Raw genomic sequence first — 55,499 nt, forward strand, 5'->3', positions numbered from 1 at the left:
GATCCCCGAGGCCGCGGGCGAACACTACGAGACCGAGGAGTAGCTCGCGCCCGCTGACGACCTCCCGGGTCCGGACGGTCAGTCCGACGCCTCGGTCTCCTCGGTCGGCGAGGGCAGTCGCAGGTCGGCGAACGCCTCGGTGTCGCCGATCCCCGTGACGATCTTGACCTCGTCGGTGATCGGGACGCCGACGCAGGAGAGGCGGGCGTTCGCCCCGCGGATCTGCTCGTCGGAGAGGATCGACTGCCCCGGCATCGCCACGTCGCCCTTCACCACGACCACGGCGCAGTTGGAGCAGGCGCCGCCGCGGCAGGCGTACGGCCACGACCGGCCGCCGCGCTCCGCCGCTTCCAGGATCGACTCGCCGGGCTCGACGAGGAAGCGGCCGTACTCCGGGAGGTCGAGGTCGGCGTTTGCGGCCTTCTCGAAGAGGTCCTCATCGTCGAGCGACCAGCCGTGCTCGGTCAGCGCGTCGCGGTCGAGGTGATAGACGGTAGACGGCGACCCGGTGCGGACCGGTTCGACCGACCCCTCCGCGTACCGCCGAACCACGTCGGCCGCCTCGCCGACCGGCTCGTCGCCGAGGTCGTCGAACCAATCGCGGACCGTCGCGGGCGCGAGGTTCGACTCCGCGGCGACCGCCCCGATGTCGACCCCTTCGAGCCGGGCGACCGTCGAGACGAGCCCCGGCGAGTCGAGGGCCGTGATCGTCTCCTCGACCCACTCCTCGGAGCGGTCGTACCACGAAGCGAGTTCGGCCGTGCCGATACCTCGGTCGTACGCGACGGCGGTCATCAGCGCCGCGGTCGCCTCCGCCGACCGGACCTCCGAGAGCCACGCCCGGAGCCGGTCGGCGTCGACCCGTTCGAGTTGCCCCATGTCCGTATCGTTCGTTTCGAGGCCGTTAAACGACGAGCCTGAACAGTTAGGCTCCGGACGCGCCCCGGCTCGCCCCGGCCATCGCGAAATTCGTCGGCGCGCGGCCGACCGAAACGGGAGCAAAGAGTTTTGCCCGGCGCACGACACGGTCCGGTAATGGATATCGACGAGTACGACGTCGTCGTGGCGGGGGCCGGGACCGCCGGCTGCTACGCCGCCGCGACGATCGCGAACGAGGGGCTCGACGTCGTCATCGTGGAGCGGAAGGACGCCGAGGAGGCCGGCCACATCGCCTGCGGCGACGCCCTGAAGGGCGCCGACGCCTTCCCCGAAGCGATCCCGAAGGACCGACTCGAACCCGCGTTCACGAACACCGGCGTCGACCACGGTCGCTTCGAGATCCCGCAGGAGGACACGGTCCTAGAGATCCCCGTCCCCGGCGAGCTCGCCGTCATCGATCGCTGGGAGTACGGCCGCCAGCTCATCTCCGGGGCCGAGGACGCGGGCGTCGACTTCCACTACGACACCGTCATCAACGACGTGAGACAGAACGAGAGCGGCCGCGTCACCGGTATCCACGCGGTGCGGAAGGGCGACCCGCGGACGTACGAGGCGGACGTCGTGATCGACGGTGCCGGGTCGCTCTCGCTGCTCCAAGACAAGGCGGACTTCGAGGAGACGACCTTCGACACGAACGTCCGGTACTCGCAGTTCTGCTCGGCGTACCGCGAGATCGTCGACGTGCCGGAGCCGGTGGAGTGGGACGACGCGCTGGTGTTCAAGGCGACCGACCGCGCGGCGGGCTACCTCTGGTACTTCCCGCGGACCGCGACGGAGATCAACGCCGGCCTCGGCTTCCAGATGACGGAGGAGCCGATGAAGCTCGTCGAGTCGCTGAAGAAGGACCTCCGCGACCGCCCCGAGTTCGAGGGCGCGGAGGTCCGCGACAAACTGGGCGCCGCCCTGCCCACCCGACGCCCCTACGACTCGGCGGTCGCGCCGGGGTACATGGCGGTCGGCGACGCGGCGGGTCACGTGAACCCGACGACCGGAGGGGGAATCGCCGGCGCGGCGTACGCGGGCAAGTATGCCGGCGAGCAGGCCGTGAAGGCCGTCTCGGACGACGACGTGAGCGAGGAGAACCTCTGGCGGTACAACACCCGCGTGATGGACCACTTCGGCGGCCGGTACGCTGGCCTCGACGTGTACAACGTCCTCGCGACTTCGGTCGACGTGGACAACCTCATGGGGCTGCTCGCGTCGCTGCCGGGCGAGAAGCTCGCGGAGGCGCTGTACGAGGGGTCGACCTCGATGTCCTTCGGGCTGAAGCTGAAGGCCGCGGTCAAGTCGTTCGGCTACTGGGGGACGATCCGGAACTTCTACCAGACGAAGTCGCTGGCGGACGAGCTGATCGGCCACTACGAGGAGTACCCGACGAGCCCCGCCGCGATGGCGAACTGGACCCGCCAGCGCGACGACATCATGGACCGCGTCTACGAGACGACCGGCGCCGACGCGAAGTACTGAGGCCGTGAGCGGCTACCGGCTCACTACCGTCGAGACGGTGCGCGAGCAGGGCTCGTGGGCGTTCACGGCTCGTGAGGGCGACGAGGACCGCGAGGTGTTCCTCGTGCCGTGCGCGGACGAGTCGGATGAGCGCGACGACGAGGACCCGCCGGTGCGCGCGTGGATCAACCGCTGTACCCACGAGGACCAGCGGCTTCACCGCGAGGCGGTGGGCGCCGTCACCCGCGGCGGCTCCGTCGTCTGCCCGAAGCACGGTTCGGCGTTCGACGCGTGCGACGGCGGCTGCGACAACGGCGAGGCGGCGGGCACGACGCTCCGATCGGTGGACGTGACCGTCCGCGACGGCGCGGTGTTCCTGACCGACGACGACCTCAGCTACCTCCGCGAGGGGTTGCCGGACGAGGACGACGACGACGGCGCGGGGCCGTCGTCGAGCTCGCACCTCACCTTCTGAACGGGGCGAGATTCGGCGGACCGGCGACGTCTACGGCTGCGCCTCCGCGACTCGCCGGATCGCGCCGGCGATCACGTCGATGCCGAGCGACAGGTCGTCCTCGACCACGTCGAAGTCGGTGGTGTGGTGCCCGCCCGGGTGGTCGGTGCCGACGCCGAGGTAGCAGGCGAGCCCGCCCTGATCTTGGACGCGGTTCATCAGGTACGTAGCGTCCTCGGAGCCGCCGAGGTCGTCGCTGTCGACGACGTTCGTGACGCCCTCGACGTCGCCCGCGGACTCCCGGACGAGGGCGGCGAGCGCGTCGTCGCTCGTCGCGCTGGGCGCCTCGCCGAGCGTCGACACCTCGACCTCGCAGTCGTGCATCGCCGCGGCGGAGTCGAGGATGCGGTCGGCGTGGTCGGACATGTACTCGGCGAGCTCCGTCGTCTGTCCGCGGAGCTCGCCCTCGATGTGCGACTCCTCGGGGATGATGTTCGTCGCGGTGCCGCCGCCGACGAGCCCAGCGTTCACGCGCGTGGGGCCGTCGGCATGCCGCGGGATGGCGTAGAGGTTCTGGACCGCCGCCGCCATCGCCTGAACCGAGTTCCGACCCTGCTCGGGGCGCGCGCCGGCGTGCGCGGGCTCGCCGGAGAACTCCGCGAGGAAGTGCCGCACCGCGAGGAATCCCTCGACGCCGCAGACGACCTCGCCGGACGGGTGATCGAGGCCGACGTGGACCGCGTAGAGGTAGTCGACGTCGTCGAGGTGGCCCGACTCGGCCATCGGCTTCCCGCCTGCGACCTGCTCCTCGCCCGGCTGGAAGAACACCTTGAGCGTGCCGGAGAAGTCGGAGTCGAGGACGGCGTCGAGCGCGCCGAGCCCCATCGTCGCGTGGGCGTCGTGGCCGCAGGCGTGCATGAACCCCTCGTGCTCGGAGCGGAACCCCTCGGCGGCCGGGACGTGCTCGGCCGACTCAGACTCCGTGATCGGGAGCGCGTCGATGTCGACCCGCAGGCCGATCACGGGGCCGTCGCCGCGCTCGACGACCGCGACGCAGCCGGTGTAGCCGCCCGAGAGCCGGTCGAGGATATCCGGGTCAGCGCCCGCCTCGCGCGCCTGCTCCTCCCACTCCGCAAGCTCCTCGTCGTCGGGGACGTTCAGTCGCTCGTCGGTCGCCAGCGCGTCCGGGCCGACGTGGAACTCCGTCAGGTCCCGCTCGCGGAGGGCCTCGACGATGCGGGCGGTGGTGTAGAACTCGCGCCACGCGGGCTCGGGGTGGCGGTGGAGGTCGCGGCGGAACGCGCGGTACTCGTCGTCTTCGAGAACGCTCATACCCGTGGGTGGCCCGGGGACAGGTTAAAACGTCGGCTGCCGGAGAGCGACGGGGACCGCATCGGAGCCGACCGCGGGCGGCTCACTCCTCGGCCGTCCCCATCCGCTCAGAGTAGTCCCACGCGTGGATCCGCTCCGGTTCGATCCGGATCTCGACCTCCTCGCGCTCGGATCGCAGGAGCCGGTCGGCGGTCGGGTTGTCCGTGCCGCCGAGGTACTTCGTCAGGAGCGACCGCAGGAGCCGCTTCCCATCGTCTGGTCGGACCGTCGCCCGGCCGCGGCCGCGGACCCCCTTGTACGGCGGGTCGTTCGTCGACACGTCGAAAGAGACGCTGTCGTCGTGGTCGACGAACTCGACCAGATCGGCGTTCGCGCTCGTCGCACAGCGGATCGCGCCGGGCGGCCGCGCCGCGCCGTCGCCGTCGTCTCCACCGTCGGCGCTCCCCCCGTCCGGGTCCCACGCGAACCACAGCGAGACGATCCACGGACGGTCGCCCGGGGTACGGCAGCCGAGGCGGACCGGGACGGACGCGGCGGCGAGGAACTCGTCGACGCGGTCGCGGTCCCACGGGCCGGTCGGGTCCATACCGATCCTACGCCCGCGCCCCGCCTAACAGTTGCGGCGCCCGGACTCGATCGAGGTCGACGGCCGAACCACTCGGAGCCCGGCGGCTCCGGAACACAAGAGAATTGACGGTCCCCCCGCGAGAGGTGGTATGACCGACTACTTCGAGGTCCACGAGCGCGACGGCGCCGCCCGGCTCGGGGAGGTCCGCCTCGCCGAGCCCGTGTCCACGCCGGCGCTGGCGGACCCGTTCCTCGACGACGCCGGAAGTCTTTGGGCCGGTGACCGCGAGGTCCCAGACGGCGACGAGACCGCGCTGACGGTGCTTCCCCACAGGGCGTTCCCCGCGGGGACCCGCGACGAGGTGCGCGAGTCGTTCGCGGTCGACCACCCCGGCGTCGCGTTCCCCTCGGCCGCGGTCGTCGACAGTCGGAGCGCCCGCGACCTCGGCGCCGACGCGTACCTGCTCTCGGACGCGCAGGGGTTCGTCGGCCACGGCGAGGCGTTCCGGGACGCGATCCTCCGCGCGAAGTCGGCGCTGCCGCCGGACGCCGCGCTCGGCCTCTCCGGCGTCGCGACCCCGCGGAACGTCGCGCTCCTCGCGTACGCCGGCGCCGACCTCGTCGACGCGACGCGCGCCCGGACGAAGGGGACGCAGGGGATGTACCTCACCGCCGACGCGGAACACTTCCTCGAAGACTTGGAGGAGCTCCCCTGCGCCTGCCCGGCCTGCGCGAAACCCCGAAGCGAGTTCACCCGGGACGACTGCGCCGACCACAACGCCAACGCGCTGCGGGCCGAGCTTCGGCGGGTCCGCGAGCGGATCCGGAGCGGCCGCCTGCGCGATTACATCGAGGCGCAGGCCCGCCACGAGGGGTGGCTCACGGCCGCGTTCCGCGAGTTCGACGACCAGTGGGGGTACTTGGAGGAGCGGACGCCGCTCATGCGCGACGCGGAGGTGACGGCGGCGTCGGCGGAGACGCTCGACCGCGTCGAGATCCGTCGGTTCGCCGACCGCGTCACGAGCCGCTACCGGAACCGGTTCACCGACCAGCCGCTCGTGTTGGTCCCCTGCTCGGCGACGAAGCCGTACAGCGACTCCCAGAGTCACCGCCAGTTCCACGACGCGATCAAGTGGCGCGGCCACACCGTCTCGATTACCTCCCCTATCGGCGTGGTGCCGCAGGAGCTCGAGACGACCTACCCCGCTCAACACTACGACTCGGTCGTCACGGGCGACTGGAGCGAAGACGAGATCGAGTTCGTCGCGGAGGTCCTCCGGCGGTATCTCGAACGCAACGACTACTCGCGCGTCGTCGCGCACGTCCCCGAGGACGGGTACCGCGAGATCTGCGAGCGCGTGGAGAGCGACCCCGCGATCGACGCCGACTTCGAGTACACCTGCGTCGACCACCCGACGACCGACGAGTCGCTCGGCGAACTGAACGCCGCCCTCCAGGGCGAGCCGGCGTACAGCAAGCGGGAGCGCGAGCACAACACGGTTCGCGCTATCGCCGATTACCTGCTCGGCGACGGCGCGGGCGACGACCTGTTCGGCGGTCTCGGCGCGAGCGGCGGAGGCGACCGATACGGCGGCGAGGCCGACGTCCGCACTACCGGCCGCTACCCCAAGCTCCAGGTGTGGGGCGACGAGCCCGACGCCGGCCGCGAGGGCGAGCCGGGCGAACAGCTCGCGACGATGGTCCCGCAGTACGGCACGCTCTCGTTCACCCTCGCCGGCGCGCGCCGCTGGGTCGAGAGCGACGCGCCGACGAAGCGGGTGGAGATCGATCAGTTCGTCCCGCGTGGCTCCGTGCTCGCGCCGGGCGTCGTCGACGCGGACGACGATATTCGGGTCGGCGACGAGGTCGTCATCGAGGGGCCGAAGGCGTTCGCGGTCGGCCGCGCGGCGATGTCTGGCCCAGAAATGGCGGGATCGACCCGCGGCGTCGCCGTCGAGGTGCGGCACGGAGAGGAGAAGTAACTGGACGGCTCCGGTGAACTCCTCGGCGGACGATCGCCTTCAGTTGTCGCGCCGGACCCGGAGCCCGTTTCGATGTCGGCCCGCTACGACTCGGGAGCGCTCCGCGAGAAGTTCCCCGAACTATCGGCGTTGCGAGCGCTTCACTCGTCGGCCTCGGATCCCTCCGCGCCGCCGAGTTCGGACAGTTCGGTTTCCAATTCCTCGGAGTCTTCGAGGAGCAACCCCGTCCCGCCCGCGGCGATCATACCGACGCCGATCGCACGGAGCTGCCGGAGGTACGCCGGCTTCGCTTCGAGCTCCGACGCGTTGTCGAAGTTCTTCCCGATCATCTTTTTGCTGAGCCTGACGCTCGCCCGCGGGAAGAGCGCGGTGACGACCCCTTGGACGAGTATCATTGCGGACCCGAATAGACGGCCTTTCTCACAGCCTTTCATACACGGTAGTACGTCTCGCCGCCGGATAACTATTGCCCCTAACACGCAATACCGCCGCGTCAGTTTTCTTCAGATGCTCATTTCCAGCTACTTCTTCCGTATATATTGTGAACTATTTACAACACTATGTTTATCCGTAGGGCGCCTGTATACGACCTATGATGAGAGACGCTGAGGCGGCGGACCGATGTGGTGGAACCGCCGTCGCTGCGACCGCGAAGCAGCGCCCGACAGACTCGCCGCTCGGAGCCGACACCCCGTCGCGCGTCGGGCCGTCCCCGGACGGGAGGTCGGCATGACCGCACGGAATCCGATAGCCGCTCGGACGCTCGCCGTCCGCGGGGCCGGGACGTTCCTGATCGGGGTCGCCGTCAATCTCGCTCTCGGGTGGATCGCGTTGACCGGGGGTCTCGTGGCGTCGACGGAGTTCTTCCGGTACCCCCCGATCGTCGTCTGGACGCTGTTGGGAACGATCGGTGCGGCCGTTATCTACGGGGCGCTCACGCGTTTCTCCGCGACGCCGGACCGGACGTTCGTCCGCGTCGCCGTCGCCGCGCTCGTCCTGTCGTTCGTCCCCGATGTCGGCCTGCTCGTCGCCGTCGAGGGCGTGACGACGAGCGAGGCCGTCGCGCTGATGGCGCTTCACGTCCCGCCGGCGATCACCGCGATGATCGCGCTCCCGAACACTCCGTTCGGGCGTTAGCCAGCTTCCGGAGTTTACACCTTCGCGAGGCCGGCCGAACCCGCACTCCTCAGTCGTCGGCGGTCGCCTCGGGTCGGTACGCCTCGCTGATCTTCTTCCACTTCCCCGACCGGAACCGGAGGTAGTTGATCGCGGCGGGGATCGTCGTCTCGGCCATGAACGCGAAGTAGAGTCCCCACAGCCCGATCGCCGGGAGCGCCACCTCGGGGACCGTGAGGCCGACGAGCGGGAGGTCGATCGCGGGTGTCGCGTCGTGTGCGCCGACGTACGCGAGCGGGATCGACACGCAGAACATCCCGAGGAACTGGCTCGCGAAGGGGATCTTCGTGTCGCCGGCGGCGTCGAGGGGGCCGGCCGCCCCGCCGGAGACGCCTTGGAAGATCACCGCGGCGCAGGCCGCGTACACGAGGTTGACGGCGATCGGTATCTCCGGGCTGTCGGGCGACTCGGCGAACAGCGAGACGATGTCGGTGGCGAAGACGGCGATCAGCACCGCGGAGACGGCGTACGTCGCCACCGAGAAGCGGATGATGTCGCGGGCGTACGCCTCCGCTTCGTCCGGGCGCTCGACGCCGAGCTCCTGCCCGACGAGGCTGGAGGAGGCGAGGCCGAACCCCCAGCCGGGCGTGTTCATGATCCCCCAGATGCGGCGGGCGATGACGAACGCGGCCACGGTGTTTTCCCCGAACACGTCGAGGATGGCGAGCATCGGGAACTCGGCGGCCGTCCACACGAGGTTGCGCGCCCCGACCGGGACGCCGATCTCGACGAGGTCGCGGAGCATGCCGGGGTTCAGGTACGAGCCGGTCGGGTCGATCGCGACCGGGAACTCGCCGATGAGGGGGGCGCTCCCGCGCACGAGGCCGACGGTGAAGCCGCCGACCGCGAGCACGTTCGAGAGGACGGTGCCGACCGCGGCCCCCTCGACGCCCCAGCCGAACCCGAAGATGAACAGCGCGCTGAGGGCGATGTTCGCGACCGCGCCGCCGGCCCGGACCTGCATCGCGGTGTAGGCGTCGTCGCAGCCGACGAGGATGCGGCTCCCGACGAGGTTGAGCGCGGCGAACGGGACGCCGAGGCCGACGACGCGGAGGTAGTCCGCGCCGTAGGCGATCGCCGCCTCGTTGCTGCTCAACACGTCGATGAGCGCGGGGGCGAACAGCCAGAACGCCGCGCTGACCGGCAGCGTGATCGCCACCGCGAGGAGGACGCTGGAGCGCACCGCGTCCCCCAGTTCGCCGAACGCCTCGGCGCTGTACCGCTGGGAGACCAAGGCGATCGTGCCGCCGGCGACGCCGCCGCCGAACGCGAACGCGAGCCCCCAGTAGGGCCCCGCGAAGCCGACGCCGGCGACGGCGCTCGTGCCGACCGCGACGCCGACCATCGCGACGTCGACCGCGTTCTTCGACATCCGGGCGATCCCGGTGACGATCCGGGGCCACGCGAGGTCGGTGGTCCGCACCACCCGGTGACGGTCGATCAGCCCGGCCCTCGCGAGGGCGAAGCCGATGTAGAGGATCAGCGCGCGGAAGGGGTTCGGCAGCCGAGAGATCAGCTCGCGGAGGGAGTTCGGAAGGCGAGACACGGCAGATGCCCGCCTTTTCCGCTGGCGGCTAAAGGAGTTTCGTCACGCGGCAGGCGGTTCCGGATCGAGCGGGGGTCGCGGGCCGAGCCGTCGCCCGATCAGGCGCCCGAGACGAGGTAGACGGCCGCGGCGGCGAAGACGATCCCGAGCCCCTTCCGAGCCGTGAACGACTCACCGAGGAAGAGGAAGCCGATCACCGACGAGAAGACGAGGAACATCGCGAAGATGGGCGTCACGACGCTCACCGGACCCGCGGAGAGCGAACGGTACAGTGCGAGGATCCCGATACCGAGGAACACGCCCGCGGCGAGCACGTGCGCCAGCTTCGGCGAGGCGAGGTGGCCGGTGAACTCCTGTCCGGTGTACGCGATCACGCCGAGCGCCATGGCGACGAGCAGCGTGTTCGAGACGACGACGGCGACGTCGCTCGGGATCGCGTTCGGACCGGTCGTGGCGACGCGCATCAGCGGCGAGACGAGCGCGTACGCACCCATGGCGAGCAGCGCGTACGGGAGGTAGGTCGTGGCCGTAGCGTCCATACCACGGGGTCACCGCCCGGAGGCAAGTGCCTATCGACCCGCGTTCGGCGGCGGCCCCAGCGGGGCCGACTCGTCGGCCGACCGCGAGTCGTCGGGAACGTCGCCTTCGCGGTCGGCGTCCGAACCGCCCCGGTCGTGAACCGGGACGCAGACTGTCACCGCCGTCCCCCTCGGCTCGCGCTCCGCGAACGATATCCGGCCGCCGAGGTGGTCGACGCCCCACTTGACGATCCACAGGCCGATCCCGCTCCCGTGGCGCAGCGGCGTCTCGGTGCCGCGGTCCAACACGCCGTACTCCGCGGGGTCGATGCCGGGACCGTCGTCAGCGACGGTGACCTCGACCCAGCCGTCCTCGACGAGGGCGTCGATCCGGGCCCACGGCTCGTCCGCGTCGTTGTGTCGGACCGCGTTCGAACAGAGGTTCTCCAAGACGACCCGCAGCACCACCGACACCGAGACGGACGACACCGTTCCGACCTCGATCCGCGCGTCGGGATCGATCTCCCGCGCGTCGGCGACGGACGTGCGTCGTGGGGTATCGATCTACACTTACCCACGCCGTGAGGCGTTAACAAAACGCGAGCGCTCGCGGTATCAGCGGGCTCGGTCGAACGACGCGGGCACCTTCGGGGTTCAGTACGCTTTTGACACGAGCGGCCGATAACTCGCGTATGGACGGAACCTTCGATCACGTGATGATCCGCGTCGAGGACTTAGAGGAGAGCCTCGACTGGTACCAGACCCACCTGAACTACGAGGAGAAGGGCCGCTGGGAGGCCGACACCTTCACCAACGTCTTCCTCGGTCCCGAGGACGTTCACGAGGACGGCGCGCTCCTCGAACTCACGTACAACCACGACGGCCGGAGCTACGAGCTCGGCGACGCGTGGGGTCACATCGCGGTTCGCGTCCCCGAGGACGCGCTCCAGGAGTCGTACGACCAGCTGATGTCGGAGGGCGTCGACGACTACCGCGACCCCGAGTCCTGCGGGAACCGCTACGCGTTCGTGAAGGACCCGGACGGCCACGAGATCGAGATCGTCAAGCGCGACCACGGCGCGAAGTGGAGCATCGACCACACGATGGTCCGCGTCGAGGACGCCGACGAGGCGCTCGGCTACTGGACCCGCAAGTTCGAGTACACCGAGTACCCCGGCCGCTGGGAGGCCGACACCTTCTCGAACTACTTCGTGGCGCCCGAGGACGCGCCGGAGGAGGCGATGAAGCTCGAACTCACCTACAACTACGACGGCCGGGAGTACACGATGGGCGATGCGTGGGGCCACGTCGCGGTCCGCGTCGACGACCTCGACGACGCGTGGGACGCGCTGATGACCCGCGAGGCCCCTGACTACCGCGACCCCGCCTCCTGTGACCACAACTACGCGTTCACGAAGGACCAGGACGGCCACGAGGTCGAACTGGTCACGCGGGACTGAGTCCGCCGCCGTCCGACTCCGTTTCTCCTCCGCGGTCGCCGTCAGTCTGCCGACTCGACCCCGGTGATCTCGAAGCGCGCCCCCCCGGCCTCGCTCTCGACGGCCCGCACCGACCAGCCGTGCGCGTCGGCCACCTGCTCGACGATCCGCAACCCGAATCCGGTCCCCGACTGCGATGTGGAGTAGCCGGCGTCGAACACCGTCCCGCGCAGGTCCGGGTCGATCCCCGGGCCGTCGTCGGCCACGTAGAAACCGTCCGGCAGCGATCCGACCGTGACGGTCAGGTCCTCGCCGCCGTGTTCTATCGCGTTCCGGATCAGGTTCTCTAACAGCTGTTTGAGTCGCCCCTCGTCCGCGACCACCGTCCCCTCGACTTCGGTGCGCAGCGTCGCGTCGCTGGTGTCGACGGTCCGCCAGCAGGCGCCGACGACCCGTGCGATGTCGACCGGCTCGGCGTCGGTCACGGGGTCGCCCTCGCGCGCGAGCGTGAGGAGGTCGTCGATCAGCGCGGTCATCCGGTCGTGGGCGCGCTCGACCGCCGCCAGGTGTTCGCTGTCACACTCCTCGCGAGCGAGTTCGGTCCGGCCCCGCGCGACTTCGAGCGGGTTCCGGAGGTCGTGTGACACGACGCCGGCGAACTCCTCTAGTCGGTCGTTCTGCCGCTCCAACTCCGCAGTCCGATCCGCGAGGCGACGGGTGCGCGCCTCGGCCTGGAACGCCGTCTCGGCCGCGGTCGCCAGGATTCCGGCGAGGTACTCGTCGACGCTGCCGAGCATGCCCGGCTCCGTCTCGCCGATCGATATCGTCCCGAACTCGCCGATCGGAACGATGAGCAGGCTCCGGAGCGGCGTGTCGACGTCGAGCGCGTCGGTCGTCCGGATGTCGTCGAACTTCCGGAGTTCGCCCGCCTCGAACGCCGCCCAGTTGAGGCTCCCGCCGTCCGGCGTGAACGTCTCCCGCTCGGGCAACACCTCCGTCGCGCGGTCGGAGACGGCGACCGGGACCAGCCCGCCGGCCGCCTCGTCGTAGAGCCGGACGGTAACGATCGAGAACTCCAGGACGTCGGTGGCGGCCGCGACGGCCTGCTCGGCGATCGCTTCCCGCGACTCCGCGCGGACGAGCGTCCGCGTGGCGCCGTGGAGCCGCTCGACGCGGCTCTCGCGCTCGATCCGGTCGAGCGCCGCTTCGAGGTGGTCGGTGAGGATCTCCGCCACGAGGACGTCGGTGTCGGTGAACTCGTGCGGGTCCGGGGAGGAGACGACGAACAGCCCGTGGTCGCCGATCGGGCCCAACACGAGGCTCTCCGCCGGGGAAGGCTCGTCCAACCGATCGGACGACGAGAGCTCGTCGATGACGACCGACCCCTCGCCGCGGAAGGCGCCCCACGCCAGCGCCGCGCGCGATCCTGCCGGCGCGTCGCGGTCGTACGACGGCTGCTCCTCGAACAGCATCGGCACAGAGTCGCCGAGCGCGGCCGGCTGGAGGCTCTCGCCGTCCTCCGAGAGCAGGTGGATCCCGCTCAACCCGGCGTCGATCAGGTCGTCGACCGCCTCGACCGCCAGCTCGGCCGCCTCGTCGGTGGTTCGCGTGTAGTTGAGCTCCCGCGTCCACTCCCGGAGGCTCGCGAGCGTCCGCTCGCGCTCCTTCCGCTCGGAGATGTCGCGCGTAGTGACGACGTACCCCTCGATGCCGTCCGTCTCGATCCGGTCGCTGCCGACGGACTCGAGCCAGCGGTAGCCGCCGTCGGTCGTTCGGAACCGGTACTCGGCGGTCGGGGGGTCCCCGTCGCCCTCGAGCGCGCCGAGCGCCTCACTCACGGCATCTCGATCCTCCGGGTGGATGTACTCCAGCGCCCGCTCGCCGAGGAGGTCCGACGGCGCGTAGCCGATCACGCTTTCGCACGACGGACTCAGGTACCGGAATCGCCAGTCGCTCGACAGCACCGTGACCACGTCGCCGGCGTGTTCGATGAACGCCCGGTGTCGCTCGCGCTCGCTGTCGTCGCGGACCACGCCGACGAACCGCCGCTCGCCGTCCGCGGTGAACTCACCGTACGAGATGGAGACGGGGACCTCGTGGCCGTCGCGGTGGAGCGCGTTGAACCGGACGTCTGACCAGTCGACGCTCCGCTCGCCGTCGGCGAGATACCGATCGACCGCCTCGAGGTGGTCGTCGCGGTGTCGTTCCGGTATCAGCGTCGTGAGCGGTTCACCCTCCAGATCGGCCGGTTCGTACCCGAACATCGGCTCGACGGCGGCGTTCGCGAACCGGATCACGCCGTCGGTGTCGACCGACAGGATCGCGTCCGACGCCCCTTTTGCGACCGCGCGGAACTGTCCGACGGCCTGCTCGGCCTCCCGCTCGGCCCGCCGCTGCTCGACGGCCTCGACGATCCGGTCCGCCAGCCGCTCGCACTGCTCCGTGTCGCTGGACTTCCGCATGTAGTCGGTGACGCCCGCGGATATCGCCTCGCTCGCGACCGCCTCGCTCCCCCCTCCGGTGAACAGGATGAAGGGAAGGTCCGGGTCGCGCTCACGGACCTCGTCGAGGAGATCGAGGCCGTCTCGACCGGACAACTCGTAGTCGGAGACGATACACTCCACGTCGCGCTCCGACAGCGTCTCGAGTCCGGCGGCCGCGTCGGGCGCCGTCTCGACCGCGATCCGGTCTCGCTCCTCCCGTAAGAACGACGCGACGACCGCACGCAGGTCCGGGTCGTCGTCGACGAGCAGGACCGGGATGCGGTCGGTCATACACTCGGATTACTTACCATTCGGGTATAACGGTTTTGCCCCGCAGGCGTCGAGCGGTCGGCTCCGTCCGAGCGGTCAGCGGTCGCCGGCCGCGATCGCCCGGGGCTCCCGAACCGGTCCGTCAGCCCGCCGCTCGCGGCTCACTCGTCTTCGGCCGGGGTCTCACCGGCGGCCGGACGGAAGGCGACCAGCCGCTCGCCGTCGGTGGCCCGCTCGCCGATATCGACCGTCACCGCGTCGCCGATCGCGACCGCCGGGGCGGCGTCGTCTCCGTCTCGCTCCGCGTCGCCGTCGCGGACCACGCCGGTGAGCCGCGTCGGGCCGAAGTCGACCACCGCGGTCGCGTACGGCGCGTCGTCGGCGAAGCGCGGCGAGGGGACGTGGACGACGCTGTACGTCTCGACGGTCCCCGTCTCGTCGAGGGGCTCCCGCGAGAGTTCGGGGGAGCCGCACTCGGGACACACCCGCCGCGGGGGAAGGGAACCGTGCCCCTCCGGGCAGACGACCGCGAACCCGTCCCCGTCTGCGAGCGCGTCGAGCCACTCGGCGTACTCTCGGTCCGTCGGCGACGAGGCGTCCGCCGCGTCCGCGCCGTCGTCGCTCATTCCGCCACCTCCAGCACGTGGACGACCGCGCTCGCGACGGTCCCGCCCGCATTGTGCGCGACGCCGACCTCGGCGTCCGGAACGTGGTCGCTGTTGGGGTGGTCGCCCCGCAGTAGGCGGGTCAGCTCCGCGATCTGCGAGCCGCCGGTCGCGCCGACCGGGTGGCCCTTCGCCTTCAGGCCGCCGGAGAGGTTCACCGGGAGGTCGCCGTCGGCGGTCGTGACGCCCTCTCGGGCCGCCGCGATCCCCTCACCCGGCTCGAACAGTCCGAGCGACTCCAGCGCCAGCACCTCGGCGATGGTGAAGCAGTCGTGGACCTCCGCGACGTCGACCGCGTCGGCACCGATGTCGGCGTCGGCGTAGGCCGCGTCGGCCGCGTCGTCCGCCGCGGGCGTCCGCGCGAGGCTGTCGCGGTCGCCGAGCGCCATCCGGTCGGTCCCCTGTCCGGTCCCCGTCACCGCGACCGGCGCGTCGAGGTCGCGCTCGGCCGCGTACTCCTCGGAGACGAGCACGAGCGCGCTCGCGCCGTCGGTGATCGGACAGGCGTCGTACAGGTGGAGCGGCTCCGCGACCGGCGGGGCGTCCATCGCCTCGTCGACGGACACCTCCTTCCGGTACTGGGCGTACTCGTTCGGCACCGCGTTGGCGTGGTTCTTCGACGCGACGTGCGCGAGGTCCTCGCGGGTCCCGCCGTAGGCGTCGAAGTACGCGTTCGCCATGAGCGCGTACGCGCCGGGGAACGTCACGCCCGACCGGACCTCGAATAGGTCGTCGGCGGCGATGGCGAGCCCTTCCGTCACCTCGTCGGTCGGGAGGTTCGTCATCCGTTCCATTCCGCCCGCGAGGACCACGTCGGCGTCGCCGGCCGCCACCGTCCGGACCGCCTCGCGGACCGCGACCCCGGCCGACGCGCAGGCCGACTCGTAGCGCGTCGCCGGGCAGCGGACCCCGGCGGCCTCGGCCATCAGCGGCGCTTGGTGGCCCTGGTGTTCGGCGAGCGAGCCCATGAAGTTCCCGTAGTTCAGCTCCTCGACGTCGGACCGAGCCACTGCGGCGTCCTCGAACGCCCGGAGCGCGGCCTCCGCGAACAGATCGCGGCCGGTCCGTTCAGGGTGGCTGCCGAAGGGTGTGAGCCCGACACCGGCGACGCGTACCTCAGACATACACGAACGATGATCGGGGATGCGGTTTAGCTCTGCCGGAAGCGGGAGTCCCGGTCGGCGGACGGCGGAGCAGCGCGTGGGCGAGGAAGAGAAAAATTGCCGGACTGCGTCGAGGGTCTGCCCGCGCTCAGCCGATGTACCGGAGGTCGTCGTCCGGCACCGCCGGCCCCTCCTGCATCTCGCGGATCTTGCCGACGACCTCCTCCATCTCCTCGGCGCGGTCCTCGAGGCTCTCGTAGTCGACGCGCAGATCGAGGACGGCTTCGAGGACCTCCAGCACGGCCCGCGCGCTCTTCGGGTCGACGAGGTAGCCGCTCGTCTCGCCCATCAGGCACGTGGCGTCGAAGCCGCGGCGACCGCCGAGCCCCAGCACGAGGCCGGAGACGCCGACGATGCCGCCGGCCGGTTCGTCCGCGCGGAACTCGACGCCCGCGTCCTCCAGGTCGGCGGTGAGGTCGCCGTCGGAGACCGCGCCGAGGACGGTGTACTCCTCGACGAGTTCGCCGGTCGGGACGCCCCCGAGGGCGAACGCGCGCTCGGCACCGAACTCCGCGGCGACGTCGAGGAACGTCGAGGTGAGCCGGTAGTGGCCCGCGTTCGACCCGGCCTGGTGGTCGCCGGTCAGCACGAGCAGGTCGGCGCCGTCCGTCTCGACGGCGTGGAACTCCGCGCAGGTCAGCTCCGCGACCCCCTCGTCGTCGACGCTCACCTGCGGGGGGAACTCCGTGGCGTACACCCGGCGGACCAACTCCCCGTCGAACTCCTCTAAGATGTGTTCGGCCGCCAGCTTCCCCACGTGGCCGACGCCCGGCAGCCCCTCGATCAACACCGGGTCGTCCAGCTCCGGCGTCGCGACCTCGTCGATCTCGATGTCCTCCATGTCCCGTCCGTCCGGGCGGCGGTCACAAGAGCGTGGCTATTCGCGCGTCGGTACCGTCCTCGCGATCGACCGAGGGGTCACTCCGTCCGTCGTCGCGCCCGCCGCCGGTACTCGCCGTACGGGTCCTCCGGCCCGAACGGGGCCGGCGCGCTGTTCTCGGTGGGACCGTCGCACTCCGGGCAGCGATCGCCGAGCGCGTACACCGGTCGGTCGTGGACGCGCTCCCAGTTCGCGCAGACGCGGATATCTGATTTCACGGATAGAAGGGTCGTGTTACGGGAAAACGGTCGTGTCCTCGGCCGATCGGCGCTACTCGTCGTCTTCGCGGCGCTCGCGGTGGAACTCGCCGGCGCCGCCGGCGGCCTCGATCGACTCGCGGGCGCGCTCGGCGGCGGCCTCGAGCTGCGACTCCGCCGTCTTGTAGTTCGGCGCGCGGACCTTGATCCGGTACTCGGGCGAGCCGACGTAGCCGACGTCGAGGTCGACGCCGTCCGGGATCTCGCCGTTCCCCTCGGCCGCCGCGAGGGCGTCGCGCACGTCGTCGACGCCGTCGGGGGCCGCGGACTCGAGGTCGACGTACCCGGTCACGTCGACGTACGGGACGGAGACGTTGTTGCGGGCGGCCGTGACGATCGCGTCGACGGTGTCGCCGTCGACGTCGATGTCGTCGAGCGCCTCGTCGCCGCTGATCGCGGCCGCCTCGAAGGCGTCGTAGAGGCTCTCGTACTCCGCGAGGAGGGCGTTCGCGACCGTCGTGTAGCGGTCGTCGTCGACGTCCTCGCCGAGCGCGATCAGCATCCAGTTGTCGGCCTTCTGGGCGTTCTTCCAGTCTTGGATCGTCTCCTTGCGCTGATGTTCGTTGACGTCTTTGATCGAGAGGTCGATCTGGTTCGACGACTCGTCGATCTCCAACACCTTCGCCACGACCGTCTGTCCCTCGCGGACGTGGTCGCGGACGTTCTTGATCCAGCCGGAGGCGACCTCGCTGATGTGGCAGAGGCCGCGCTTGTCCTCGTACTCGTCGAGGTCGACGAACACGCCGAAGTCGGCTATCTCGTCGACTTCGCCAACCACTAGTTCGCCGGGTTCGGGCCAGCCGCTGTACTTCATGACGGAGATGCGAGGCGGTTACCGCGCCTCAACGGTTTCGACGATCTCGCCGTGAAGCTCGGCCTCACCGCCGGTCGGGGTCGCGAGGGTCGTGCCGCAGACCGCACACGACACCGTGGAGGAGGCCTTGCCGAAGACGACCTGTTCGTTCTCGCAGTCGCCGCAGGCGACGCGGTGGAAGTCTCCCGCCATGCTTACTCCTGGAACGTGAGACGGCCGGCGCGCCATCCCTCGCGCATGTGAGCCTTCCCGCAGTCGCCGCAGCGGTACTTCAGGTGGGTCTTCTTCGTCGGCTTGTCGCCACCGGGCACCTTCGAGTACCCGCCGGCGTTGCCGATGGTCGCGAGCGCGCGGCGTCGCTGCCGAGCGTCGCGTTTCATTCCGGTCGCGCGACCCGATCGAACCTTCTCCACCTCGTGCTCGTGGTGGGAGTCACAGTGGGGGCAGTACGTGTTGAAGCGGCGTGGCATTTCCATGGATATCGACCTTGAAACGCGGTTCGTCGCCGACGCTTAAAACGGGTTTGGTCTGGGGCGCCGGCGAGGCGCCGCCCCTGACCGAGCGTCCGATGCGCCGCTCAGTCCGCCCACTCCGCCACCGCGCGCACCGGCGACCCGTCGGCGCCGCGAAGGCGGAGCGGGAAGGCGTACAGCCGAAACCCCGACGGGAGGCCGTCGAGCGCGCGGAGGTTCTCGACGATCGGGAGCGAGTCGCCCAAGAGCGCGTCGTGAGCGGGGGTCCCGTCCGGCTCGTTCCGTTCGGACGACCGCGCGTCGGCCGCGCCGCTCGCCGCCGGCGTCGGATCCGGTCCGAAGGTGTCGAGGCCGACCCCGACGCCCGCGGCCCGACAGCGCTCGACGGCCGCCGCGGTGAGGTACGGGTGGTCGCGGTACCGGTCGCTCCCCCAGTGAGACGCCCAGCCGGTGCGGAGGACGAGGAGGTCGACGCCGGGGTCGAGGTCGCTCGGCTCGGGCAGCACCTCGGGCGGAATCGCCGCTCGCGGTTGCAGCGGTCGAAGGTCGACGAGGCGCGCGTCGAAGGCGAACCGACCGACCGGCTGGTCGTCGATCGCCTCCCCCTCGGGGAGCGTGTGGCGAGGCGCGTCGACGTGGGTTCCCGCGTGGGTGCCGGTCCGGAGTTCGCTCGTCGCGTACCCGTCGGCCTCGTGGGTCGCGTCGGGCGCGAGCGTCACGTCGGGGTCGCCCGGGTACGTCGGCATCCCCGTCTCGGTCGGTCGCGAGAGGTCGCGGAACACGGTCGGCGGTCGGACCGCGGCGCGGTTAAGTCGGTCGCCGTCAGTGCCCCCGACACGACGGGGTCGGCCCGCCGTCGTCCGCGGGGTTCCGCGGCCCGAACGTATTTCCTGCGCCCGCCGCTGGGTGGTTCCATGTCGGAACTGCCGCTCGACGCCTACTACGACCTGACCCAGATCGGCGAGGTCGCCGTCTCACCGGCGGGCGACCGCGTCGCCTTCACCGCGACCGAGTACGACCAGGCCGCGGACGAGGCGGTCTCCTCGCTGTTCGTCGTCCCGACCGACGGCTCCCGCGAGCCCCACCGCCTGACGAGCGCGTCGGGCGCCGCCTCGCCGACGTGGGGACCCGACGGCGACCGCCTCGCGTTCGTGGCCGCCCGCGATCGCGACGCCGAGAAGCGGGTCGGCTGGCGGGACCGCGACGATGAGGACGCGGGCGACGCGGAGGGCGACGCGAGCGAGGACGACGCGGACGACGAATCGGCCGACGGTGAGGGCGAGAACCACCTCGGCAGCGACGACGAGCCCAAGCCGCAGGTGTGGATCTTCGACCTCGCCCTCGGCGGCGACGCGCGACAGGTGACCGAGCGCGACGAGGGCGTCGCCGGGTTCGACTGGTCGCCCGACGGCGACCGACTGGTGATCGAGTCGCGCGACCCGACCGACGAGGAGTCCGAGTACCTCGACCAGGTCCGCGAGGAGGGCGGCCCGATCGAGACGACCCGCCTTCAGCACAAGGTGAACGGCGCCGGGTGGACCGACGACGTGACGCGGTACCTCTTCGTCGTCGACCTCGACGACCCCGAGACCGACCCCCGGCGGCTCGACGACGCGCACGGCGGCGGCGCGTTCGAGGACGTCGCCGGCATGGACCCGACGTGGGGGCCGGGCGACCGGATCGCGTTCACCTCCTGTCGGCTCGACCGCCCCGACGACACCACCGTCCGCGATCTCTACGCGGTGTCGGCCGACGGGGGCGACGCGGAGCGGCTCACGGGCGGCGACCTCGCCCACGGCGCGCCCGCGTGGCACCCGGACGGCGACCGGATCGCGACGACCGCGAGCGACCCGGACGACCCGCCCGCGCCGGCGGAGGTGTACCTCGTCGACGCCGCCGAGGGGGAAGGCGACGACCCGGATGCCGACGACCGCGACGCCCCGACCTCGGTCACTGCCGCTCTCGACCGGACGATCGCCCGCGGCGGCGGGGTCGAGTGGGTCGACGGGTCGATCTACACCCGGATCGCCGACGAGAGCCACACCCGGTTGGTCCGCGTCGAGACCGACGGCAGCGCGGAGCGCGTCTTCGAGGCGCAGGGCCGCGACCGGGCCATGGTCGGGTTCGACGTCGCCGACTACGGGGCGACCGCGGTGACGGTCCTTTCTGAGCCGGAGTCCGGGACCGACCTGTACGCGGTCGACGTCACCGACCTCGACGCGGCCGCCGAACCCGACTCCCTTCGCCGCCTCACGAGCGTCAACGAGTCGCTGACCGACGAGTTCCCGATGCCGGAGGCCCGCCGCGTCGAGTGGGAGTCTGACGGCTGGACGCTCGACGGCGTGCTCTACCACGGCCCCGACGTGGATCCGGACGACGGCGACCACCCGCTGGTGGTGGCGATCCACGGCGGCCCGATGTCGTACGACGAGCCGGTGTTCAGCTTCGGCCACGCCGCCCTGACGAGCCGAGGGTACCTCGTGTTCCGGCCAAACTACCGCGGCGGTACCTCCCGCGGCCGGGAGTTCACCGCGGAACTGAGCGGAAAGTGGGGCACCGCAGAGGTCGACGACATCGCGGCGGGCGTCGAGTCGCTCGCGGACCGCGGGTGGGTCGACCCGGACCGCGTGTTCGGCCACGGCTTCTCGTACGGCGGCATCGCGCAGGGGTTCCTCGTCACGCAGGAGCCGGACCTGTTCACCGCCGCGGCGCCGGAGCACGGCATCTACGACCTCCGTTCGGCGTTCGGCACGGACGACACCCACGTCTGGCTGGAGGCGGAGTTCGGGCTCCCGTGGGAGGACCCCGAGGCGTACGCGTCGTCGACGGCAATGTTGGACGCCGGGAACATCGAGACCCCGCTGCTCGTGATGGCCGGCGGCGAGGACTGGCGGTGTCCGCCCTCCCAGTCGGAGCAGCTGTACGTCGCCGCCCGCAAGCAGGGGGTCGACGCGGAGCTGGTCGTCTACCCCGACGAGCACCACAACATCGGTGACCCGGACCGCGCGATCCACCGGCTAGAGAAGATTCTCGGCTGGTACGAGACGCACGACCCGGCGATCGAGGCGGCGGACTGAATCGCGGCGGCTCCCTCCGGCGGAACCGCTCTCAGTGTTCGACGAACTCGACGAGGACGCCGCCGGTGGACCGCGGGTGGCAGAACGCGACCTCGTGGCCCCACGCCCCCGGGCGCGGTTCCTCGTCGACGAGGTCGATACCGAGGTCGCGCGCGTGGTCGAGCGCCGCCGGCAGGTCGTCGACCGCGAGCGCGACGTGGTGAACTCCCGGTCCCTCGCGGTCGAGATACTCCGCGATCGTCCCGCCAGCGTCCGGTTCGAGCAGCTCGAAGTACCCACCGCCGTCGAGTTCGAGAAAGACGATCCGCATGTCGTCGAACGTCTCCTCGTGGGCGACCGGGGCGTCGAGCAGGCCGCCGAACAGGTCGGCTAAGTCGGTCGCGTCGCGGGTCGCGACGCCGACGTGGTCGAAGCGCATACGGTTCAGTTCCGGCGGCGTCGACTTATAATGACCGCGCGGTTCCCGGTCGCCCTGCCCCTATCCCAAGGTTTGGGTGCGTCCCTGCCGTACCTCGCATCATCACCCAGCCGTGAGCGACTCAGAGACAGGCGGCTCGACGGAGCAGATGACCTCGCGGAACATCCTCGGGTCGCTGCTCAAAAGCGGGCTCCACGAGATGAACCGCGAACGGTCCGGGCTCCTCCTCTCGGGACTGTCCGCCGGGCTCGACATCGGGTTCGGACCGCTGATGATGGCAGTCGTGTTGACGCTTTCTCCGGGGACCTTCGGCGATCTGACGACGGAGCTCCTGTTGGCGTCAGTCTACTCCGTCGGCTTCATGTTCGTGATACTGGGGCGCTCGGAGCTCTTCACCGAACACACGACGCTGGCGGTCATCCCGGTGATCGATCGGCAGGCCTCGGTCCGCCAGCTCGGCCGGCTCTGGGGACTGGTGTACGCGGGGAACATCGTCGGCGGGCTGCTGTTCACGCTGCTCGTGACGCTGCTGATGCCGGAACTCGGCGTCGTCGACCCGACTTCCTTCGAGACGATCGCGTTGAAGCTGGTCGACCACGACCTCCCGTGGCTGTTCGTCGGCGGCGTCTTCGCCGGGTGGCTCATGGGGCTGCTGGCGTGGCTCGTCGCGGCGGCCCAGGACACGACCGCTCGGATCCTCCTCGTGTTGATAGTCACCGGAACGATCGGTCTGCTCCACCTCCCGCACTCGATCGCGGGCAACGTCGAGGTACTGTTCGGGCTGATCGTCTCCTCGGCGATCACTCCGATGGACTACGTCGCGTTCCTCGCGCTGGCGACGGTCGGGAACGCCGTCGGCGGCGCGGTGTTCGTCGCGCTGCTGAAGTACGGTCACGTCGTCCGCGGCGCGGACTGAAAACGCCCGGACAGGGGCGACCGCGGATCGTCCCCGACCTCACCGCCCCGGCTTGTACTCCCCGAACTCGTCGCGGAGCACGTCCGATATCTCCTGGACCGTCGCGTACGCCTTCACGGCGTCGACGACGTGCGGCATCACGTTCTCCGTCCCCTGTGCGGCCTCGCGCAGTCCGGCGAGCGCCTCGTCGACCGCGTCGTCGTCGCGCTCGTCCTTGACCCCCTTCAGGCGGTCCCGCTGGTTCTGCTCCTGATCGGGGTCGACCTCTTCTAAGTCCATCTCGGGCTCCTCGTCGACCTCGAACTCGTTGACGCCGACGATGATCCGTTCGCCCTCCTCGATCTCCTGCTGGCGCTCGAAGGCCACGTCTTGGATCTGGCGCTGGACCCAGCCGCTCTCGACGGCCTCCAGCATGCCGCCGCGTCGGTCGACCTCCTCGAGGATCTCGAACGCCTCCTCCTCGATCCCGTCGGTGAGGTCCTCGACGTAGTACGAGCCGGCGAGCGGGTCGATCGTGTCGGCGGCGCCCGACTCGTGCGCGAGGATCTGCTGGGTGCGGAGCGCGGTGCGGACGGACTTCTCCGTCGGCAGCGCGAGCGCCTCGTCCTTCCCGTTCGTGTGGAGGCTCTGGGTGCCGCCGAGGACCGCGGCCAGCGCCTGATAGGAGACGCGGACGACGTTGTTCTCGATCTGCTGGGCGGTGAGCGTCGAGCCGCCGGTCTGGGTGTGGAACTTCAGCTGCTTCGACTTGGGGTTCTCCGCGCCGAACCGCTCGTCCATGATCTTCGCCCACATCCGGCGGGCGGCGCGGAACTTCGCGGCCTCCTCGAAGATGTTGTTGTGGGCGTTGAAGAAGAAGGAGAGCTGCGGGGCGAACTCGTCGACGTCGAGCCCGGCGTCGAGGGCCGCCTCGACGTACTCGATCCCGTCGCCGAGGGTGAAGGCGATCTCTTGGGCCGCGGTCGACCCCGCCTCGCGGATGTGGTACCCCGAGATGGATATCGTGTTGAACTTCGGGGTCTCCGCCGCGCAGAACTCGAAGATGTCCGTGATCAGCCGCATCGACTCCTTCGGCGGGTAGATGTAGAGGTTCCGCGCGATGTACTCCTTCATGATGTCGTTCTGGATCGTCCCGCGGAGCTGCTCGCGCGGGACGCCCTGCTTGTCCCCCATCGCGACGTACATCGCGAGCAGCACCGCGGCGGGCGCGTTGATCGTCATCGACGTGGACACCTCGTCGAGGGGGATCGAGTCGAAGACGGTCTCGAAGTCGTCGAGGGTGTCGATGGCGACGCCGGAGCGCCCGACCTCCCCCTCGGCCATCGCGGCGTCGGAGTCGTACCCCATCTGCGTCGGGAGGTCGAACGCCATCGACAGCCCCGACGAGCCCTCGTCGATGAGGTAGCGGAACCGCTCGTTCGTCTCCGCCGCGGTGCCCATCCCGGCGTACTGGCGCATCGTCCAGAGCCGCCCGCGGTGCATCGTCGAGTAGACGCCGCGGGTGTACGGCTCCTCTCCGGGGTAACCGAGGTCCTCGCGGTAGTCCAGGTCGACGTCCGCCGGCGTGTACAGCGGATCGACCTCCTGCCCGCCGGTGTCGGTGGTGAACGTCTCCTCGCGCTCGCCGAACCGGTCGACCGTCTCGCCGTAGGTGCCCGCCTCCCACGACTCCTTGCCCTCCCGGATCTCGGCGAGTTCCTCAGGGTCGTACATTACTAAATCGGTCGACCGAACGGGACTTAACAGTTTTCAGGGACGGGCGGGCGCGGGCCGCGCGACCGGCGGCGCCACGGCACCCCGTCCTCGCGGGGGCGATTTAAGTATCCCGCGTTCGACACGGCCGCATGGACGTACTCACGGACCCCGCGCGCCGCTTCCTCGCCGCGACCGCGCCGGACCACACCGCGGTCCAAGCGGAGATGGCCGACCTCGCCGACGAGTGGGGGTTCCCGATCATCGGTCCCGAGGCGGGGGCGGTCCTCCGGCTGCTCGCGCGGCTGACGGACGCCGACCGCGTCTTCGAGTTCGGCTCCGGCTTCGGCTACTCGGCAACGTGGTTCCTCCGCGGCGGCGCCGAGAGCGTGGTCTGTACCGAGTTCGACGCCGACGAGGCCGAGCGCGGCGTCGCGTTCGCCGCCGACCACGGCTACGCCGACGGCGTCACCTTCGAGGTCGGCGACGCGATGGAGACGGTCGACCGCTACGACGGGCCCTTCGACGTGGTCCTCATCGACCACCAGAAGGGCCGGTACGCCGACGCCTACCGGACCGTCCTGCCGAAAGTCCGGTCCGGGGGCGTGATCGTCGCCGACAACATCGCCCGGGGGCCCATCGACTTCGAGACCCTCGTCGCACACTTCGAGGCGGGCGAGCCGCTGCCGGACGACGCCGTCGACGGAGCGACGCGCGGCATCGGCGAGTACGTGGGGACCGTCCGCTCCGACGACGCGGTGGAGACGGCGATCCTCCCCGTCGGCTCCGGAATCGCCGTTTCGACGGTCGTTCGATGAGATCGAACGGAACGGTCATCATATCGAGTTACATATATTACTCCGGGTGTGCGGACCGTACGGGACCGACGGGACGGCGGGGCGAACGCGCCGTCACCGGTTCGCGTACTCGTCGGCGCCGGCGCTGCTCCCCGCTGGCTCCGGTATCTCCGTTTCGGCGGTTATTCGGTGAAACCGAACGAAACGGTTATCATGTCGAATAGAAAACATCAGTCCGGATGAGCGGAGCGAACAGAGCCGACGGGATGGCCGGAGCGAAAGCGGCGTCGCCGGTCCGCGTGCTCGTCGTCGACGGGGGACTGGGATTCGCAGAGGCGGCCGCCTCGCGGCTCGAGTCGCGCGACGACCGGATCGAGGTGCGAACGGCGGTCGACGCCGACGCGGCGCTCGACGCACTGTCCGCGGCGACGTTCGACTGCGTGGTGTCCGGCTACGAACTGGCGGAGACCGACGGGGTCGACCTGCTCGAAACGGTCCGTGACAGACACGGCGACGTGCCCTTCGTCCTGTTCACCGGATCGGGGTCCGAAGCGGTCGCCAGTGAGGCGATCTCCGCCGGGGTCGACGAGTACGTCAGGCGGAGCGAGCCCGCCGACCAGTACGCGCGGCTCGCGGGCGCGGTGACCGAACTCGTCTCGGAGACGCGGGACGACCGTCGGCTCGCCACGCACTTGGAGCACACCAGCGACGCCTTCTGCGAACTCGACGCCGAGTGGCGGCTGACGTACCTCAACGGGCGGGCGGCCGAGTTCATCGAGCGCGACCCGGATGAGGTGCTCGGCGAGCGGATCTGGGACCTGTTCCCGGAGATCGTCGGCACCGACGCCGAGACGGCGCTGCGCGAGGTCGCCGAGACCGGCGAGGGGAAGCGGTTCGAATACCACGTCGACCGGCTCGGCGCGGACCTCGTGGTGAACGCGTACCCGGCCCCCGGCGGGCGGGCGCTGTACTTCCGCGACGTGACCGAGCGGCGAGAGCGGGAGCGAGAGCTCCGCGAGCTCTCCGAGCGCCTTCAGCTGGCCGTGGAAGGCGCCGACATTGGCGTCTGGGACTGGAACGTCCGGACGGACGAGGTCCGGTTCGACGAGCGGTGGGCGGCGATACTGGGGCACGAGCGCGACGAGTTGGCGTTCGAGCTCGGCACTTGGGAAGAGCGGGTTCACCCCGACGACATCGACGCCGCGTGGAGCGCCATCGAGGCTCACTTCGCCGGCGAGTCGGACCTCTACCAGTCGGACTACCGGATGCGGACGGAGTCGGGCGACTGGAAGTGGATCCGCGACCGCGGTCGTGTCGTCGAGTGGACCGACGACGGCGAGCCCCGGCGGGCCGTCGGGATCCACATCGACGTCACCGAAGAGAAGGAGCGCGAACGCGACCTCGAACGGTACCGGCGGATCGTCGACGAGCTGCCCGAGTCCGTCTGTACATACGACGCGAACGGCCGGTTCGCCCTCGTCAACGACCACCTTGCCGAGGTGTACGACGCCGCTCCGGAGGGGCTCGCCGGCGAGTCGAGTCGCCTCGTCGAGCGTGTTCGAGCGGCGAGCGACGGGGACCCGTGGCGGGCGCTCGTCGAGGGTGACCGCGACTCGCTGACCGGGACGACGGAAGTCGACTTGCCGACGAAGTCGGACGCCATCGTCGACTACGACTTCAGCCGGCTGGTCATCGACGGCGAGCTTGACGGCGTCCTCGGCATCTCTCGGGACGTGACCGAGCAGCGACGGCGTCAGCGCCGGCTCGAACGCACCTCGGCGCGCCTCGAAGCGCTGTTCGAGGGGTCTCCCGACATGATCGACATCCACGACGAGGGGGGAGAGATCGTCGACGCCAACCGGGAGATGACCCGAGAGCTGGGGTACGACCGCGACGAGGTCGTCGGGATGGACGTATGGGAGGTCGACGCGGAGCTGGAGCCCGACGAAGGGATACGGCTCTGGCAGGGGTTGGAGATGGACGAGACGGTGCGGCTGGAGACGACGTTCACCCGCGCGGACGGGTCGACGTTCCCCGTCGAGGTCCACGTGCGACGCATCGACGTTCGGGGGGAAGACCGGTTCCTCGCGAGCAGCCGGGACATCTCCGAGCGGAAGGCGTACGAGCGCCGGATCGAACGGGAGAACGAGCGGCTCGACGAGTTTGCGAGCATCGTCTCACACGACCTCCGGAACCCCCTCAACGTCCTCTCGGGGTACCTGCGTCTCGCCCGCGAGACCGGGGACGACTCGTACTTCGACCGGTGCGAGCGCGCGCTCGATGAGATGGAGCGACTCATCGAGGACGTCCTGACGCTCGCCAAACAGGGCGAGGCGGTCGGCTCGTTCGAGCCCGTCCACCTGGGCGAGCTGGCCGCCCGGTACAGCGACGACGCGTTCGGGTCGGCCGAGGGCGAGGACCCCTTCGGCGGCGACGAGACGGAGGGAGAGCCTCGCGTCACGGTCGCGGTCGAGGCCGACGGCGAGATCTGCGCCGACTCCGGGCGGGTCGGCCAGCTGCTCGGGAACCTGTTCCGCAACGCCGACGAACACGGCGGGGACCGCGTCGTCGTCGGCGACCTCCCGGACGGGTTCTACGTCGCGGACGACGGCCCCGGGATCGACGCGGACCGCCGCGACGAGGTGTTCGAGAGCGGCTACACGACTTCGGAGACCGGCACCGGGTTCGGGCTCTCCATCGTCCAGCGCATCGCCGAGGCGCACGGCTGGGAGGTCGCGGTGACGGAGGGGGAACGCGGCGGCGCTCGGTTCGAGTTCACCGGCGTCGACCGGCCGGAGTCGCCCGCGGAGACCGCCGAGTCGTCGGGCTGAGCGTACGGCGCGGGAAAGAGAAGACTGCGTCGACCCGGCTAGAACGCGCCGGTGTAGACGCTGACGTCGGCGTTCAGCTCCTCGCGGAGAGCGCTGTGAACGTGGCAGATACCCTCGGCGCGCTCGGCGATGTCCGCGGCGGTCTCGTCGTCGAGGTCGGCCTCGACGTGGACGTCGAAGGCGATCGACTCGAGGTCGTCGTGGTCGTCCAGCTCGGCGCTGGCGTCGATCTGGATCTGCCCGAGCTCCTCCTCGCCGCGCTGGCTGCCGCCGACGCGGAACGCCGGGAGGTAACAGGAGGCGTACGTGGCGACGAGCGTCGCGTTCGGGTTCGGTCCCGTCTCGTCGGTCGCGTCGATCTGGAGGTCGAACTCGCCGACCTGACTCGTGCTGGCGTATCCGGACTCGGAAACTGTGGATGTCTCGATGTCTGCCATAGTCGTCTCGCAGTTCGGACTCGCGGGGATAAAAGTTACCGCCATCGGCGCGCCGACACCGCCGCGACCCGTCGCCGAGGGCGGCGGACCGGCCTCAGTCGTCTTCTGACGCGTCGGACCCCAGTCCCGTCGCCCCCCGGAGGTCGGCCTCGATCGCCTCCAGCGTCCGGCCGTTCGTCTCGGGCACGACGCGGTAGGTGAAAAGCAGCGCGACGAGGCTACACGCGCCGAACAGCCAGAACGTCATCGGCGTGCCGATCCCGTCGAGCAGCACGGGGAACGAGAGCGCCACCACGAGGTTCGCGAGCCAGTTGGCGACGGTCACCAACCCCATCGCGCTCCCCCGGACGGCGAGCGGATAGATCTCGGAGATCAGCAGCCAGAACACCGGACCGAGCCCGATGGCGAAGAACGCGACGAACGAGACCAGCGTCAGCGTCGCCAGCCACCCCATTCCGCCGGTCGGGTCCGCGAACTGGAAGACAAGGCCGGCGACGGTGAGCGACCCGATCATCCCACCGGTCCCGACGAGCAGGAGGGGCCGCCGCCCGACGCGGTCGACGAGGAGGATCGCGACGACGGTCATGACGACGTTGACCGTCCCGATGGCGACCGAGGCGAGGATCGACTGCGAGCTGCCGAGCGCGGTCGACTCCAGTATCGTCGGCGCGTAGTACATCACGGCGTTGATCCCGGTGACCTGTTGGAAGACTGCGAGCCCGAGGCCGACGATCAGCGCCGGGCGCATCCACGGGCTGAGCAGGTCGCGGACCCCGTTCCCGGACTGGGCCTCGACGGTCGCCTCGATCTCCGACAGCTCCGACTCGATCTCCCCGTCGCGCGTGCGACGGAGGACGGCGCGAGCCTCGTCGGTCCGGCCCCGCTCGTAGAGCCACCGCGGGCTCTCCGGCATCCGGGACATCCCCGCGGCGAGCACGAGGGCGGGGACCATCCCCGCGCCGAGCATGATCCGCCACGATCCGGAGCCGGAGAAGGCGTAGTTGACGAAGTACGACGAGAGGATCCCCACGGTGACCATCAGCTGGTTCAGCGAGGTGAGCCCCCCGCGGACGGCGGGGGGCGCAATCTCGGAGATGTACAGCGGGCCGACGATCGACGCGAACCCGATGGCGATCCCGTCGATCATCCGCCCCGCGACGAGCACCTCGACGGTGGGCGCGACCGCCATGAGGAACGAGCCGAGGAAGAACACCCCGGCCGACAGCAGGATAAAGCGCTTGCGGCCGATTCGGTCGGACAGCTGCCCGCCGACGGCCGCGCCGGCCGCCGCGCCGACCATCGCGCCGCTGACCACGATCCCCTCCACCAAGGGACTCAGCTCAAAGGCGGTGTCGATGAAGAGGATGGCTCCGGAGATGATCCCCGTGTCGAACCCGAACAGGAGTCCGTTGAGCGCCGCGAGCGCGGAGACGATGTACACGAACCGTCCCCCGTCTCCGCGTATCGCGGCCCGCATATCGGCGGTTGACATGGTGTACCGATCCGGCGCTAATCATCTTTTATTTAGAAGACTTCTGATTTATTATTAATTTACGTATATCCAATATATTTCTGTCAGCGGAGCGCGACGAAATCTACCACTGGGACGGCTTATATTTATTCGGATCCGAATAGTATCTTATTACCGGTCCGCCCGGCAGTCGGGACTCGACGCGTGACAGTGGTACGCCGAACGCGGGCTCGAAACGGTGCCTCGCGCGGCCCTCGCGCTCCGCGGACGCGTCGTCGTTTCGCGAAAAGAGCCCGGTCGGAGCCCCGTCGCCGTGGGCACGGGACGCCCCTCGCGCTACTCCAGCGTGTACGTCTCGTCGCCGTCCAGGACGACGGGCTCGGCGGCGGCCCCCGCCGCCTTCACCTCGCTGACGAACTCCTGCGTCTCGATCTCGATCGGGCCGAACGAGTCGTAGTGCATCGGGAAGACGACGTCGGCGCCGACCCAGTCGGCGGCGATTCCCGCGCCGGCGGGCCCCATGGTGAAGTGGTCGCCGGCGGGCAAGGCGGCGGCGTCCGGCTCGAGGTACGGCGCGATCACGTCGACCATCTCGGACATCAGGCCCGTGTCGCCGGCGTGATAGAAGGTGGTACAGTCCGGGTCGGACTCCTGGGTCGGCTTCTTGTCGCCCACGACGAAGCCGGTCGGCATGCCGCCGGCGTAGTCCGGGTCGTTCTCGATGCCGTTCGAGTGGTCCGCCCGGACCATCGTCACCCACGCGTCGCCGCACTCGACGGTGCCGCCGATGTTCATCCCCCCGGCCGGCACAGTGTTCTCGAGGCCGAAGTTCTCTTGGACGTAGGCGGTCAGCTCCGGGGTGGCGACCACGGTGGCGTCCTCGAACTCGGCCGCGTCGGCGATGTGGTCCGCGTGGCCGTGGGTCAAGAGCAGGTAATCGGGGTCGAGGTCCGCGGGATCGACGTCGGTCTTCGGGTTGTCGAAGAACGGGTCGATGAGCAGCTCCGTGTCGTCGACGACGACGTGCCACGTGGAGTGGCCGTGCCAGGTGAGTTCCATGGTCCGTTCGATGCGTCTCGGCGAACGGTAATAAAACTCGACGCTGCGGATCCCAATCGGCGCGCGATAGAGAGCGGGGCCACGGCGAACCGGTCCGCACCGCGACCGGCGGTGTCTGTTCGTCTCGTCTTCGCAGTTTTTCCGCAGACTGATCAGTTCGAGCGGCGGCCTGCGCAATATCTTCCCGCGAATACAGCCTTAACAATCGGATCGTCCTACGACGCCCGTGACAGTGGAGCCTCGACATGGCGGGTGAGCCGACCGACGAACGCGTCGAGGACGGCTCGAATGACGGCCGATATCGTCACCTCATCGAACACGTTCAGGACGCGGTCGTTGAGTTCACGCTCGCCGACGGAGAGCCAACGGTCAGCGACGTCAATCGGGCGTTCGTCGACGTCTTCGGCTACGAGGCCGACGACATTCGCGGCGAGTCGCTCAACGAGTGGGTCGTCCCCGACTGGAAGCTCGCGGAGGCGAGAGAGTTGGACACGAACACCGCCTCCGGCGCGATCAACTACCAGCAGGTGACCCGTGAGACCGCGACCGGCCTCCGCGAGTTCCTCTACCGGGGGATCCCGTACGCGACCGGCGACGCGGACGACGACACCCCCGACGGCGGCTTCGCGGTCTACACCGACCTCACGGAGGTGTCCAGAAACGAGCGGCGGCTGGAGGTGTTGAACCGGATCCTCCGGCACAACCTCCGTAACAACGCAAACGTCGTCGCCGGCCACACGACGCGGTTGCTGGCCCAACTGGAGGATCGACGCGGCGAGACGGTCGACGTGGCGGCCACGATCGAGCGCGCCGCCCACGAGCTCGAACAGCTGGCCGACGAGGCCAACCACATCCGTCAGGTCCTCGAACATCCGACCGACGAGGTGGCCGACATCGACCCCGAACCGACGGTGCGCGCCGTCGTCGACGACCACCGAGAGCGGACGCCGAGCGCCGACATCGAGATCGAGACCGGCGAGACGGGTCGGGTGATGGCCGACAGCCGGCTCCGGTACGCGGTCGACAGCCTCGTCGACAACGCGATCGAGCACAATCCGAGCCCGGAGCCCCGGGTCCGTCTCCGGATAACGAGCGCGGAGGGCCTCTCGGGCGCGGCGTCCGGGGAGTGGGTCGTGATCCACGTCGAGGACGACGGCCCCCAGATCCCGGCCGACGAGCGGGACGTGATCCGCGACGGATCGGCGATAACGCCGACGCACCACGGAAGCGGGCTCGGGCTCTGGCTCGCTGAGCTGACCGTCGAGACGTTCGGCGGAGAGCTCTCGTTCGGCGCGAGCGACCTCGGCGGGAACGACGTGTCGATCCGGCTCCGCCGGCGGTGAGGAGAGGAGTTAACACGCCTCCGCGCGAACCGACTGTCGATGCCCTCCAAGCGGACCGACGCCCCGCCGCCGACCGACCGGTGTCACGAGTGTGCTCAGGCGGTTCCGGCCGGGGCGAGCTTCTGCCCCGACTGCGGCGCCGACCTCGATGGCCCCGCCGCGTACTGCGCCGAGTGCGGCGAGGCGTTCGACGAGGACGACCGGTTCTGCTCGAACTGCGGCGCGTCGCGGTCGGGCGACGGGTCCGCCCCGGCCGCGTCAGAGAGCCGGACCGACGCGGCCGAGCGCCCGAGCGATGCGGAACGCGCCTCTCGCTCGGAGCCGTCCCCGGGCGAGAGCGAGCGCGCCTTCAGGCGCCGCGTTCAGGACCACCTCGACGCCGGGTGGGACGTGGAGCGGGACGACGGCGACCGCGTCGTCCTCGTCGACAGGGGGATCGGCTCCGTCGGCGTCCACATCCTCCTGTTCATCTTCACCAGCGGCATCGGCAACCTGCTGTACGGCTGGTGGCACTACTCCAAGCTGGCCGAACGGCGCCGACTCGTCCGCGGCGACGAGACGACCGCGCGCGCCCCGTCGAGCGTCGACGGTGGCGGCGGTCGGGTCGAGACCGCCTCCGCGTACGTCCTGACCGCGCTGCTGCTGCTGATCGGCGGCTGGATCGCGTTCCTCTCGGTCGAGTCTGGCTCCCCGCCGGCCGCGCTGATCGGCCTCGCGTTCGCGGGGCTCGGCCTCGGCGTCGCTCCGCCAGTCCGCCGACGGCTCGACCGCCGCCACGGGATCACGCGGTTCGGTCGGCAGCGGACGGTCGACCACCGGATCGTCCGACCGCCCGAGTCCGTCGACGATCCCTGCGTGGTCTGCGGCCAAGAGTTCGACCGCGGACTCGTCAGGCGGCGCCGCGACGAGACGCTCGTCGCCGGCGTCCCCGTCCGCACCCACTCGGTCCGCCACAACCACTACTGCGTCGACTGCGCGCGCTCGGAGGTGTTCGGCGACCGCGTCGACTCGCCGTCGATCGGCGGCCTCGCCGACGAGAGGGTCGCGGTCGACGACGAGGCCGCGGACGGTGGCGCGGGCCGTCCCGCGGACGACGCCGTGGGCGACGGTTCGAGCGCGGAGTCAGCGACTGACTCGGTCCGCGAGTCGGCTGACTCCGCCGAGTGAGTCGGGGCCTCTCCGCCGCGGTCGTCGCTTCCTTCGATGGGTCGTCGCTTGCCCCTCCGCGAACGCTTTTCGGGCGGCCGCCCGTTCGGCCTCGTATGTACCACGTACGGTTCCGCGATCCGGCCGGATCGATCCGCGACGGCGAGTACGACCCGGCGACCGACACGGTCGCCTTCGGCGGCGAGGCGTACGCGCTCTCGGACCCCGCGATCGACGTGCTCGCGCCGAGCGAGCCCTCGAAGATCGTCTGTATCGGCCGCAACTACGCCGACCACGCGGAAGAGCTCGGGAACGACGTGCCCGACCGCCCGCTGCTCTTCCTCAAGCCGCCGAACGCGGTGGCGAGCCACGGCGACACCGTGACCGTCCCGGCCGGCAAAGACCGGATCGACTGGGAGGCGGAGTTCGCGGTCGTGATCGGCGAGCAGTGTAAGGCGGTCGACGCCGCCGACGCCATGGAGGTCGTCGCGGGGTTCACCTGTATGAACGACGTGTCGAACCGCGACGACCAGAACCGCGAGCAGAACTGGGTGCGCGGGAAGGCGTTCGACGGCGCCGCGCCGCTCGGCCCGGTCCTCGCGACGCCCGACGAGGTTCCCGCCGACGCGAGCGTCGAGCTCCGCGTCAACGGCGAGACGAAGCAGTCGAGCGACCGCGAGCACATGATCTTCGACGTGCCGACGCTGATCGAGGAGATCACGACGTACCTCACGCTCGAGCCCGGCGACGTCATCGCCACTGGCACGCCGGAGGGGGTCGGCGCCCTCTCTGGCGGGGACACGGTGGAGATCGAGATCGAGGGCGTCGGCACGCTCGAACACGACGTTCGCGTCCCCTGAACGCCCGGACCGACCGACCTGTCCGGCCGTTCCTGTAGCTCGGTACCACACCTCGTTTCCGGTGAACGCTTATATGCCAGCCCCCGGAGTCGGAGGTATGGAGACCAGTTCGTTCGTCGCCGAACCTTGACGGCACCGTCGCGGCGCGATCCGACGCCGGCCGGCCCCGTCGGACGCGGGACAACCGGTCCGAATCGGATCGACCGATCGGACGCGCCGCCGAGACCGCACGCGGAGCGGAGACGCTCCCCTCTCCGGGCCGACGCGAGCGCCCGACCGAATGTCACGAGACGACGACGCGACGAACGAACGCGACGAATCGAGCGGACCGAGCACAACCGAGACCGACGCCGCACACAGCGATGCGACCCGAGCGATAGTCGCGGCGCGGTCCGAGGACGACCCGCCAGACACAACGGAGATCCGCGAGCTGGCCGCTGCGGCCGGCTACGCGGTGGTCGGCGAGGTCACCCAGCGACGGCGCGAGGACCCGACCTACGACCTCGGGCGCGGGAAGGCGGAGGAGCTGATGCGGCTCGCGGCCGACGCCGACGCCGAGGCCGTCATCTACGACGGCAGCCTGTCGCCGGGACAGACGTTCTCACTCGGCGACCTGCTGCCGACCGGGACCGCGGTCGTCGACCGCCCGCGATTGGCCTTGGAGCTGTTCGCCGACGCCGCCGACTCGCGGGCCGCCGACCGACAGCTGGAGCTGGCGCGGCTCCGCTACGAGCTGCCGAGACTCCGGGAAGCGGTCGCCCGCGACGCGAGCGAGGACGTGCGCCTCCGGCCGGAGGGCGACAGCCGCGTCCTCGACGTCGAGAAGCGGATCGAGTCGGCCGAGCGCGCGCTCGACGAGATCGCCGACGACCGCGCGGCGCGCAGGGCGGAGCGCCGCGACGCCGGGTTCGACCTGATCGCCCTCGCGGGCTACACCAACGCCGGGAAGTCGACGCTGGCGCGGCGGCTCGCGGACGAGGTCGACGACCCCGATTTCGGTGCCGAGGCCTCGGATCGGCCCGCAGCGTGCGCCGACACGGCCGCGGGGGACCCGGCGGACGACGCCGGTGCGCTCGCGGTCGCCGACCGCCCGTTCGAGACGCTCTCGACGACCACGCGCCGCGCGACCGTCGCCGGACGGCGCACCCTGCTTACGGACACCGTCGGGTTCCTCGACGGGCTGCCGCACGAGGCGGTGCGCTCGTTCCGCGCCACCATCGACGCGGTCCGGGCCGCCGACTGCGCGCTGCTCGTCGTGGACGCGAGCGACGACCCCGCGGCCCTCCGTCGGAAGCTCAGCGCGTCGCTGTCGGCGATCGAAGCGACCGACGGCCCGGTCGTCCCCGTCCTGTCGAAGGTCGACGAGGTCGATGCCGACGGGCTCGCGTCCGCCGTCGAGGCGTACGAAACCGTCGTCGCCGAACTCGGCCCGCGGGACGCGCCCGTCGCCGACGCGCTCCGGTCGCCGGTTCCGGTGAGCGTCCGGGACGAGTCGGGGCTCGGCGACCTCGCGGACGCGGTGGCGGACGCGCTGCCGACGGCGACGGCGACCGTCGAGGTCCAGAACGGCGGGGACGCGCAGGCCGCGCTCTCGTGGGCGTACGACCGAGCGGTGGTCGCGGGCGTCGAGTACGGCGGCGAGACGATGGCCGTCGACCTGGCGGGACGGCCCGACGTCGTCGCCGAGGCGGAGCGGCGGCTGCGCGGCGCGGGTTCGCCCCCGTGAGCGCTCCCGACACCGACCCGGGAGCGCCGTGACCGGCGTCCGTCAAGACCACCCTTAAGCCCGACCGCCCCCGACCTCCGGGCATGCGACCACGGGATCTCTCCGATCACTCGCCGTACGTGCCCGGGCGGGGCGTCGAGGAAGTCGCCCGCGAGCGCGGGATCGACCCCGACGACCTCATCAAGCTCTCCTCGAACGAGAACCCGCACGGCCCGAGCCCGGCGGCCGTCGAGGCCATTCGCGACCACGCCGACCGCGTGAACCAGTACCCGAAGTCCTCGCACACGGACCTCACCGCGAAGATCGCCGAGAAGTGGGGCGTCGACGACGAGCAGGTGTGGGTCTCGCCCGGCGCCGACGGCTCGATCGACTACCTCTCTCGGGCCGCGCTGGAGCCGGGCGACGAGGTGTTGGTGCCGAGCCCCGGCTTCGCGTACTACGCGATGTCCTCGCGGTACCACCACGGCGAGGTGACCGAGTACGAGCTCTCGACCGCCGACGGCTTCGCGCAGGACGCGGAGACGGTGCTGTCCGCCTACGGGGGCGAGCGCATCGTCTACGTCACCTCGCCGCACAACCCCTCTGGCTCGACGATGCCGCTCGACGAGGTCGAGGCGATCGCCGACGCGACCGCGCCGGAGACGCTGGTCGTCGTCGACGAGGCGTACGGGGAGTTCTCGGACGTCGACAGCGCGATCCCGCTCGCCGACGAGCGCGACGACGTGGCGGTCCTGCGCACCTTCTCGAAGGCGTACGGGCTCGCCGGGCTCCGGATCGGGTACAGCGTCGTCCCCGAGGCGTGGGGCGAGGCGTACGCCCGCGTCAACACGCCGTTCGCGGCCAACGAGCTGGCGTGCCGGGCCGCCCTCGCCGCGCTCGACGACGAGGACCACGTCGAGCAGTCGATCGAGTCCGCCCGCTGGGCCCGCGAGTACATCGCGGACGAGCTTGACGCGCCCACCGTCGACTCCGCGGGGAACTTCGTCCTCGCCGCGGTGGGGGACGGCGAGCGCGTCGCGGAGGCGGCTCAAGAGCGCGGCGTGATCATCCGCGACTGTACCTCGTTCGGGCTCCCCGAGCACGTCCGTATCTCGACGGGGACCCGTGAGGAGACCCGCGAGGCGGTCGAACTGCTCAACGAGACGCTGGCCGACCTCGACCTCGGTGTTCGGGCGTGACGGCGGGGGCCGACGACGCCGACGCCAGCCCTGACCGCGACCGCGCCGACCGCGTCGCCGTCACGGGCACGCCCGGGACCGGGAAGACGACCGCGACGGCGCTGCTCGAAGGGGAGTACGACGTGATCCACCTCAACGACCGGATCAAGTCCGACGACGACCTCTGGACCGAGCGCGACGACGAGCGCGACACGCTCGTCGCCGACCTCGACGCGGTCCGCGAGGACCTCGGCGGCTGGTCCGGGGTCCTCGACTCGCACCTCGCGCACCGGTTCGCTGTCGACCGCGTCGTCGTGTTGCGCTGTCACCCCGAAACGGTCGAGTCCCGACTCGAGGCGCGCGGCGAGACGGCCGAGACGGCGGCCGAGAACGCCGAGAGCGAGGCGCTCGACGTGATCCTCTCGGAGGCGGTGGCCGAACACGGCGCGGAGAACGTCTACGAGGTGGACGCCACCGACCGCGACCCCGAGGCGGTCGCCGATGCGATCCGGGCAGCGATCGAGGGGGAGCGCGAGCCGAGCGCCGGCACCGTGGACTTCATCGATTATATATGAGCCGGCCGCGAGCGTCGAGACGGTAGATGACCCTCGACCAGTACCGCTCCGTGGCCGACCGGCTGCTCGGCCCGTGGGTGTCCGCGGCCGACAGGCTCGGCCTCTCGCCCGACCAGGTGAGCGTGATCGCCTTCCTCGTCGCGGTCGGGGCCGCCGCGGCCTTCGCCGCCGGGTCGACGCCGCTGTACGCGGCCGGCGCGCTACTCGTCCTCCTCAACGGCTGGCTCGACCTCGTCGACGGCGCCCTCGCGCGCCACCAAGAGATCGCCTCCGACGGCGGGGACTTCCTCGACCACGTCCTCGACCGCTACGCCGACGTGGCTGTCATCGGCGGGCTCACGGCCGGCGTGGAGGCGTACGCGCTGGGCTTCGCCGCCGTCACGGGCGTCCTGCTCACCTCGTACCTCGGCACGCAGATCCAGGCGGTCGGGATCGGCCGCGAGTACGGCGGCCTCCTCGGCCGGGCCGACCGGCTCGCGCTGATGGGCGTCGTGGGCGTCGTCGCCGCGGTCTACTCGGCGCCGATCGTCGCCGGACTGAACGTCGTCGGCCTGCTGCTCGCGCTGTTCGCCGTCGTCGGTCACCTGACCGCGGTCCAGCGGTTCCTCGGCGCGTGGAGCGACCTGTAGCCGCTCGCGGTTCCCTCCCCCGGTCCGGTCCTGCCCAAGAGCGGCGCCTGAGCAGATGTTCGGATCGTCGTCGGCGATGGGTTCTCAGCCGTTCTCGCCCGCCCGTGATCGCAGTTCCGACCCCCGCGCGTGGACGTCGTCGACGGCGTCGCGGACGATCGACTCGTCGACGTCGAACGCCCGGGCGGCGTACGCCACCGACAGCCTGACGGCGAGACACGTCATCCGGACCTCCTCGTCGGCTCGGACGACCGAGGGCGGGGTACCCCGTCTGCCGGTCTGTCTCTCGTCGAACCCGCCGGCGATAGCGTACAGATCGGCGTACAGCCGGGCCGCCTGCGGGAGGTCGGACGGCGCGATGCGCCCGTCGGGGCCGTCGAAGTGGTACGCGTCAGGGCGGACACGCTCCTCGCGGACGATCCGATGGCCGTCGTCGTACGTTTCGATGATCGTCTCGGCAGAGTCGCTCACTGGAACCAGCCTCTCCGAACGCCTCGCGAAACGAGGGAACAATTTAAAAGCGTCCGGTCGATACGGGAGGTATGCCCACTTTCGAGCTGAACCTCTCGGACGACGTGTACGCGGAGTTTCAGCAGCTGGCCGATGAGGAGTTCGTTTCCGAGGAGCAGGCCGCCGAGGACCTCATCGCGTCCGGCATCGAGGCGTACAACGTGAGCGTCGTCGACGACGATCCCCGCGACGAGATGCTCGACGGCGCCGAGAACAACATGTTCGACACCGCCGAAGACCCCGGAAGCATCGAAGACGACCGGCTGTAAGGGTCGTCTCGACGCCTGACCCGGCTTCTTCCTAGAAACGCACCACGCCGACAGCGAGCGGCGTCCGGCGGACTACGGCCGCCGCGTGTGAGTCAGAAGCGGGAACTCCGTGCGAACGGTGAGCCGAAGGTCCCCGGCCAGCGGTCGCGCCTCGGCGGGCGCTTCGCTCTCGTCGATCAGGAGGCCGCCGCTCTCGGAGAGTCCGACGAACAGCACGTCGCCGACCGAGAGCGGCTCCGAAAGCCTGCTGCTGGCGCTCCCCCGTTCGTCTCGCAGACGAATACGTGCGTCTCGGGACACGTCGTCGCCGCCCGTCATCTCCACCCGGAACGCGGTGCCGTCGTCGGTGAACGCGACGTCGAACCGGACGCCCTGCTCTCGCGCCGCGTCCGCCCAGTCGGGCTCGTCCACGCTCGTGTCGCCGACCGCGGTTATCGCGGCCGTAACGTCGAACGCGATCGTTTCGCCGCCCTGGAGTTCCGTCTGATCGTACTCCAGCTGGCTCACGAATCCGGACTCGCTGACCGTTATCGACGCGTCGAACTCCCGCATCTCCCCGAAGCTGAGTCGCTCCGAGTAGCCGACCGACTCGTAGACGACCCCCAAGCCGCCCGCGGTCTCGACCAGTTCCGTCGCCGCTCCCCACTCCACCTCGGAGATGTACCGCCTGAACTCGCTCAGCCCGGTCACCTCGTCCGTCGGCGGTGCGCGCTCGTCCACCCTGTAGGCCTGCTCGAACCCGGACTCCATCCTGACGTACGCCACGTCCTCGTCGGCCGGCGACCAGACACGCTCGGTCTCCCCGTTCTCCGTTACCTCACGCGAGACGGCGTTGTCGTCGAACTTGCTCGTCTGCGTCTGGGAGAACTCGTTGTCGTCGAACACGTCGGTGCGCTCCCCCTCGTGCGTCAACGACCCCGCCTCGACCAGGGTCGATTCGTGCGTGCCGAACAGCGTCGCTCCGTCGACACCGTCCTGACGTGCCCCGTCCGGGTAGTCGAAATCGTCCAGTGTCGGCGCCGCGTCTTCGGTGCTTTCCGTCTGATTCTCCGAGCCGTTGTCGTCCCCGTCGGACGCTTCCTCGGACCCGTTCGGCGGCGCCGACTCGTCGGGGGTCGAACCGCTACAGCCCGCAAGTGGAAGAGAGACGGCCGCCGCGCTGGTGAGAACGTATCGCCTGTTCATATGTGGTCTACGGTACCCTCCAGACACGTACGTAAATACGTGCTGACTTGTTTTGTATATTATATTCTGGCTGGCGTTCGAATCGGGGTTCAGTCGACCGAATCTGTGTGTAGTAACTCTACAACAGGCATGTAGCTGACATACCTGCGGCGAGTCAGTACCCCAAGCCAAACAGCCGGTTCGCCGACAGCGTGGCCAGCCCGAGCGCCATCACGCAGGCGAGCAGCCCGAACGCGACTGGCCACCCCGCGGCGTCGGAGACGGCGCCGACGACGACGCTGCCGGAGGCCCCCGTGACCATGTACGCCGTCCGGACCAGCCCGAACCCGGCGCCGCGCTCGGCGTCGGAGAGGAGGTCCATGAACCGCGACTGTACCGGCGCGCCCCACGACATCGCGAGGCCGACGAGGCCGACGCCCGCGACCGTGACCGGCAGCCCCAGGTCGAGCGTCGCAGTCGCGACGAGGGCCCCGTACCCGACGACGCCGGCGCTCATGGTCACCATCGCGGTGGCGTCGCGGCCGATCCGGTCGGATATCGACCCGGTGACCGGCTGTGTTCCCCCGTGGACGAGGAAGTACGCCGAGAACAAAAGTGCCGACAGCGCGCTCGATAAGCCGGTCCCGACCTCGAGGAACGTCGGCAGGAAGGATGCGGTCGCCTGCCACGTGAACGCGCCCATCGTCGCCAGCGCCGTCGTGTAGAGGATCTCGGGCCGCGAGAGCAGCTCGGCGAGCGGACCGAACGCGAATCGCTCGCCCATCGGCTGGTCGGGGCGGAGCGGTTCGGTCGGCCGGACCCGCCACGCGAACAGCGCGAACACGGGGACCGCGACGGCAGCGCCGAGGAGGACCCCGGCGCGCCACCCGTACCGCGATCCGACGAGCGCGGCCGCCGGCGGCGCGGCGAGTCCCGCGAGCGGTCCCCCGGCCACGTGGACGCCGATGGCGCGGCCGGTGTCGTCGAACTGCCGCGTGAGGAACGTCGTCGCGACCGAGTAGTGGTGCCCCGCCCCGACGCCGAGAACGGCCGCGAACAGTCCGAACGCGAGCATCGAGGGCGAGGCGGCGAGGAGCACCGACGCGATCGCGGTGGCCCCCACCGCGGTGAGGATGACGCGGCGCTCGCCGTAGCGATCGCCGAGGACGCCGGAGGGGAACTGCGCCAGCGCGTAGGTGAGCCACATGCCGCTGAGCGCGAGCCCGACGGTGCCGTTGGTGACGCCGAACTGCGTCGTGATCTCCGGGACCAGCGGGCTGACGGCCAGCCGCGCCACCATGGTGCCGGTGAACGCGAGCGTACAGAGCGCGAGCGCCGTGTGTTCGTACCGCCAGTTCACGGTCGCCGTACCGGACACGGGTCAAAGCGGCTTCCGATCGCGGTCAGACGAACCGGAGCCTCTCCGGCCGGACCGCCCGAGAGCTCACTCGGCCGCGAACCGGATCGGGTAGTCGGTGAGGTTCTCGTAGCCGTCCTCGGTGACGACGACGAGGTCCTCGATCCGGACGCCGCCCACGTCGGGGTCGTAGAGGCCGGGCTCGACGGTGATCACGTGGCCCGGCTCCAGCTCTCCGCCGCCGCTCGCGAGCCGCGGCGACTCGTGGACGTCGAGACCGATGCCGTGCCCCGTCGAGTGGATGAACCCGGTCTCCGTCTCCGGGTCGGTGCGGAAGGTCGGCTCGCCGGCCTCCTCGTACACCTCGCAGGCGGCGGCGTGGACGTCTTCCCCGGTCGCGCCCGGCTCGACCGCGTCGAGCGCGGCGTCGAGGGCGCGCTCGGTGAGTTCGTACCACTCGCGGAGGGTCTCGTTCGGCTCGCCGACGCAGAACGTCCGCGTCATGTCGGCGTTGTACTTCGTCGCCTTCGACCGGGGGAAGATGTCGACGATGATCGCCTCGTCCGCGCGGAGCGGGCCCGAGCCGCGGTCGTGGGGGTCCGCGGCCTGCGCGCCGCCGGCGACGATCGTCTCGTCGAGCGCGCAGCCGTGCCGCAGGAGGGTGACCTCGATCTCCTCGGTCACCCGCTCGCTGGTGAGCGGCTCGCCGTCGCGGAGCAGGACGCCCGTCTCCGCGTCGTCGCTCTCGGTCGCCACGTCCGCGCCGGCGATCAGGTCCTCGGCGGCGCGCATCGCCGCCTCGTTCGCCGCCTGGGCCTCGCGGATCGCCTCGATCTCGTCGTCGGTCTTGACCGCCCGGACTTCCCGGAGCCGGTCGTCGGTGTCGACGGTCACCGCCACGCCGCGCTCCCGGAGGGCGTCGGCGGTACCGACCGGGCCGCGGGGCGGCATCGAGACGGACTCGACGCCCTTGTCGCGGACGAACGCGGCGTACATGTCGTTTCGCGCCTCGCGCCCGCCGTACTCGTAGTCGTAGTCGGCGTGGCGCTCGACGCCGTCGGCCGTCGCCTCCTTCTTCGCCCGCCCGTACTCCAGGCCGCCGACGAGGACGTGGACCGCTCCGTCGGCGTACAGCGTGAGGAACGGGTCGGGCCCGGTGAACCCGGAGAGGTACAGCTGGTTGGCGTCCTCCTGCGAGGCGTCAATCAGGTAGCCGTCCGTCTCGAGGTCGGCGAGGCGGTCGTCGAGCCGCGGTCGGTTCATACGTGCCCCTGTTCGGGGAGGGGCAAAGCGGTTGTCCTCTCGGAACCGGCGAGACGGTGAGGGGCCTCGACGACCCGCGACAAAGCATATGCCCGCCAAGCCGGAACGACCGGGGCGTGATGTCGACGGACCGACGAACTACCCTCCTCTCGCTCGTACACCTCCCGTCCGGCTGGCTGCCGGTCGCCGTCGCCTGCGGGAGCGCTGCGGCGCTGCTCGGACTGGCGCTCACCTGGATCGGGCTCGCGGTCGCCGGCGTCTCGCCGGGGGAGTCCGAGGTCGCCCGGTGGATGGTCGGCGGCCCGATATCCGCGGTCGAGGGGTCGATCTGGTTCCTCCTCGACGCCCACTGGGTCCGGGTCCGGACGGGACCCGGGCTGTCGAACCACGTCATCTTCGGGCATCCGCTGATACAGGCCGACGCCGCGCTGTGGCCGCTCCGCGCGGTCCCGCTGACCTTCGCTCTCGGCGCCGCGGCCGCCGTCCGATACCTCGGTATCGACGACCTGCTCGCCGGCGCCGTGACCGGCATGGGCGCGACCCTCGGATACCTCCCGACGATGCTCGCGCTGCGGGCGGTCTCTCGGGTGCCGTTGACGCGTCACGCGACCGACGGGACGGTGCCGATCTCCGACGCGGACGGGATACCTGTGACGGAGGCGGCCGGCGTCACCGCCGGTCCGGACTTCGCCGCGACAGTGCTACTGGTGACCGGACTGGGCGTCGTCGTCGGCCATCTCGTCGGTGCGAGCGCGACCTTCGCGACCGGGGACTGACGGCCGGATCGGTCGCCGCGAACGCCGTCCCGTCACCGCGAAACGCCTATATACTATATCCCGGGGAGAGTCCGTCTGTTTCGCTCGTGACGTGGTTTCGCAGGAGGCATCTCGAATACCGAATCTTACAGGGTTGTACACTCCGTTTTCGGGCGTGTCTCAGAGGTACCAACCACACAAACATTTAACTATTTGGCTCACTTACCTGAAGATGAGGAAAACACCGAGATCCGTCTCTCGGTTTCGTTGTTCCCTCCACGTACCAAACCAATGAGCGAGAACCTTCGAACGTACACGACAGAGACGGCCGACGACGAGCGCGAAACCGAGTCGGAGAGCCAAGAGGAGGAACTGCGGTGTCCCGAGTGCGGCGGTCAGCTAGCGACGGACACGGAACACGGCGAGACCGTCTGCGTCGACTGCGGACTGGTCGTCGAAGAGGACGAGATCGACCGCGGGCCGGAGTGGCGCGCGTTCGACTCCAAGGAGAAGGACAACAAGTCCCGCGTCGGTGCCCCGACGACGAACATGATGCACGACAAGGGGCTCTCGACGAACATCGGCTGGCAGGACAAGGACGCTTACGGTAAGTCGCTGTCCAGCCGCCAGCGCGAGAAGATGCAGCGGCTGCGGACGTGGAACGAGCGGTTCCGCACCCGCGACTCCAAGGAGCGCAACCTCAAGCAGGCGCTCGGCGAGATCGACCGCATGGCCAGCGCCCTCGGCCTCCCCGACAACGTCCGCGAGACCGCGAGCGTCATCTACCGCCGCGCGCTCGACGAGGACCTGCTTCCCGGCCGCTCCATCGAGGGCGTCTCGACGGCCTCGCTGTACGCCGCAGCCCGGCAGGCCGGGACGCCGCGGAGCCTCGACGAGATCGCGGGCGTCTCCCGCGTCGAGAAGGACGAGATCGCTCGGACGTACCGCTACGTCGTCCGCGAGCTGAAGCTGGAGATCCAGCCCGCCGACCCCGAGAGCTACGTCCCGCGGTTCGCCTCCGACCTCGGCCTCTCCGACGAGGCCGAGCGCCGCGCCCGCAGCCTGCTCGACACGGCGAAGGAGCAAGGGATCCACTCCGGCAAATCGCCGGTCGGGCTCGCCGCCGCCGCCGTCTACGCCGCCTCGCTGCTGGTCAACGAGAAGGTGACCCAGAGCGAGGTCAGCGAGGTCGCGAACATCAGCGAGGTCACCATCCGGAACCGGTACCACGAGCTCCTCGAGGCCGAGGACTCCGTCGCGCTGAACTGAGCCGCTTTTCTGCCCGCCGCCGCGTCGGTCGCCCTCCGTCCGGGTCGAAACCGCGAAGGCGACGCGTCGCCACCCGCACGTATGGAGACGACCCGCCACTTCACGGCGACGACGTACATCGTCAACGACGGGGCGACGGCGCTTCACGACCACGAGCGGCTCGGCATCCGGCTGCCGCCCGGCGGCCACGTCGACCGCGACGAGCTCCCGCACGAGGCCGCTCGCCGCGAGGTCCGCGAGGAGACGGGGCTGACGCCGGAGCTGGTCGCCGCCGAGTCGCAGATCACGGGCCCGAACACCCGCGGGCTCCCGGAGCCGGCCCACCTCATGCTCCACGACATCAACGTCCACGAGGACGGGTCGGTGGGCCACCAGCACGTCGATCACCTCTACTACGCCCGCGTCGACTCCCGAGAGATCGCTCCCGACGGCGACGACGAGGTCGACCCGGACCAGTGGCGCTGGTACACCCGGTCTGAACTCGCGGCGAGCGACCTCCCGGAGGACGTCGTCGACCTCGGTCGGGAGGCGATCGCCGCAGTCGACGAGGGGTGAGCGGGACGGGCCGTCGAGAGCGCTCTCGGGGCCGCCGCCGTCCACCGGTCGGAGCGGCGGAGCGGGGCGTCAGACGGCCGTCTCACGCTCCGGAAGGTATTTGAGTCGGTGTTGGCGACGTAAACGCAAGGATGGACGCACAGCGAAGGGAAGCGATCGCCGAGTGGGACGAGCGCTCGTTTTCCGACGGGCTCGCGGGGCTCGGGCGGATCGTCGACGACGGGTTCTCCGGCGCCGCGACCGACGGGGTCGGGTGGGTGTTCCTCGTCGACGGTCGCGTCGTCAGCGTGGTCGACGCGACGCTCGACGCCTTCGCGGAGGCCTCGGGGACCGTCTACCGGGCCCCCGACGACGCGCTCCCGGTGCTCTTCGCGATGCAGGAGCTCGGCGGCGAGCCGCGGGCGAAGTACTACACCAATGACACGCCGCTCAAGGAGGCGGACCGGAAGCTCTCGCAGGGCGGATTCACCGGCTACATCGAGCTGTCGGAGAACGTCCTCTCCGGCGACTACTACGTCGCGTACACCGGCGGCGAGTCGATGGCCGCCGCGTACGTCGGCAACGCGCGCCGGCTGGAGACGGGGGACGACGCCTTCGAACTCGCCGCGGACGAGGTCGGCATCTACACCGTGTACGAGGTCGATCTCGACGTCCGCCCGCTCCCGGACGACGCGGGGACGGCGGACGCTACGGACGACGGGACGACCGACGAGACGGAAGACGCGGGGAGCGACCCCGACTCGAGGGGCGACGACGGGAGGGACACGCCGGGCGGAGCCGATGAAGCTTCCCCCGCGGACGCCGTTGATCCCGCGCCGAACACCGGGCGGGACGACGGCTCGGCGGCCCGGCCCCGAGACGACCCGACGACCGCCGCTCGCGACTCAGATTCGGACGGGCCCGACGCGGCCGAAGCGGGCGGTGAAGCGACGACGGGGGAGGGCGAAGAGTCGCCCGACGCGGTACAGATAGGAGCCGCCGACGCCGCGGAGATAGACGCCGCGGAGACGGACGTCGAGGCGGCGGGGGTGGCGGACCGCGAGCGCCGGCCACCGACCGAAGCGACCGGAGACGGTGCTTCGCGGGACACCCGGGGAACGCCGGACGCGGGAGACGCATCGAACGCCGAGGGCGCGTCGGGCACCGGGAACGCGTCGAGCGACGAGGACGTCTTCTCGGAGGAGGCCGAGTGGCGGGAGCAGAAGTCCATCCCGGCGCTCGACCCGTCGGAGGCTGGCGACGAACCCCGCGGGGCCGACGAGCGTCCCGACCCGCCGTCGCAGCGTTCTCGTTCGGCGGCCGACCCCGGGCGGGCCGAGCGGAGCGGATCGAACGCGAACGGCGGGTCGCCGTCGCCGCGCTCCACCGAGCGGTCCGCGTCGACGCCGTCGGCGGTCTCGAAGCGCGACGCCCGCGACGCCCGCGACGCGACGGGCGACGCGAGCCCGGAGCGGCTTCGGAAGCTCGAGGCGGCCCTCGAGGAGACGGAGACGAAGCGCCAGTCGCTGGCCGACGAACGCGACCGGCTAGCGGCCGAGCGCGACGAGATCGCGACCGAACGCGACGAGTTGGTCGACGAGGTCGAGCGGCTCGAGTCCGAGGTCGGCGACCTCCGGGAGGAGCGCGACCGGCTCCGCCGCGAGCTCTCCGAGGCGAAGGACCGGCTCCCGGACGCCGAGCGGACGCTCACCCCCGCGAAGGCGCGCAGCGGAACGAACCTGTTCATCAGGTACGAATCGAAGGAGGGCGCGACGCTGGCGGACGCCCACAACGGGAGCGTCGACCGCGAGGCCCTCCGCGAGAACCTCCGGGTCGAACACCACACCAGCTTCGAGACGGAGGGCCTCGCCGTCGACGGGCGGCCGTTCGAGGAGTTCCTCGGGGACACCATCGAGTACGGCTTCACCCGCTGGCTCGTCGAGGACCTCCCGTTCGAGGTCCGCGGTACCGGGAACGAGGGGACGCTTCGGGACCTCTACGACGCGCTCCCGGACATCGACCGCGCCGAGATCGGCGGGACGGTGTCGGTCGAACTCCGCGAGGGCGGCGAGGAGGTCCGCGAGCAGCGGTCGTTCGACCTCGTGTTGCGCGATCGCATGGGACACCCGCTGTTCGTCGCCGACCTGAACGACAGCCGGGACCCGACGCCCGAGGGGACGCTGGAGTCGCTCGTCGAGAACGGGCGCGACATCGCCGCCTCCAACGAGACGTTCGCCGGGGCGTTCGCGGTGACTGAGAGCTTCTTCGAGCCCGGGGCCTTAGAGACCGCGAGCGATGCGGTCGGCGGCGGCCTGTTCAGCCGGTCCAAGCGGGCGAGCTTCGTGAAACTCTCGCGCAAGCAGGGGTTCCACCTGTGCCTCGTCGAGGCGCGCGACGGCGGGTTCCACATGACGGTCCCGGACCTGTAGTCGGTCCGACCGCCGCGGCTCGCGAGCGCGGGCTGAGAGAGAAAACGCGGCACCTACGTCGGCGGGCCAAATCGGAATCGCAGTCAGTTCTGGAGTTCCGCGGCGTCGTCGATCCGCATCGACCCCAGCTTATCAACGGTCTCGTCGAGCTTCTCGTCGAGTTCGTCGACGAACTCGTGGGTCCGCTCCGTGGTGATCGCTCCCTGGCTAGACGGCTCGATGAGGTTCTCCTCTTCGAGGACGCGCAGCGAGTATCGGACCTTGTGGTGCGGGTACCCAGTCTCGTTCGACATCTTCACGATGCCGATCGGCTCGTTCTCGATGACCATCCGCAGGACTTGGAGGTGACGTTCCAGCATGTCTACCTCTTTCTCTAGTCGATCTATCATGGCACATGTTAACTTGTCATGCCCCCGTTTAAAAGTTGCTGTCGGCGACCGCGGTCACCCTGTCAGATCGCACCCTTTGACGTGGCAGTAATTAACGTGTTCGATTGCGGCGCAGCGCGCGGCTCGGACGCGGCGCGACCGATCGCGACGGAGACCGCGAGAGTGAGTACAGGTCCGGAAACTGGGAAGATACACGAACGAGCCTATTTCCTGTGAGCCGTTTATTCAGTGATCCTCATTCGTGGTTATGTCGCAGTCACAGACCGTAATCGGTTTTACCCCCCGCCGGGAATCGGCAGGTCGTATGACACTCACCATCGTCGGCTCCCAACTCGGCGACGAGGGCAAAGGCGCGCTCGTCGACCGGTGGGGAGGGGACGCGGACGTCGTAGTCCGTTATCAGGGCGGCGACAACGCCGGCCACACCGTCGTCGAAGGCGGCGCGGAGTACAAACTCTCGTTGGTTCCCAGCGGCGCGGTCCGGGGGACCGTCGGTATCCTCGGCAACGGCTGCGTCGTCAACCCGAAGACGCTGTTCGCCGAGATCGACAACCTGCGCGAGCAGGGGCTCGACCCCGACGTGCGCGTCGCCCGCCGGGCGCACGTGATCATGCCGTACCACCGCGTGCTGGACGGGATCGAGGAGGAGGTAAAAGCCGACGACGACGCCGGCGACGCGGTCGGCACGACCGGTCGCGGTATCGGCCCCACCTACGAGGATAAGGCCGGCCGCCGCGGGATCCGGGTCGCGGACCTGCTCGACCCCGAGACCCTTCGCGAGAAGCTCGAGTACGCGGTCCCGCAGAAGCGCGCGCTCGTCGAGGACGTGTACGGGCTCGACCTCGACAGCGAGGCGCAACGCGCCTCTGGCAGCCGGACGCAGTCCGGCGACGACGACAGCGATGACGACCGCGCGGCCGCCTTCGACGTCGACGCCCTCCACGAGGAGTTCGCCGCGATCGGCGAGCGCCTCGCCGACGAGGGGATGACCGTCAACTGTTCCGACTACCTTCACCGCCGTCACGAGGCGGGCGACGAGATCCTCTTCGAGGGCGCGCAGGGGACGCACATCGACGTCGACCACGGGAACTACCCGTTCGTCACCTCGTCGAACCCGACCGCGGGCGGCGCGGCCGTCGGCTCCGGGCTCGGCGTCACGACGGTCGGCGACGGCGAGGTCGTGGGCATCGTGAAGGCGTACCTCTCGCGCGTCGGCGAGGGGCCGCTCCCGACCGAACTCGACGGCGACGCCGACGAGGAGGCGCTCGCCGACGAGATCCGCGAGAAGGGCGGCGAGTTCGGCACGGTCACCGGCCGCCCACGCCGGATCGGCTGGCTCGACCTGCCGATGCTCCGTCACGCCGCGCGCGTCTCCGGGTTCACCGGGGTCGCGGTCAACCACGTCGACGTGCTCGCCGGGCTCGACGAGCTGAAGGTGTGTACCGGCTACGAGCTCGACGGAGAGACGCTCGACACCGTCCCCACCACGACCGACCGGTGGGAGCGCTGCGAGCCGGTATACGAGACGCTCGACACGTGGGCGCCGTTCGACTCCTCGGCGGTCGCCGAGGCGGGCTACGACGCGCTCCCCGAGGCGGCCCGCGACTACCTGGAGTTCGTCGCCGACGAGATCGACACGCCGGTCTACGCCGTCGGCGTCGGCCCCGACCGCGAGGAGACGGTCGAACTGACGAACCCGTTCGACGAATAGGAACTCGCCCGTCTACCGTCGGATTTCGGGCCTATTCCCGCGGATCTATCGCGTTCAGCGCGGCCATGTCTTCCGCCGTCAGCGACAGGTCCGCGGCCGCGAGGTTGGATTCGAGGTGGTCGACGCTCGACGTGCCCGGGATCGGGAGCGTCACGTCGGAGTGGTCGAGGAGCCACGCGAGCGCGACCTGCCGCGGCGTGGCGTCGCGTCGCGCCGCGACCTCGTCGAGCGCGTCGGCGGACTCGTCGTCGTCGACCGCGTACATCGGGCCCCACGGGATGAAGCCCACGCCGCGGCCCTCGCAAGCGCGCAGCACGGCCTCGTCGTCGCGGTGGCCGACGTTGTACCGGTTCTGGACGGTCGCGATGTCGACGATGTCCGTCGCGGTCTCCAGCTGCTCGACGGTGACGTTGGAGAGCCCGACGTGCGCGATCTGCCCGGCGTCTTTCATCTCCGCGAACGCGTGGACCGACTCCGCGAAGTCGGTGTCCGGGTCCGGGCGGTGGAACTGGTAGAGGTCGATCGTGTCGGTGCCGAGGCGGTCGAGGCTACACAGGACCTGGTTCTTGAGGAAGTCCGGGTCGCCGTGGGGGAGCCAGTCGCCCTCGCGGTTGCGGAGCAGCCCGGCCTTCGAGGCGATCACCACGTCGTCGGGATCGCCGATCGCCTCGCGGATGAGCCGCTCGGAGACGCCCGGGCCGTAGGAGTCCGCGGTGTCGACGAAGTCGACGCCGAGGTCCACTGCCCGCCGGAGCACGTCCCTCGCGTCTTCCTCGTCGGCGGGCCGGCCGATGACGTCCTCGCCGGTGACCCGCATCGCGCCGAAACCGAGTCGGTCGACCGTGAACGCCCCGCCGATGTCGAACGTGTCGCGTCCGCCGCTGGTGTCGGAAGCCATGGTCCGTCCGTCTCGCGCCACGCTGAAAGCGGTAGGGGTGGCGGAAGGGGACGCGACGAACGGGCGCGGCGCGGCGCGCCGCCGCCCGTCTTGCGCCCGTCGCTACTCATAAACCGCCCCCGAGTAATCGTAGGGTATGGACGCCGAGCGCGAGGTACTCGACGTGTTGGCGCGGAACGCCCGCGAGGACATCGACGACATCGCGGCCCAGACGGGCCTCGACGCGGCGGCGGTAGCTGACGCGATCGACGCGCTGGAGGGCGACGGCGTCGTCCACGGCTACCAAGCCGTGGTCGACTGGGACCGCGTCGAGGAGGGGAAGATCCGCGCCGTCGTCGAGATCAACGTGGAACTCGACCGCGAGACGGGGTACGAGCAGGTCGCGGACCGGATCGCGAAGTTCCCCGCCGTCGACGCCTTACACCTGGTCTCGGGCGACTACGACTTCGCCGTCGAGGTGCTCGGCGAGAACATGCAGGACGTCTCCGAGTTCATCTCCGAGCAGGTCGCGCCGATGCCGGCGGTCACCCAGACCGTGACCCACTACATCATGGAGACGTACAAGGACGGCGGGATCCGGTTCGAGGACGGGGACGACGACGACCGCCTCTCCGTGTCGCCATGAGGATCTCGGACCGCGCGCGCACCCTCCCGGAGTCGGGGATCCGGAAGTTCTTCGAGCTCGCTGAGGCGCGCGACGACGTGATCTCGCTGGGGGTCGGCGAGCCCGACTTCTCGGCGCCGTGGGCCGCCCGCACCGCCGCGATCGACTCGCTCGAACGCGGGAAAACGTCCTACACCGCGAACCGCGGGATGGCCGCGCTCCGCGAGCGTGTCGCCGCGCACCACGAGCGCTACGACCAGTCGTACGACCCGTCCGAAGAGGTCCTGGTCACCACCGGCGCGAGCGAGGCGGTCGACCTCGCCTTCCGCGCGCTCGTCGACCCCGGCGACACCGTGGCGGTCCACGAGCCGACGTACATCTCCTACGGACCGGGGATCGAACTGGCAGGCGGCGAGCGGCTGACGGTCCCCACGCGCGCCGCGGACGATTTCGCGCTCACCCGGGAGTCGCTGGAGGCCGCGGGCGCGGCCGACGCTGACCTGCTCGTGCTGTGTTACCCGAACAATCCCACGGGCGCGACGATGACCGACGAGCAACTCGCGGAGGTCGCGGCGTTCTGCCGCGACAACGAGCTCCGCGTGGTGGCCGACGAGATATACGCCGCGCTCACGTACGGGGGCGACCACGCCTCGATCGCGACCCAGCCGGGGATGCGCGAGCGCACGGTCGTCGTCAACGGCTTCTCGAAGGCGTACGCGATGACCGGACTGCGGCTGGGGTACGCGCTGGGGCCGACCGACGCGATCGACGCGATGAACCGGATCCACCAGTACACGATGCTGTCGGCGCCGACGACGCCGCAGTACGCGGCGATCGAGGCGCTCGACCGCTGCGACGACGAAGTGTCGGAGATGGTCGAGGAGTACAACCGCCGCCGGCGGCTGGTCGTCTCCCGGTTCAACGAGATGGGCCTCGACACCTTCGAGCCGGGCGGCGCCTTCTACGCGTTCCCCGAGTGCGGCGGGGACGACGAGGCGTTCGCCGAGGAGCTGCTGGAGGCGCAGGGCGTCGCCGTCGTCCCGGGGTCGGTCTTCGGCGAGGGCGGAGAAGGGCACCTCCGGGTGTCGTACGCGACCTCGATGCGCGAGCTGAAGGAGGCGACCGACCGGATCGCGGCATTCGTCGAAGGACGCTGAGGCCGCGGTCGCGGCGCAGTCCCCGTCGCGATACGGCCGTCGCGGGGCGCCTGACGCGCTGGTGGCACACTCGGGCGCGTAAACGAACAACTACTTCCAAATTTATTGCCGTTCGCCAAAGATTATCACGCTCGATCCTGATGTTCGAGCCATGGAGTTCCAGCTAACCGACGAACAGAAGCAGCTGCGCGAGGAGGTACGGAAGTTCGCCGACGAGGAGATCCGACCGGTCGCGACCGAGTACGACGTCGACGAGGCGTACCCCCACGAGGTGATGGACAAGGCCGCCGACATGGGACTGCTCGCGCCGCACGTCCCGGTCGAGTACGGCGGGATCGGCTACTCCTCGCTGGAGAACGCCATCCTCACCGAGGAGCTGTTCGCGGCCGACCCCGGGATCGGGCTCTGTATCTCGAGCGCCGGGTTCGGCGCCGAGGCGCTGATGGAGTTCGGCACCGAGGAACAGAAGGAGCGTGTCCTCCCCGAAGTGACCGCGGGCGACGCGGTGATGGGGTCGGCCATCTCCGAGCCGCAGGCCGGCTCGGACGTGACGAGCGTGGCGACGCGGGCGGAGAAGGACGGTGACGAGTGGGTCATAAACGGGTCGAAGATGTGGATCACGAACGGCACCGTCGCGGACTACTTCGTCGTCGTCTGCGAGACGGACCCCGATATCGACGACCGCTACTCGGGCTACTCGCAGATCCTCGTCGAGGGCGACCGCGACGGGCTCACCTGCGACAAGATAACCGGGAAGCTCGGCATCCGCGCGAGCGACACCGCGGAGCTCCGCTTCGACGACGTGCGGGTGCCCGAGGAGAACCTGATCGGCCAGCGCGGGATGGGATTCCTCCAGCTCATGCAGTTCTTCGACGAGACGCGGACCGCGGTCGCCGCGCAGGGCGTCGGCATCGCCCGCGGCGCGGCCGAGCGCGCGCTGGAGTACGCCGAGGAGCGCGAGCAGTTCGGCCGCTCCATCTCCGACTTCCAGGCGATCAAACACAAGCTCGCGGAGATGCACACGAACACCGAGGCCGCCCGCTGGCTCACCTACCGCTCCGCGTGGGCGGTCGACAACGAGGCCGGCGACCTGACCGCGCTCGCGTCGATGGCCAAGGAGTTCGCCTCCCGGACCGCGGTCGAGGTCGCCGACGAGGCGGTCCAGATCCACGGCGGCGCCGGCTTCGTCAACGACCACGACGTCGAGCGACTCTACCGCGACGCGAAGATCACGCAGATCTACGAGGGGACGACCGAGATCCAGAAGAACATCGTCGCCCGCGAACTGCTCGACGAGGGGATGTGAGGGCGGCGACGGACCGCCGGTCGCCCGCGACCGACATCTAAAACCCCCGGTAGGCCTATATCGTCGGTATGAACGAGGAGGAGGCCCTCGGAGAGGGTAACGACGCGCGCTTCGAGGGCGGCGACAGGGCGGACCCGGAAGAGCGCCTCAAGCGACAGCGCGACGATCTACAGCTGCTGAACCAGGTGATGCGCCACGACATCCGCAACGACCTCCAGCTCGTCGGGGCGTACGCCGAACTGCTCGACGACCACGTCGACGAGGAGGGGCGGGAGTACCTCGACGTGATCAAGCGGAACACGCAGAGCGCCGTCTCGCTCACCACGACGGTCCGCGACCTCGCCGAAGTGATGCTCCGCGAGGACGCCGAGCCGAGCCGCGTCGCGCTCGACCGGGTCCTCTCACAGCAGGTCGAGGAGGTGCGGTCCGCGTACTCAGAGGCCGTCTTCACGGTGGAGGGCTCGTACCCGGAGGTCGAGGTCGTCGGCGACGAGATGTTGAGCTCGGTGTTCCGGAACCTCCTGCGGAACGCGGTCCAGCACAACGACGAGACCCCGCCGAAGGTGACGGTGTCGGCGACCGTCGACGAGGGCGAGGGCGTCGCCGAGGTCCGCGTCGCCGACAACGGGCCGGGGATCCCCGAAGGCCAGCGCGACGAGATATTCGGGAAGGGGGAGAAGGGCCTCGACAGCCCGGGCGCGGGGATCGGGCTGTACCTCGTCCGCTCGCTCGTCGAGATTTACGGCGGGGGCGTGTGGGTCGAGGACAACGAGCCGAGGGGCGCTGTCTTCGTCGTCAGGCTTCCGCTCTGCTCGGAGTGACCCCGCGACGCGCCGTGTCGCGGCGGCTCACTCGTCGTCGTACTCCATCGCGACCGAGTTGATACAGAACCGCTTCCCCGTGGGCTCCGGGCCGTCGTCGAACACGTGCCCGAGGTGCGAGTCGCAGTTCGCGCACCGGACCTCGGTGCGGCGCATCCCGTGGCTGGTGTCCACCGTCGTCGTCACCGACTCCTCCTCGGCGGCGTAGAAGGCGGGCCAGCCGCAGCCGGACTCGTACTTCGTCTCGGCCTCGAACAGGACCGTGCCGCAGGCGCGACACTTGTACTCCCCGTCGTCGGGGTGGTGGTCGACGTACTCGCCGGAGAACTTCGCCTCCGTGCCGCTCTCGCGCAGCACGCGGTACTCCTCGTCGGAGAGTCGCTCGCGCCACTCGTCGTCGGTCAGCTCCGCCGGGTCGCGCTCGTCTGTCTCGCTCATACCCCCGATACGCGCCCCACGGGCAAGGGGGTTGCGACGGGCGAGCCGCGGAGAAGTTGCGGCCCGCGGCCCCAAACGGTATCCACC

General features: G+C 70.2%; 54 protein-coding genes and 1 pseudogene (1 of these 55 running past the window's edge). 27 read left to right on the plus strand and 28 right to left on the minus strand.

Annotation, left to right across the window (positions count from 1 at the left end):
• Positions 1-43, plus strand: the 3' end of a protein-coding gene (locus EXE52_RS09315; protein ID WP_089307689.1) for an ABC transporter permease. 1,004 nt of this gene lie to the left of the window's left edge; the window shows 43 of its 1,047 coding nt (coding positions 1,005-1,047); its start codon lies beyond the left edge, outside the window; the stop codon is at positions 41-43.
• Positions 44-78: 35 nt separating this feature from the next.
• Here EXE52_RS09315 and fer read toward each other — a convergent pair whose 3' ends face one another.
• Complete coding sequence (gene fer / locus EXE52_RS09320) at positions 79-879, minus strand: ferredoxin Fer (RefSeq protein WP_089307688.1); 801 nt, start codon at positions 877-879, stop codon at positions 79-81.
• A 156-nt stretch (positions 880-1,035) separates the two neighbouring features.
• Between fer and EXE52_RS09325 the strand changes: the two genes are divergently transcribed.
• Positions 1,036-2,406 (plus strand): geranylgeranyl reductase family protein, encoded by a 1,371-nt coding sequence (locus EXE52_RS09325; RefSeq protein WP_089307687.1) that lies wholly within the window; start codon positions 1,036-1,038, stop codon positions 2,404-2,406.
• A 4-nt stretch (positions 2,407-2,410) separates the two neighbouring features.
• The gene (locus EXE52_RS09330) at positions 2,411-2,860 is read left to right on the plus strand and encodes a Rieske 2Fe-2S domain-containing protein (protein ID WP_049929641.1); all 450 of its coding nucleotides are present in this window, start codon (positions 2,411-2,413) and stop codon (positions 2,858-2,860) included.
• 30 nt (positions 2,861-2,890) lie between these two features.
• On the opposite strand, the gene EXE52_RS09335 is transcribed toward EXE52_RS09330, so the two are convergent.
• On the minus strand, positions 2,891-4,171 hold the full coding sequence (locus EXE52_RS09335; RefSeq protein WP_089307686.1) for an amidohydrolase: 1,281 nt from the start codon (positions 4,169-4,171) through the stop codon (positions 2,891-2,893).
• Between the two features lie 82 nt (positions 4,172-4,253).
• Positions 4,254-4,757, minus strand: a complete 504-nt coding sequence (locus EXE52_RS09340; protein WP_049929639.1) for a hypothetical protein — start codon at positions 4,755-4,757, stop codon at positions 4,254-4,256.
• A gap of 130 nt (positions 4,758-4,887) precedes the next feature.
• Between EXE52_RS09340 and arcS the strand changes: the two genes are divergently transcribed.
• Positions 4,888-6,720: an archaeosine synthase subunit alpha gene (arcS, locus tag EXE52_RS09345; RefSeq protein ID WP_089307685.1), complete on the plus strand. Its 1,833-nt coding sequence runs from the start codon at positions 4,888-4,890 to the stop codon at positions 6,718-6,720.
• A gap of 140 nt (positions 6,721-6,860) precedes the next feature.
• Here the strand turns inward: arcS and EXE52_RS09350 are convergent, their stop codons facing one another.
• On the minus strand, positions 6,861-7,154 hold the full coding sequence (locus EXE52_RS09350; RefSeq protein WP_049929637.1) for a hypothetical protein: 294 nt from the start codon (positions 7,152-7,154) through the stop codon (positions 6,861-6,863).
• 295 nt (positions 7,155-7,449) lie between these two features.
• On the opposite strand from EXE52_RS09350, the gene EXE52_RS09355 reads away from it, so the two are divergent.
• Positions 7,450-7,857: a DUF6069 family protein gene (locus tag EXE52_RS09355; RefSeq protein WP_129452380.1), complete on the plus strand. Its 408-nt coding sequence runs from the start codon at positions 7,450-7,452 to the stop codon at positions 7,855-7,857.
• Positions 7,858-7,906: 49 nt separating this feature from the next.
• Here the strand turns inward: EXE52_RS09355 and EXE52_RS09360 are convergent, their stop codons facing one another.
• From EXE52_RS09360 to EXE52_RS09370, 3 genes and pseudogenes are all read right to left on the minus strand, one after another.
• The gene (locus tag EXE52_RS09360) at positions 7,907-9,442 is read right to left on the minus strand and encodes an MATE family efflux transporter (protein WP_049929635.1); all 1,536 of its coding nucleotides are present in this window, start codon (positions 9,440-9,442) and stop codon (positions 7,907-7,909) included.
• 98 nt (positions 9,443-9,540) lie between these two features.
• Positions 9,541-9,981 (minus strand): EamA family transporter, encoded by a 441-nt coding sequence (locus tag EXE52_RS09365; protein ID WP_049929634.1) that lies wholly within the window; start codon positions 9,979-9,981, stop codon positions 9,541-9,543.
• A gap of 30 nt (positions 9,982-10,011) precedes the next feature.
• Positions 10,012-10,503, minus strand: a pseudogene (locus EXE52_RS09370) (sensor histidine kinase); the annotation flags it as partial.
• Positions 10,504-10,652: 149 nt separating this feature from the next.
• Between EXE52_RS09370 and EXE52_RS09375 the strand changes: the two are divergent.
• Positions 10,653-11,420 carry a VOC family protein gene (locus EXE52_RS09375; protein WP_049929632.1) on the plus strand — a complete coding sequence of 256 codons (768 nt, stop codon included), beginning with the start codon at positions 10,653-10,655 and terminating at the stop codon, positions 11,418-11,420.
• Positions 11,421-11,461: 41 nt separating this feature from the next.
• Here the strand turns inward: EXE52_RS09375 and EXE52_RS09380 are convergent, their stop codons facing one another.
• From EXE52_RS09380 to EXE52_RS09420, 9 genes are all read right to left on the minus strand, one after another.
• Positions 11,462-14,173 (minus strand): PAS domain S-box protein, encoded by a 2,712-nt coding sequence (locus tag EXE52_RS09380; protein WP_089307682.1) that lies wholly within the window; start codon positions 14,171-14,173, stop codon positions 11,462-11,464.
• Positions 14,174-14,313: 140 nt separating this feature from the next.
• Positions 14,314-14,778: a Zn-ribbon domain-containing OB-fold protein gene (locus EXE52_RS09385; protein WP_049929630.1), complete on the minus strand. Its 465-nt coding sequence runs from the start codon at positions 14,776-14,778 to the stop codon at positions 14,314-14,316.
• Entirely contained in the window at positions 14,775-15,941 is a 1,167-nt protein-coding gene (locus EXE52_RS09390) for a thiolase domain-containing protein (RefSeq protein WP_089307681.1), read from the minus strand. Before EXE52_RS09390 ends, EXE52_RS09385 begins: the two co-directional genes overlap by 4 nt.
• A gap of 127 nt (positions 15,942-16,068) precedes the next feature.
• Entirely contained in the window at positions 16,069-16,821 is a 753-nt protein-coding gene (locus EXE52_RS09395; protein ID WP_049929628.1) for a proteasome assembly chaperone family protein, read from the minus strand.
• A gap of 77 nt (positions 16,822-16,898) precedes the next feature.
• Complete coding sequence (locus EXE52_RS09400) at positions 16,899-17,078, minus strand: RNA-protein complex protein Nop10 (protein ID WP_049929627.1); 180 nt, start codon at positions 17,076-17,078, stop codon at positions 16,899-16,901.
• A gap of 52 nt (positions 17,079-17,130) precedes the next feature.
• Complete coding sequence (locus EXE52_RS09405; protein WP_089307680.1) at positions 17,131-17,931, minus strand: translation initiation factor IF-2 subunit alpha; 801 nt, start codon at positions 17,929-17,931, stop codon at positions 17,131-17,133.
• An 18-nt stretch (positions 17,932-17,949) separates the two neighbouring features.
• Complete coding sequence (locus EXE52_RS09410; protein WP_004595868.1) at positions 17,950-18,123, minus strand: 30S ribosomal protein S27e; 174 nt, start codon at positions 18,121-18,123, stop codon at positions 17,950-17,952.
• A 2-nt stretch (positions 18,124-18,125) separates the two neighbouring features.
• Positions 18,126-18,407, minus strand: coding sequence for a 50S ribosomal protein L44e (locus EXE52_RS09415; protein WP_004595867.1), 282 nt, complete (start codon positions 18,405-18,407; stop codon positions 18,126-18,128).
• A gap of 101 nt (positions 18,408-18,508) precedes the next feature.
• Complete coding sequence (locus EXE52_RS09420; RefSeq protein WP_089307679.1) at positions 18,509-19,186, minus strand: cyclase family protein; 678 nt, start codon at positions 19,184-19,186, stop codon at positions 18,509-18,511.
• A 132-nt stretch (positions 19,187-19,318) separates the two neighbouring features.
• On the opposite strand from EXE52_RS09420, the gene EXE52_RS09425 reads away from it, so the two are divergent.
• The gene (locus EXE52_RS09425) at positions 19,319-21,481 is read left to right on the plus strand and encodes a S9 family peptidase (protein ID WP_089307678.1); all 2,163 of its coding nucleotides are present in this window, start codon (positions 19,319-19,321) and stop codon (positions 21,479-21,481) included.
• A gap of 31 nt (positions 21,482-21,512) precedes the next feature.
• On the opposite strand, the gene mce is transcribed toward EXE52_RS09425, so the two are convergent.
• On the minus strand, positions 21,513-21,899 hold the full coding sequence (gene mce, locus EXE52_RS09430) for a methylmalonyl-CoA epimerase (protein WP_049929624.1): 387 nt from the start codon (positions 21,897-21,899) through the stop codon (positions 21,513-21,515).
• A 112-nt stretch (positions 21,900-22,011) separates the two neighbouring features.
• On the opposite strand from mce, the gene EXE52_RS09435 reads away from it, so the two are divergent.
• Complete coding sequence (locus EXE52_RS09435) at positions 22,012-22,815, plus strand: formate/nitrite transporter family protein (RefSeq protein ID WP_049929623.1); 804 nt, start codon at positions 22,012-22,014, stop codon at positions 22,813-22,815.
• Between the two features lie 39 nt (positions 22,816-22,854).
• Here the strand turns inward: EXE52_RS09435 and EXE52_RS09440 are convergent, their stop codons facing one another.
• Positions 22,855-24,528, minus strand: a complete 1,674-nt coding sequence (locus EXE52_RS09440; protein ID WP_049929622.1) for a methylmalonyl-CoA mutase — start codon at positions 24,526-24,528, stop codon at positions 22,855-22,857.
• A 131-nt stretch (positions 24,529-24,659) separates the two neighbouring features.
• Between EXE52_RS09440 and EXE52_RS09445 the strand changes: the two genes are divergently transcribed.
• Together EXE52_RS09445 and EXE52_RS09450 are read left to right on the plus strand one after the other, a co-directional pair.
• On the plus strand, positions 24,660-25,325 hold the full coding sequence (locus tag EXE52_RS09445; RefSeq protein ID WP_049929621.1) for an O-methyltransferase: 666 nt from the start codon (positions 24,660-24,662) through the stop codon (positions 25,323-25,325).
• A 218-nt stretch (positions 25,326-25,543) separates the two neighbouring features.
• Positions 25,544-28,135, plus strand: coding sequence for a PAS domain S-box protein (locus tag EXE52_RS09450; RefSeq protein ID WP_089307677.1), 2,592 nt, complete (start codon positions 25,544-25,546; stop codon positions 28,133-28,135).
• A gap of 38 nt (positions 28,136-28,173) precedes the next feature.
• On the opposite strand, the gene EXE52_RS09455 is transcribed toward EXE52_RS09450, so the two are convergent.
• The 3 genes from EXE52_RS09455 to EXE52_RS09465 form a co-directional block, all read right to left on the minus strand.
• Positions 28,174-28,572, minus strand: a complete 399-nt coding sequence (locus EXE52_RS09455; RefSeq protein WP_086215873.1) for an OsmC family protein — start codon at positions 28,570-28,572, stop codon at positions 28,174-28,176.
• Between the two features lie 94 nt (positions 28,573-28,666).
• A complete protein-coding gene (locus EXE52_RS09460; RefSeq protein ID WP_049929618.1) occupies positions 28,667-30,064 on the minus strand; it encodes a sugar porter family MFS transporter in 1,398 nt (465 codons plus the stop codon).
• 315 nt (positions 30,065-30,379) lie between these two features.
• Entirely contained in the window at positions 30,380-31,102 is a 723-nt protein-coding gene (locus EXE52_RS09465; RefSeq protein ID WP_049929617.1) for a metal-dependent hydrolase, read from the minus strand.
• 245 nt (positions 31,103-31,347) lie between these two features.
• On the opposite strand from EXE52_RS09465, the gene EXE52_RS09470 reads away from it, so the two are divergent.
• The 7 genes from EXE52_RS09470 to EXE52_RS09500 all read left to right on the plus strand — a co-directional run bounded on the left by EXE52_RS09470 (position 31,348) and on the right by EXE52_RS09500 (position 38,538).
• Positions 31,348-32,445 (plus strand): sensor histidine kinase, encoded by a 1,098-nt coding sequence (locus tag EXE52_RS09470; RefSeq protein ID WP_086215870.1) that lies wholly within the window; start codon positions 31,348-31,350, stop codon positions 32,443-32,445.
• 39 nt (positions 32,446-32,484) lie between these two features.
• Positions 32,485-33,612: a zinc ribbon domain-containing protein gene (locus EXE52_RS09475; protein ID WP_089307676.1), complete on the plus strand. Its 1,128-nt coding sequence runs from the start codon at positions 32,485-32,487 to the stop codon at positions 33,610-33,612.
• Positions 33,613-33,707: 95 nt separating this feature from the next.
• Positions 33,708-34,451 (plus strand): fumarylacetoacetate hydrolase family protein, encoded by a 744-nt coding sequence (locus EXE52_RS09480; protein ID WP_089307675.1) that lies wholly within the window; start codon positions 33,708-33,710, stop codon positions 34,449-34,451.
• 280 nt (positions 34,452-34,731) lie between these two features.
• Positions 34,732-36,177: a GTPase gene (locus EXE52_RS09485; RefSeq protein ID WP_089307674.1), complete on the plus strand. Its 1,446-nt coding sequence runs from the start codon at positions 34,732-34,734 to the stop codon at positions 36,175-36,177.
• 83 nt (positions 36,178-36,260) lie between these two features.
• Positions 36,261-37,355: a histidinol-phosphate transaminase gene (gene hisC / locus EXE52_RS09490; protein ID WP_089307673.1), complete on the plus strand. Its 1,095-nt coding sequence runs from the start codon at positions 36,261-36,263 to the stop codon at positions 37,353-37,355.
• Complete coding sequence (locus tag EXE52_RS09495) at positions 37,352-37,909, plus strand: adenylate kinase family protein (protein ID WP_089307672.1); 558 nt, start codon at positions 37,352-37,354, stop codon at positions 37,907-37,909. The genes hisC and EXE52_RS09495 overlap by 4 nt, the downstream gene beginning before the upstream one ends.
• Before the next feature lie 26 nt (positions 37,910-37,935).
• Positions 37,936-38,538 (plus strand): CDP-alcohol phosphatidyltransferase family protein, encoded by a 603-nt coding sequence (locus tag EXE52_RS09500; protein ID WP_049929608.1) that lies wholly within the window; start codon positions 37,936-37,938, stop codon positions 38,536-38,538.
• A gap of 84 nt (positions 38,539-38,622) precedes the next feature.
• Here EXE52_RS09500 and EXE52_RS09505 read toward each other — a convergent pair whose 3' ends face one another.
• Entirely contained in the window at positions 38,623-39,009 is a 387-nt protein-coding gene (locus EXE52_RS09505) for a hypothetical protein (RefSeq protein WP_049929607.1), read from the minus strand.
• Between the two features lie 71 nt (positions 39,010-39,080).
• Between EXE52_RS09505 and EXE52_RS09510 the strand changes: the two genes are divergently transcribed.
• Positions 39,081-39,317 carry a hypothetical protein gene (locus EXE52_RS09510; RefSeq protein WP_008442562.1) on the plus strand — a complete coding sequence of 79 codons (237 nt, stop codon included), beginning with the start codon at positions 39,081-39,083 and terminating at the stop codon, positions 39,315-39,317.
• Between the two features lie 72 nt (positions 39,318-39,389).
• Here the strand turns inward: EXE52_RS09510 and EXE52_RS09515 are convergent, their stop codons facing one another.
• The 3 genes from EXE52_RS09515 to EXE52_RS09525 all read right to left on the minus strand — a co-directional run bounded on the left by EXE52_RS09515 (position 39,390) and on the right by EXE52_RS09525 (position 43,101).
• On the minus strand, positions 39,390-40,502 hold the full coding sequence (locus EXE52_RS09515) for a hypothetical protein (RefSeq protein ID WP_049929606.1): 1,113 nt from the start codon (positions 40,500-40,502) through the stop codon (positions 39,390-39,392).
• A 154-nt stretch (positions 40,503-40,656) separates the two neighbouring features.
• On the minus strand, positions 40,657-41,841 hold the full coding sequence (locus EXE52_RS09520; protein WP_089308083.1) for an MFS transporter: 1,185 nt from the start codon (positions 41,839-41,841) through the stop codon (positions 40,657-40,659).
• Positions 41,842-41,925: 84 nt separating this feature from the next.
• Positions 41,926-43,101: a Xaa-Pro peptidase family protein gene (locus EXE52_RS09525; protein WP_049929604.1), complete on the minus strand. Its 1,176-nt coding sequence runs from the start codon at positions 43,099-43,101 to the stop codon at positions 41,926-41,928.
• 119 nt (positions 43,102-43,220) lie between these two features.
• On the opposite strand from EXE52_RS09525, the gene EXE52_RS09530 reads away from it, so the two are divergent.
• The 4 genes from EXE52_RS09530 (at position 43,221) to EXE52_RS09545 (ending at position 48,088) form a co-directional block, all read left to right on the plus strand.
• On the plus strand, positions 43,221-43,877 hold the full coding sequence (locus EXE52_RS09530) for a hypothetical protein (RefSeq protein WP_049929603.1): 657 nt from the start codon (positions 43,221-43,223) through the stop codon (positions 43,875-43,877).
• Positions 43,878-44,147: 270 nt separating this feature from the next.
• Positions 44,148-45,125, plus strand: coding sequence for a transcription initiation factor IIB family protein (locus EXE52_RS09535; RefSeq protein WP_049929602.1), 978 nt, complete (start codon positions 44,148-44,150; stop codon positions 45,123-45,125).
• A gap of 81 nt (positions 45,126-45,206) precedes the next feature.
• Positions 45,207-45,680 carry an NUDIX hydrolase gene (locus EXE52_RS09540; RefSeq protein ID WP_086215809.1) on the plus strand — a complete coding sequence of 158 codons (474 nt, stop codon included), beginning with the start codon at positions 45,207-45,209 and terminating at the stop codon, positions 45,678-45,680.
• 131 nt (positions 45,681-45,811) lie between these two features.
• The gene (locus EXE52_RS09545; RefSeq protein ID WP_137703713.1) at positions 45,812-48,088 is read left to right on the plus strand and encodes a hypothetical protein; all 2,277 of its coding nucleotides are present in this window, start codon (positions 45,812-45,814) and stop codon (positions 48,086-48,088) included.
• Positions 48,089-48,171: 83 nt separating this feature from the next.
• Here EXE52_RS09545 and EXE52_RS09550 read toward each other — a convergent pair whose 3' ends face one another.
• Positions 48,172-48,477, minus strand: coding sequence for a hypothetical protein (locus tag EXE52_RS09550; RefSeq protein WP_049929599.1), 306 nt, complete (start codon positions 48,475-48,477; stop codon positions 48,172-48,174).
• 304 nt (positions 48,478-48,781) lie between these two features.
• Here EXE52_RS09550 and EXE52_RS09555 point away from each other — a divergent pair, with 304 nt between their 5' ends.
• Positions 48,782-50,188, plus strand: coding sequence for an adenylosuccinate synthase (locus EXE52_RS09555; protein ID WP_049929598.1), 1,407 nt, complete (start codon positions 48,782-48,784; stop codon positions 50,186-50,188).
• Between the two features lie 31 nt (positions 50,189-50,219).
• On the opposite strand, the gene EXE52_RS09560 is transcribed toward EXE52_RS09555, so the two are convergent.
• Positions 50,220-51,086, minus strand: coding sequence for an aldo/keto reductase (locus tag EXE52_RS09560; RefSeq protein WP_049929597.1), 867 nt, complete (start codon positions 51,084-51,086; stop codon positions 50,220-50,222).
• Between the two features lie 136 nt (positions 51,087-51,222).
• Here EXE52_RS09560 and EXE52_RS09565 point away from each other — a divergent pair, with 136 nt between their 5' ends.
• From EXE52_RS09565 to EXE52_RS09580, 4 genes are all read left to right on the plus strand, one after another.
• The gene (locus tag EXE52_RS09565) at positions 51,223-51,711 is read left to right on the plus strand and encodes an Lrp/AsnC family transcriptional regulator (RefSeq protein ID WP_049929596.1); all 489 of its coding nucleotides are present in this window, start codon (positions 51,223-51,225) and stop codon (positions 51,709-51,711) included.
• Positions 51,708-52,847: a pyridoxal phosphate-dependent aminotransferase gene (locus EXE52_RS09570; RefSeq protein ID WP_089307670.1), complete on the plus strand. Its 1,140-nt coding sequence runs from the start codon at positions 51,708-51,710 to the stop codon at positions 52,845-52,847. Before EXE52_RS09565 ends, EXE52_RS09570 begins: the two co-directional genes overlap by 4 nt.
• Positions 52,848-52,998: 151 nt before the next feature.
• Positions 52,999-54,153 carry an acyl-CoA dehydrogenase family protein gene (locus EXE52_RS09575; protein WP_089307669.1) on the plus strand — a complete coding sequence of 385 codons (1,155 nt, stop codon included), beginning with the start codon at positions 52,999-53,001 and terminating at the stop codon, positions 54,151-54,153.
• Between the two features lie 68 nt (positions 54,154-54,221).
• Entirely contained in the window at positions 54,222-54,974 is a 753-nt protein-coding gene (locus tag EXE52_RS09580; RefSeq protein WP_089307668.1) for a sensor histidine kinase KdpD, read from the plus strand.
• 27 nt (positions 54,975-55,001) lie between these two features.
• Here EXE52_RS09580 and msrB read toward each other — a convergent pair whose 3' ends face one another.
• Positions 55,002-55,412: a peptide-methionine (R)-S-oxide reductase MsrB gene (gene msrB, locus EXE52_RS09585; RefSeq protein WP_049929592.1), complete on the minus strand. Its 411-nt coding sequence runs from the start codon at positions 55,410-55,412 to the stop codon at positions 55,002-55,004.
• Between the last annotated feature and the right edge of the window lie 87 nt (positions 55,413-55,499).

Source organism: Halorubrum sp. CGM4_25_10-8A, assembly GCF_005435025.1.
In the GTDB taxonomy this organism is placed as follows: domain Archaea; phylum Halobacteriota; class Halobacteria; order Halobacteriales; family Haloferacaceae; genus Halorubrum; species Halorubrum ezzemoulense.

Bases quoted from the DNA above. Each gene is read 5' to 3' on its own strand.
- EXE52_RS09580 (WP_089307668.1), top strand. From the start codon at position 54,222: ATGAACGAGGAGGAGGCCCTCGGAGAGGGTAACGACGCGCGCTTCGAG.
- EXE52_RS09560 (WP_049929597.1), bottom strand. From the start codon at position 51,086: ATGGCTTCCGACACCAGCGGCGGACGCGACACGTTCGACATCGGCGGG.
- EXE52_RS09510 (WP_008442562.1), top strand. From the start codon at position 39,081: ATGCCCACTTTCGAGCTGAACCTCTCGGACGACGTGTACGCGGAGTTT.
- EXE52_RS09540 (WP_086215809.1), top strand. From the start codon at position 45,207: ATGGAGACGACCCGCCACTTCACGGCGACGACGTACATCGTCAACGAC.
- EXE52_RS09525 (WP_049929604.1), bottom strand. From the start codon at position 43,101: ATGAACCGACCGCGGCTCGACGACCGCCTCGCCGACCTCGAGACGGAC.
- EXE52_RS09475 (WP_089307676.1), top strand. From the start codon at position 32,485: ATGCCCTCCAAGCGGACCGACGCCCCGCCGCCGACCGACCGGTGTCAC.
- EXE52_RS09450 (WP_089307677.1), top strand. From the start codon at position 25,544: ATGAGCGGAGCGAACAGAGCCGACGGGATGGCCGGAGCGAAAGCGGCG.
- EXE52_RS09335 (WP_089307686.1), bottom strand. From the start codon at position 4,171: ATGAGCGTTCTCGAAGACGACGAGTACCGCGCGTTCCGCCGCGACCTC.
- EXE52_RS09470 (WP_086215870.1), top strand. From the start codon at position 31,348: ATGGCGGGTGAGCCGACCGACGAACGCGTCGAGGACGGCTCGAATGAC.
- EXE52_RS09480 (WP_089307675.1), top strand. From the start codon at position 33,708: ATGTACCACGTACGGTTCCGCGATCCGGCCGGATCGATCCGCGACGGC.
- EXE52_RS09350 (WP_049929637.1), bottom strand. From the start codon at position 7,154: ATGAAAGGCTGTGAGAAAGGCCGTCTATTCGGGTCCGCAATGATACTC.
- EXE52_RS09565 (WP_049929596.1), top strand. From the start codon at position 51,223: ATGGACGCCGAGCGCGAGGTACTCGACGTGTTGGCGCGGAACGCCCGC.
- EXE52_RS09405 (WP_089307680.1), bottom strand. From the start codon at position 17,931: ATGAAGTACAGCGGCTGGCCCGAACCCGGCGAACTAGTGGTTGGCGAA.
- EXE52_RS09535 (WP_049929602.1), top strand. From the start codon at position 44,148: ATGAGCGAGAACCTTCGAACGTACACGACAGAGACGGCCGACGACGAG.
- EXE52_RS09385 (WP_049929630.1), bottom strand. From the start codon at position 14,778: ATGAGCGACGACGGCGCGGACGCGGCGGACGCCTCGTCGCCGACGGAC.
- EXE52_RS09410 (WP_004595868.1), bottom strand. From the start codon at position 18,123: ATGGCGGGAGACTTCCACCGCGTCGCCTGCGGCGACTGCGAGAACGAA.
- hisC (WP_089307673.1), top strand. From the start codon at position 36,261: ATGCGACCACGGGATCTCTCCGATCACTCGCCGTACGTGCCCGGGCGG.
- arcS (WP_089307685.1), top strand. From the start codon at position 4,888: ATGACCGACTACTTCGAGGTCCACGAGCGCGACGGCGCCGCCCGGCTC.
- EXE52_RS09515 (WP_049929606.1), bottom strand. From the start codon at position 40,502: ATGAACAGGCGATACGTTCTCACCAGCGCGGCGGCCGTCTCTCTTCCA.
- EXE52_RS09555 (WP_049929598.1), top strand. From the start codon at position 48,782: ATGACACTCACCATCGTCGGCTCCCAACTCGGCGACGAGGGCAAAGGC.
- EXE52_RS09455 (WP_086215873.1), bottom strand. From the start codon at position 28,572: ATGGCAGACATCGAGACATCCACAGTTTCCGAGTCCGGATACGCCAGC.
- EXE52_RS09375 (WP_049929632.1), top strand. From the start codon at position 10,653: ATGGACGGAACCTTCGATCACGTGATGATCCGCGTCGAGGACTTAGAG.
- EXE52_RS09550 (WP_049929599.1), bottom strand. From the start codon at position 48,477: ATGATAGATCGACTAGAGAAAGAGGTAGACATGCTGGAACGTCACCTC.
- EXE52_RS09445 (WP_049929621.1), top strand. From the start codon at position 24,660: ATGGACGTACTCACGGACCCCGCGCGCCGCTTCCTCGCCGCGACCGCG.
- EXE52_RS09440 (WP_049929622.1), bottom strand. From the start codon at position 24,528: ATGTACGACCCTGAGGAACTCGCCGAGATCCGGGAGGGCAAGGAGTCG.
- fer (WP_089307688.1), bottom strand. From the start codon at position 879: ATGGGGCAACTCGAACGGGTCGACGCCGACCGGCTCCGGGCGTGGCTC.
- mce (WP_049929624.1), bottom strand. From the start codon at position 21,899: ATGCGCTTCGACCACGTCGGCGTCGCGACCCGCGACGCGACCGACTTA.
- EXE52_RS09460 (WP_049929618.1), bottom strand. From the start codon at position 30,064: ATGTCAACCGCCGATATGCGGGCCGCGATACGCGGAGACGGGGGACGG.
- EXE52_RS09390 (WP_089307681.1), bottom strand. From the start codon at position 15,941: ATGTCTGAGGTACGCGTCGCCGGTGTCGGGCTCACACCCTTCGGCAGC.
- EXE52_RS09500 (WP_049929608.1), top strand. From the start codon at position 37,936: ATGACCCTCGACCAGTACCGCTCCGTGGCCGACCGGCTGCTCGGCCCG.
- EXE52_RS09415 (WP_004595867.1), bottom strand. From the start codon at position 18,407: ATGGAAATGCCACGCCGCTTCAACACGTACTGCCCCCACTGTGACTCC.
- EXE52_RS09570 (WP_089307670.1), top strand. From the start codon at position 51,708: ATGAGGATCTCGGACCGCGCGCGCACCCTCCCGGAGTCGGGGATCCGG.
- EXE52_RS09365 (WP_049929634.1), bottom strand. From the start codon at position 9,981: ATGGACGCTACGGCCACGACCTACCTCCCGTACGCGCTGCTCGCCATG.
- EXE52_RS09395 (WP_049929628.1), bottom strand. From the start codon at position 16,821: ATGGAGGACATCGAGATCGACGAGGTCGCGACGCCGGAGCTGGACGAC.
- EXE52_RS09355 (WP_129452380.1), top strand. From the start codon at position 7,450: ATGACCGCACGGAATCCGATAGCCGCTCGGACGCTCGCCGTCCGCGGG.
- EXE52_RS09545 (WP_137703713.1), top strand. From the start codon at position 45,812: ATGGACGCACAGCGAAGGGAAGCGATCGCCGAGTGGGACGAGCGCTCG.
- EXE52_RS09575 (WP_089307669.1), top strand. From the start codon at position 52,999: ATGGAGTTCCAGCTAACCGACGAACAGAAGCAGCTGCGCGAGGAGGTA.
- EXE52_RS09380 (WP_089307682.1), bottom strand. From the start codon at position 14,173: ATGACCGACCGCATCCCGGTCCTGCTCGTCGACGACGACCCGGACCTG.
- EXE52_RS09425 (WP_089307678.1), top strand. From the start codon at position 19,319: ATGTCGGAACTGCCGCTCGACGCCTACTACGACCTGACCCAGATCGGC.
- EXE52_RS09485 (WP_089307674.1), top strand. From the start codon at position 34,732: ATGTCACGAGACGACGACGCGACGAACGAACGCGACGAATCGAGCGGA.
- msrB (WP_049929592.1), bottom strand. From the start codon at position 55,412: ATGAGCGAGACAGACGAGCGCGACCCGGCGGAGCTGACCGACGACGAG.
- EXE52_RS09530 (WP_049929603.1), top strand. From the start codon at position 43,221: ATGTCGACGGACCGACGAACTACCCTCCTCTCGCTCGTACACCTCCCG.
- EXE52_RS09465 (WP_049929617.1), bottom strand. From the start codon at position 31,102: ATGGAACTCACCTGGCACGGCCACTCCACGTGGCACGTCGTCGTCGAC.
- EXE52_RS09325 (WP_089307687.1), top strand. From the start codon at position 1,036: ATGGATATCGACGAGTACGACGTCGTCGTGGCGGGGGCCGGGACCGCC.
- EXE52_RS09340 (WP_049929639.1), bottom strand. From the start codon at position 4,757: ATGGACCCGACCGGCCCGTGGGACCGCGACCGCGTCGACGAGTTCCTC.